The 57671-nt window shown below is 74.6% G+C and carries 52 protein-coding genes, 2 tRNA genes and 1 riboswitch (2 of these 55 cut by a window edge); of the genes, 12 read left to right on the top strand and 42 right to left on the bottom strand.

The window, feature by feature from the left end; all coding sequences use genetic code 11:
- Window positions 1–1113 carry the 3' portion of a pyridoxal phosphate-dependent decarboxylase family protein gene (locus tag WAB14_RS06815; protein WP_340268720.1) on the top strand. It extends 306 nt beyond the left edge of the window, so only the last 1113 of its 1419 coding nucleotides appear in the window; its start codon lies beyond the left edge, outside the window; the stop codon is at window positions 1111–1113.
- On the opposite strand, the gene uvrB is transcribed toward WAB14_RS06815, so the two are convergent.
- From uvrB to rpsA, 5 genes are all read right to left on the bottom strand, one after another.
- The gene (uvrB, locus tag WAB14_RS06810; protein WP_340268718.1) at window positions 1073–3166 is read right to left on the bottom strand and encodes an excinuclease ABC subunit UvrB; all 2094 of its coding nucleotides are present in this window, start codon (window positions 3164–3166) and stop codon (window positions 1073–1075) included. The genes WAB14_RS06815 and uvrB overlap by 41 nt on opposite strands.
- Window positions 3167–3214: 48 nt before the next feature.
- Window positions 3215–3730, bottom strand: coding sequence for a poly-beta-1,6-N-acetyl-D-glucosamine biosynthesis protein PgaD (pgaD, locus tag WAB14_RS06805; protein WP_340268716.1), 516 nt, complete (start codon window positions 3728–3730; stop codon window positions 3215–3217).
- On the bottom strand, window positions 3727–5013 hold the full coding sequence (gene pgaC, locus WAB14_RS06800; RefSeq protein ID WP_340268714.1) for a poly-beta-1,6-N-acetyl-D-glucosamine synthase: 1287 nt from the start codon (window positions 5011–5013) through the stop codon (window positions 3727–3729). Before pgaC ends, pgaD begins: the two co-directional genes overlap by 4 nt.
- A 64-nt stretch (window positions 5014–5077) precedes the next feature.
- Window positions 5078–6292 carry a dephospho-CoA kinase gene (gene coaE / locus WAB14_RS06795; RefSeq protein WP_340268712.1) on the bottom strand — a complete coding sequence of 405 codons (1215 nt, stop codon included), beginning with the start codon at window positions 6290–6292 and terminating at the stop codon, window positions 5078–5080.
- A gap of 72 nt (window positions 6293–6364) precedes the next feature.
- Complete coding sequence (gene rpsA, locus WAB14_RS06790; protein ID WP_340268710.1) at window positions 6365–7843, bottom strand: 30S ribosomal protein S1; 1479 nt, start codon at window positions 7841–7843, stop codon at window positions 6365–6367.
- A gap of 163 nt (window positions 7844–8006) precedes the next feature.
- Between rpsA and WAB14_RS06785 the strand changes: the two genes are divergently transcribed.
- Complete coding sequence (locus WAB14_RS06785; RefSeq protein WP_340268708.1) at window positions 8007–8858, top strand: class I SAM-dependent methyltransferase; 852 nt, start codon at window positions 8007–8009, stop codon at window positions 8856–8858.
- Here the strand turns inward: WAB14_RS06785 and polA are convergent.
- A complete protein-coding gene (gene polA, locus WAB14_RS06780; protein ID WP_340268706.1) occupies window positions 8855–11626 on the bottom strand; it encodes a DNA polymerase I in 2772 nt (923 codons plus the stop codon). The genes WAB14_RS06785 and polA overlap by 4 nt on opposite strands.
- 65 nt (window positions 11627–11691) lie before the next feature.
- Here polA and WAB14_RS06775 point away from each other — a divergent pair, with 65 nt between their 5' ends.
- From WAB14_RS06775 to WAB14_RS06750, 6 genes are all read left to right on the top strand, one after another.
- Window positions 11692–12123 carry a hotdog fold thioesterase gene (locus WAB14_RS06775; protein ID WP_340269161.1) on the top strand — a complete coding sequence of 144 codons (432 nt, stop codon included), beginning with the start codon at window positions 11692–11694 and terminating at the stop codon, window positions 12121–12123.
- Window positions 12120–12896 (top strand): DUF554 family protein, encoded by a 777-nt coding sequence (locus WAB14_RS06770; RefSeq protein WP_340268704.1) that lies wholly within the window; start codon window positions 12120–12122, stop codon window positions 12894–12896. The genes WAB14_RS06775 and WAB14_RS06770 overlap by 4 nt, the downstream gene beginning before the upstream one ends.
- A 164-nt stretch (window positions 12897–13060) precedes the next feature.
- On the top strand, window positions 13061–14419 hold the full coding sequence (locus tag WAB14_RS06765) for a branched-chain amino acid ABC transporter permease (protein WP_340268702.1): 1359 nt from the start codon (window positions 13061–13063) through the stop codon (window positions 14417–14419).
- Between the two features lie 12 nt (window positions 14420–14431).
- Window positions 14432–15424, top strand: coding sequence for a branched-chain amino acid ABC transporter permease (locus WAB14_RS06760; RefSeq protein WP_340268700.1), 993 nt, complete (start codon window positions 14432–14434; stop codon window positions 15422–15424).
- The gene (locus tag WAB14_RS06755; RefSeq protein WP_340268698.1) at window positions 15414–16439 is read left to right on the top strand and encodes an ABC transporter ATP-binding protein; all 1026 of its coding nucleotides are present in this window, start codon (window positions 15414–15416) and stop codon (window positions 16437–16439) included. The genes WAB14_RS06760 and WAB14_RS06755 overlap by 11 nt, the downstream gene beginning before the upstream one ends.
- Window positions 16436–17227 (top strand): ABC transporter ATP-binding protein, encoded by a 792-nt coding sequence (locus tag WAB14_RS06750; RefSeq protein WP_340268696.1) that lies wholly within the window; start codon window positions 16436–16438, stop codon window positions 17225–17227. The genes WAB14_RS06755 and WAB14_RS06750 overlap by 4 nt, the downstream gene beginning before the upstream one ends.
- Before the next feature lie 511 nt (window positions 17228–17738).
- Here the strand turns inward: WAB14_RS06750 and WAB14_RS06745 are convergent.
- Together WAB14_RS06745 and WAB14_RS06740 are read right to left on the bottom strand one after the other, a co-directional pair.
- Window positions 17739–19070 carry an ABC transporter substrate-binding protein gene (locus WAB14_RS06745; protein ID WP_340268694.1) on the bottom strand — a complete coding sequence of 444 codons (1332 nt, stop codon included), beginning with the start codon at window positions 19068–19070 and terminating at the stop codon, window positions 17739–17741.
- Window positions 19071–19296: 226 nt separating this feature from the next.
- Window positions 19297–19995: an ANTAR domain-containing response regulator gene (locus WAB14_RS06740; RefSeq protein WP_340268692.1), complete on the bottom strand. Its 699-nt coding sequence runs from the start codon at window positions 19993–19995 to the stop codon at window positions 19297–19299.
- Window positions 19996–20042: 47 nt separating this feature from the next.
- Between WAB14_RS06740 and WAB14_RS06735 the strand changes: the two genes are divergently transcribed.
- A tRNA-Leu gene (locus WAB14_RS06735) sits at window positions 20043–20120 on the top strand.
- A gap of 28 nt (window positions 20121–20148) precedes the next feature.
- Here the strand turns inward: WAB14_RS06735 and pyk are convergent.
- From pyk to WAB14_RS06670, 13 genes are all read right to left on the bottom strand, one after another.
- Window positions 20149–21591 (bottom strand): pyruvate kinase, encoded by a 1443-nt coding sequence (pyk, locus tag WAB14_RS06730; RefSeq protein WP_340268690.1) that lies wholly within the window; start codon window positions 21589–21591, stop codon window positions 20149–20151.
- Between the two features lie 85 nt (window positions 21592–21676).
- Complete coding sequence (gltB, locus tag WAB14_RS06725) at window positions 21677–26236, bottom strand: glutamate synthase large subunit (protein ID WP_340268688.1); 4560 nt, start codon at window positions 26234–26236, stop codon at window positions 21677–21679.
- A 163-nt stretch (window positions 26237–26399) separates the two neighbouring features.
- Window positions 26400–27254 carry a tryptophan synthase subunit alpha gene (gene trpA, locus WAB14_RS06720; RefSeq protein WP_340268686.1) on the bottom strand — a complete coding sequence of 285 codons (855 nt, stop codon included), beginning with the start codon at window positions 27252–27254 and terminating at the stop codon, window positions 26400–26402.
- A complete protein-coding gene (trpB, locus tag WAB14_RS06715) occupies window positions 27251–28477 on the bottom strand; it encodes a tryptophan synthase subunit beta (protein WP_340268684.1) in 1227 nt (408 codons plus the stop codon). The genes trpA and trpB overlap by 4 nt, the downstream gene beginning before the upstream one ends.
- Window positions 28474–29286, bottom strand: coding sequence for an indole-3-glycerol phosphate synthase TrpC (gene trpC / locus WAB14_RS06710; protein ID WP_340268682.1), 813 nt, complete (start codon window positions 29284–29286; stop codon window positions 28474–28476). Before trpC ends, trpB begins: the two co-directional genes overlap by 4 nt.
- 119 nt (window positions 29287–29405) lie before the next feature.
- Window positions 29406–29870, bottom strand: a complete 465-nt coding sequence (locus WAB14_RS06705) for a DUF2752 domain-containing protein (RefSeq protein ID WP_340268680.1) — start codon at window positions 29868–29870, stop codon at window positions 29406–29408.
- A 29-nt stretch (window positions 29871–29899) separates the two neighbouring features.
- Window positions 29900–30205 (bottom strand): CD225/dispanin family protein, encoded by a 306-nt coding sequence (locus tag WAB14_RS06700; RefSeq protein ID WP_340268678.1) that lies wholly within the window; start codon window positions 30203–30205, stop codon window positions 29900–29902.
- Window positions 30206–30263: 58 nt separating this feature from the next.
- A complete protein-coding gene (locus WAB14_RS06695) occupies window positions 30264–30563 on the bottom strand; it encodes an HGxxPAAW family protein (protein WP_340268676.1) in 300 nt (99 codons plus the stop codon).
- Window positions 30564–30636: 73 nt separating this feature from the next.
- On the bottom strand, window positions 30637–31209 hold the full coding sequence (locus WAB14_RS06690; RefSeq protein ID WP_340268674.1) for a Trp biosynthesis-associated membrane protein: 573 nt from the start codon (window positions 31207–31209) through the stop codon (window positions 30637–30639).
- Entirely contained in the window at window positions 31206–32816 is a 1611-nt protein-coding gene (locus tag WAB14_RS06685; protein ID WP_340268672.1) for an anthranilate synthase component I, read from the bottom strand. The genes WAB14_RS06690 and WAB14_RS06685 overlap by 4 nt, the downstream gene beginning before the upstream one ends.
- Window positions 32813–33169, bottom strand: coding sequence for a phosphoribosyl-AMP cyclohydrolase (gene hisI, locus WAB14_RS06680; protein ID WP_340268670.1), 357 nt, complete (start codon window positions 33167–33169; stop codon window positions 32813–32815). The genes WAB14_RS06685 and hisI overlap by 4 nt, the downstream gene beginning before the upstream one ends.
- Window positions 33166–35004, bottom strand: a complete 1839-nt coding sequence (locus tag WAB14_RS06675) for an ABC transporter ATP-binding protein (RefSeq protein WP_340269160.1) — start codon at window positions 35002–35004, stop codon at window positions 33166–33168. Before WAB14_RS06675 ends, hisI begins: the two co-directional genes overlap by 4 nt.
- Window positions 35005–35048: 44 nt before the next feature.
- Window positions 35049–36869 (bottom strand): ABC transporter ATP-binding protein, encoded by a 1821-nt coding sequence (locus tag WAB14_RS06670; protein WP_340268668.1) that lies wholly within the window; start codon window positions 36867–36869, stop codon window positions 35049–35051.
- A gap of 82 nt (window positions 36870–36951) precedes the next feature.
- Between WAB14_RS06670 and WAB14_RS06665 the strand changes: the two genes are divergently transcribed.
- On the top strand, window positions 36952–37635 hold the full coding sequence (locus WAB14_RS06665) for a TIGR03085 family metal-binding protein (RefSeq protein ID WP_340268666.1): 684 nt from the start codon (window positions 36952–36954) through the stop codon (window positions 37633–37635).
- On the opposite strand, the gene hisF is transcribed toward WAB14_RS06665, so the two are convergent.
- Window positions 37636–38418 (bottom strand): imidazole glycerol phosphate synthase subunit HisF, encoded by a 783-nt coding sequence (hisF, locus tag WAB14_RS06660; protein ID WP_340268664.1) that lies wholly within the window; start codon window positions 38416–38418, stop codon window positions 37636–37638.
- 19 nt (window positions 38419–38437) lie between these two features.
- Between hisF and WAB14_RS06655 the strand changes: the two genes are divergently transcribed.
- Window positions 38438–40285, top strand: a complete 1848-nt coding sequence (locus WAB14_RS06655; RefSeq protein WP_340268662.1) for a VWA domain-containing protein — start codon at window positions 38438–38440, stop codon at window positions 40283–40285.
- Window positions 40286–40325: 40 nt separating this feature from the next.
- Here the strand turns inward: WAB14_RS06655 and WAB14_RS06650 are convergent, their stop codons facing one another.
- The 3 genes from WAB14_RS06650 to gcvP all read right to left on the bottom strand — a co-directional run bounded on the left by WAB14_RS06650 (window position 40326) and on the right by gcvP (window position 44581).
- Window positions 40326–40796: a PPOX class F420-dependent oxidoreductase gene (locus WAB14_RS06650; RefSeq protein WP_340268660.1), complete on the bottom strand. Its 471-nt coding sequence runs from the start codon at window positions 40794–40796 to the stop codon at window positions 40326–40328.
- Window positions 40793–41323: a hypothetical protein gene (locus WAB14_RS06645; RefSeq protein ID WP_340268658.1), complete on the bottom strand. Its 531-nt coding sequence runs from the start codon at window positions 41321–41323 to the stop codon at window positions 40793–40795. Before WAB14_RS06645 ends, WAB14_RS06650 begins: the two co-directional genes overlap by 4 nt.
- 324 nt (window positions 41324–41647) lie before the next feature.
- Complete coding sequence (gcvP, locus tag WAB14_RS06640) at window positions 41648–44581, bottom strand: aminomethyl-transferring glycine dehydrogenase (protein ID WP_340268656.1); 2934 nt, start codon at window positions 44579–44581, stop codon at window positions 41648–41650.
- Window positions 44582–44665: 84 nt separating this feature from the next.
- Window positions 44666–44759: riboswitch (glycine riboswitch) on the bottom strand.
- Between the two features lie 65 nt (window positions 44760–44824).
- Here gcvP and WAB14_RS06635 point away from each other — a divergent pair.
- On the top strand, window positions 44825–45613 hold the full coding sequence (locus WAB14_RS06635) for a ParA family protein (RefSeq protein ID WP_340268654.1): 789 nt from the start codon (window positions 44825–44827) through the stop codon (window positions 45611–45613).
- Between the two features lie 94 nt (window positions 45614–45707).
- Here WAB14_RS06635 and WAB14_RS06630 read toward each other — a convergent pair whose 3' ends face one another.
- From WAB14_RS06630 to scpB, 17 genes are all read right to left on the bottom strand, one after another.
- Window positions 45708–46310: a MerR family transcriptional regulator gene (locus WAB14_RS06630; RefSeq protein ID WP_340268652.1), complete on the bottom strand. Its 603-nt coding sequence runs from the start codon at window positions 46308–46310 to the stop codon at window positions 45708–45710.
- Window positions 46311–46454: 144 nt separating this feature from the next.
- On the bottom strand, window positions 46455–46961 hold the full coding sequence (locus tag WAB14_RS06625) for a bifunctional nuclease family protein (protein WP_340268650.1): 507 nt from the start codon (window positions 46959–46961) through the stop codon (window positions 46455–46457).
- A 100-nt stretch (window positions 46962–47061) separates the two neighbouring features.
- Complete coding sequence (gene ftsR, locus WAB14_RS06620) at window positions 47062–47796, bottom strand: transcriptional regulator FtsR (protein ID WP_340268648.1); 735 nt, start codon at window positions 47794–47796, stop codon at window positions 47062–47064.
- Window positions 47793–48290 (bottom strand): FHA domain-containing protein, encoded by a 498-nt coding sequence (locus tag WAB14_RS06615; protein ID WP_340268646.1) that lies wholly within the window; start codon window positions 48288–48290, stop codon window positions 47793–47795. Before WAB14_RS06615 ends, ftsR begins: the two co-directional genes overlap by 4 nt.
- A 109-nt stretch (window positions 48291–48399) precedes the next feature.
- Window positions 48400–48792, bottom strand: a complete 393-nt coding sequence (gcvH, locus tag WAB14_RS06610; protein ID WP_340268644.1) for a glycine cleavage system protein GcvH — start codon at window positions 48790–48792, stop codon at window positions 48400–48402.
- Window positions 48793–48830: 38 nt separating this feature from the next.
- Window positions 48831–49592, bottom strand: coding sequence for a DUF881 domain-containing protein (locus tag WAB14_RS06605; RefSeq protein ID WP_340268642.1), 762 nt, complete (start codon window positions 49590–49592; stop codon window positions 48831–48833).
- Between the two features lie 10 nt (window positions 49593–49602).
- A complete protein-coding gene (locus WAB14_RS06600; RefSeq protein WP_340268640.1) occupies window positions 49603–49935 on the bottom strand; it encodes a small basic family protein in 333 nt (110 codons plus the stop codon).
- Window positions 49932–50786, bottom strand: coding sequence for a DUF881 domain-containing protein (locus WAB14_RS06595; protein ID WP_340268638.1), 855 nt, complete (start codon window positions 50784–50786; stop codon window positions 49932–49934). The genes WAB14_RS06600 and WAB14_RS06595 overlap by 4 nt, the downstream gene beginning before the upstream one ends.
- 34 nt (window positions 50787–50820) lie before the next feature.
- On the bottom strand, window positions 50821–51573 hold the full coding sequence (locus WAB14_RS06590; protein WP_340268636.1) for a CDP-alcohol phosphatidyltransferase family protein: 753 nt from the start codon (window positions 51571–51573) through the stop codon (window positions 50821–50823).
- Window positions 51549–51622: transfer RNA gene (locus tag WAB14_RS06585), tRNA-Pro, on the bottom strand. The genes WAB14_RS06590 and WAB14_RS06585 overlap by 25 nt, the downstream gene beginning before the upstream one ends.
- 42 nt (window positions 51623–51664) lie before the next feature.
- A complete protein-coding gene (gene der / locus WAB14_RS06580; RefSeq protein ID WP_340268634.1) occupies window positions 51665–53158 on the bottom strand; it encodes a ribosome biogenesis GTPase Der in 1494 nt (497 codons plus the stop codon).
- Window positions 53155–53892: a lysophospholipid acyltransferase family protein gene (locus WAB14_RS06575; protein ID WP_340268632.1), complete on the bottom strand. Its 738-nt coding sequence runs from the start codon at window positions 53890–53892 to the stop codon at window positions 53155–53157. The genes der and WAB14_RS06575 overlap by 4 nt, the downstream gene beginning before the upstream one ends.
- Window positions 53889–54608 (bottom strand): (d)CMP kinase, encoded by a 720-nt coding sequence (cmk, locus tag WAB14_RS06570; protein WP_340268630.1) that lies wholly within the window; start codon window positions 54606–54608, stop codon window positions 53889–53891. The genes WAB14_RS06575 and cmk overlap by 4 nt, the downstream gene beginning before the upstream one ends.
- A 151-nt stretch (window positions 54609–54759) precedes the next feature.
- A complete protein-coding gene (locus WAB14_RS06565) occupies window positions 54760–55887 on the bottom strand; it encodes a prephenate dehydrogenase (protein WP_340268628.1) in 1128 nt (375 codons plus the stop codon).
- Entirely contained in the window at window positions 55884–56246 is a 363-nt protein-coding gene (gene aroH / locus WAB14_RS06560; protein ID WP_340268626.1) for a chorismate mutase, read from the bottom strand. Before aroH ends, WAB14_RS06565 begins: the two co-directional genes overlap by 4 nt.
- A 37-nt stretch (window positions 56247–56283) precedes the next feature.
- Window positions 56284–57102 carry a pseudouridine synthase gene (locus tag WAB14_RS06555; protein WP_340268624.1) on the bottom strand — a complete coding sequence of 273 codons (819 nt, stop codon included), beginning with the start codon at window positions 57100–57102 and terminating at the stop codon, window positions 56284–56286.
- Window positions 57099–57671, bottom strand: the 3' portion of a protein-coding gene (gene scpB, locus WAB14_RS06550) for an SMC-Scp complex subunit ScpB (RefSeq protein WP_340268622.1). The gene runs 96 nt beyond the window's last position; the window shows 573 of its 669 coding nt (coding positions 97–669); the start codon falls outside the window, past its right edge; the stop codon is at window positions 57099–57101. The genes WAB14_RS06555 and scpB overlap by 4 nt, the downstream gene beginning before the upstream one ends.

Genomic DNA, 57671 nt, shown 5'->3' with positions numbered 1-57671 from the left:
GGCCTGCGCGCCGCCTCGCCCGCGCACGCCGCAGTCGAGGACTGCGTCGAGCGGTGGGTCGTCGACGTGCTCGGGCTGCCCCGGCAGACCGTGCTCGGGCTCGTCCCCGGCGGGCAGTCGGCGAACTTCACGTGCCTGGCGGCGGCCCGGGACGCGGTCCTGCGCCGCGCCGGTCACGACGTCGGCACGGACGGTCTGACCGGCGCGCCGAGGGTCCACGTCCTCGTGGGCGCCGAGCGGCACGAGACGGTGGACCGCGCCCTGCGCTTCCTCGGCCTCGGGGCGCCGACACCGGTCGCCGTCGACGGCCAGGGCCGCGTCGTCCCGGCCGCGCTCGCCGACGCGCTGTCGGAGGTACCGGAGGGCGCGCCGCTCGTCGTGTGCCTGCAGGCGGGGCACATCCACTCCGGCGCGTACGACCCGTTCCCCGAGCTGGTCCCGCTCGCGCGCGAGCGGGACGGCTGGGTGCACGTCGACGGCGCCATCGGCCTGTGGTCCGCGGCGGCACCGCGGCTCCGCCACCTCACGACCGGCATGGCGGAGGCGGACTCGTGGTCCACCGACGCCCACAAGACCCTCAACGCGCCGTACGACTGCGGCATGGCCCTCGTCCGCGAGCCGGCCGCGGTCGCCGCCGCCATGGGCATGCAGGCCGCCTACATGGTGATGAACGCCGAGCACGTCCTCGAGCCGATCGAGCGCACCCCGGAGTGGTCCCGGCGGGGCCGCGCATTCGGCACATGGGCGGCGCTGCGCAGCCTCGGTCGCAGCGGCCTCGCCGCCCTCGTCGAGGGGCTGCACGACAACGCGGTCCGGGTGGCCGACGGGCTTCGCACGATTCCCGGGGTGAGCGTCCTCAACGACGTCGTGTCGACACAGGTGACCGCCGCACTCCACGACGACGAGACGACTCGCGCGACCGTCGCCCGCGTCCTCGCCGACGGGCGCGTGTGGATCTCGGGGTCACGCTGGCACGACCGCGACGTGATGCGCGTGTCGGTCGCGAACTGGTCGACGGACGCCGACGACGTCGACCTCGCGGTCGAGGTGGTGCGCGAGGCGGTCGCGGACCTCAGACCCCCGCGGCCTGCATCCCCCGCAGCTCCTTCTTGAGGTCCCCGATCTCGTCGCGCAGCCGCGCCGCCACCTCGAACTGCAGCTCCGCCGCCGCAGCGTGCATCTGGTCCGTGAGCTGCTGGATGAGGTCGGCGAGCTCCGCCTGCGGCATACCCTCGTGCCGGGACACGGGCAGGGGCGCGACCGCACCGCCGCGGGCCTTGCCCGTCGACTGGCGCCGGCCCGACCCGCCGAGCAGGGCGCGGGTGTCCTCGTCCTCCCGGGCGATGAGGTCGGTGATGTCGGCGATCCGCTTGCGCAGCGGCGTCGGGTCGATGCCGTGGGCGCGGTTGTGCGCGAGCTGGATCTCCCGGCGCCGGTTCGTCTCGTCGATCGCCTGCTCCATCGACGGCGTGATCCGGTCCGCGTACATGTGGACCTCGCCCGACACGTTGCGGGCGGCGCGTCCGATCGTCTGGATGAGCGAGGTGGCGGAGCGGAGGAAGCCCTCCTTGTCGGCGTCGAGGATCGCGACGAGCGACACCTCCGGCAGGTCGAGGCCCTCGCGGAGCAGGTTGATGCCGACGAGGACGTCGTAGTCGCCCTGCCGCAGCTCCCGGAGCAGCTCGACGCGGCGCAGCGTGTCGACCTCCGAGTGGAGGTACCGCACCCGCTCCCCCTGGTCGAGGAGGTAGTCGGTGAGGTCCTCCGCCATCTTCTTCGTCAGCGTCGTGACGAGGACCCGCTCGTCGCGGCTCGTGCGCTCCCGGATCTCCGCGAGGAGGTCGTCGATCTGACCCCTCGTCGGCTTCACGACGACCTTGGGGTCGACCAGCCCCGTCGGGCGGATGATCTGCTGGACGACGTCGCCGCGGACCCGGCCCATCTCGTAGGGGCCAGGCGTCGCGGACAGGTACACGGTCTGCCCGATCCGCTCGACGAACTCCTCCCACCGCAGCGGCCGGTTGTCCATGGCGCTCGGCAGCCGGAAGCCGTGGTCGACGAGCGTCCGCTTGCGGGACATGTCGCCCTCGTACATCCCGCCGATCTGCGGGACGGTGACATGGGACTCGTCGATGACGAGGAGGAAGTCCTCCGGGAAGTAGTCGAGGAGGGTGTTGGGCGGGCTGCCGGGCGAGCGGCCGTCGAAGTGGCGGGAGTAGTTCTCGACGCCGGCGCACGTGCCGACCTGACGGAGCATCTCGACGTCGTACGTGGTCCGCATGCGCAGCCGCTGCGCCTCGAGGAGCTTGTTCTGCCGCTCGAGCTCGGCGAGCCGGTCCGTGAGCTCGGCCTCGATCGTGCCGACGGCGCGTTCGAGCCGCTCGGGCCCGGCGACGTAGTGGGAGGCCGGGAAGACGTACATCTCGTCCTCCTCGCGCACGACCTCACCGGTGAGCGGGTGGAGGGTGTAGAGCCGCTCGACCTCGTCGCCGAACAGCTCGATGCGGACGGCGAGCTCCTCGTAGACCGGGATGATCTCGATGGTGTCGCCGCGGACGCGGAACGTGCCGCGCGTGAAGGACAGGTCGTTGCGGGTGTACTGCATGGTGACGAAGCGCCGGAGCAGCTCGTCGCGGTCGATGCTGTCGCCCACCCGCAGCCGGGTCATGCGGTCGACGTACTCCTGCGGCGTGCCGAGGCCGTAGATGCACGACACGGTCGCGACGACGACGACGTCCCGTCGGGTGAGGAGGGAGTTCGTCGCCGAGTGCCGCAGCCTCTCGACCTCCTCGTTGATCGAGGAGTCCTTCTCGATGTACGTGTCCGACTGCGGGACGTACGCCTCGGGCTGGTAGTAGTCGTAGTAGCTGACGAAGTACTCGACGGCGTTGTGCGGCAGCAGCTCGCGGAACTCGTTCGCCAGCTGCGCGGCGAGCGTCTTGTTCTGGACGAGGACGAGCGTCGGGCGCTGGACCCGCTCGACGAGCCACGCCGTCGTCGCCGACTTGCCCGTGCCGGTGGCCCCGAGGAGGACGACGTCCTTGTCGCCGCGGTCGACCCGCCGGGCGAGCTCCTCGATCGCCTGCGGCTGGTCGCCGGACGGGTTGTACTCGCTGACGACCTGGAACGGCGCGACCGAGCGCTGGATGTCGGTGACGGGACGCACGGTCCCTACGGTAAGCCGGGCCACCGACAGCGCCGCTCGGGCGGGGCGCTACCCGGGTACCTCCGTCGCGGCCCGTCGCTGACCGGGGACGCGGGGACCGGGGAGCCGGTCCCCCGCCCACCGGACGTCGGCGGGCAGGAGCTCGTGGACCGTCACCGCCCGCACGCGCGCCTCGGCGTCGAGGGACACCTCGGCCACCCGGGCCAGGCGCAGGTCGCACCCGGCGACCCGGTCGGTCGCGAGGAGGGCCGCGCCCTCCTCCACCGTGACGTCCGAGGGCCGGGTGCGTCGCTCGACGTCACGGAAGCGGTGCAGCTGCCACGCCGCCCACAGCAGGAGCGCGAGGCACAGCCCGAGCCCGACGGCGGCGAGCGCGACGACGAGGAGGAGCTGCGTGCGCCCGGTCGGGAGGCTCGCGAGACCCACGAGGCCGGGGAGGTCGAACGCGGACACCGCGAGCAGGGTGAGGACCCCCCACGCCAGGACGGTCGTCGCGCCCTCGACGAGGCGCCGACGCCGCGAGCGCGCCCGGGACAGGTCGACGACGTGGTCGAGGACCCTCACGACGCACCACCGGTCGCGGCGAGGCCCCGGTCCGGGCTCGACCACGTCGCGCGGCCCGGCGCCGTGCGCCAGCCGAGCGTGAGGACCGCGGCGACAGCCGCGAGCATGCTGATGAGCCAGTACGCGAGCGGGTACCACACCAGCCACACGAGGCTGCGGTCACCGGCCGGCTCGTACGCGGCCTCGATGCGGCGGCTGACGGCGAACTGCAGCAGGCACACCAGCGCGACCACGACACCCGTCCAGCGGACGACCGCGCTCCCGAGGTCGACGCCCAGCTCCGCGGCCGTGCTGCCGGCTGCGAGCGCGCCGACGACGACGCCGGTGGTGGTGGCGATCACGACGGCCAGCGCCGCCAGCGCCCACAGCAGGCTCACGACGGACTCCACGAGGACGGGCCACATCCGCCGGCGCCGCCACGACAGCAGCGACGGCGCGTGCCGCACGAGCGCCTGCAGGCCGCCGCGCGCCCACCGGCGGCGCTGCCGCCACAGCCCGAGGACGGACTCGGGGGTGAGGATCGCGCACAGCGCCCGGGGCTCGTAGCGGATGTCCCAGTGGTCGCGCTGCAGCCGCCACGAGATGTCGATGTCCTCCGTCACCGCCGTGTCCGACCAGTAGCCGACCCGGTGGAGGGCGGCGCGACGGAAGGCGCACACCGCCCCCGACACGGTGAAGACGCGGCCGTACGTCCGCTGGGCACGGCGGGTGAGGCCGACGATGGCGCTGAACTCGCCGACCTGGAGCCGCCCGAGCAGGCTCGACCGGTTGCGGATGCGGGGGTTGCCCGCGACGGCGCCGACCCGGGCGGTGGACGTCAGGTGGGACGCGAGCCACGCGACGGCGTGGGTGTCGAGGAGGGAGTCGCCGTCGACGCACACCAGCACGTCGGAGCGTGCCGCGAGCGCGGCCGTGCGCAGCGCGACCGCCTTGCCCTCGTTCGAGGTGAGCCGCAGCACGCGGAGGCGTTCGTCGGTGGCGGCGACGGCGAGCATCTGCTCCCACGTGTCGTCGCTGCTGCCGTCGTCGACGGCGACGACCTCGAGCGCGGGCCACGACTGGTCGAGGGCGGCGCGCAGGGTCTCCGCGACGTTCGGTCCCTCGTCGTGGCACGGCACGAGCACGCTCACCAGTGGCGCCGCCGCCGGGTCCGCGGGCAGCGGGGGGTCGTCGACGGGGCGCTGTCCTCGTTCACGCCGCCACCAGAACCACACGCCGCCGGTCATCCACACGAGCGCCATGACCACCGGGTAGGCCATGACGAGGAGACCGAGCGTGTCCACGACCTCCGTGATCGGCCGGTCGGCACCCCGGCCGGATCCCCCGATCGGACGGTTCGGTGACGGTTCAGCCGTCCGGGTGCGTCGTCGGGTCGCGCCAGGCCGTCGCCTCCGCCCACCGCTGCATGCGCGGCCACGCGTGCTCGACGAACCACGGCTCCTTCGCTGCGGCGTACCCCTCGCGCCACGGGTGCTCCTCGGCGAGGCGCCGCTTGAGCGCTTCGTACCCCCGTCGCTCCGCGGGCTCGGCCCGCAACCAGTCCCGGAACAGCAGCGCGTACCGGGCCCCGGGGGAGCCTGCGGCCCGGACGTGGAGGTGGACCGGCCGTGCCGGGTCGGCGGCACCGTGGAAACGCTTCTGCCACAGTGCAGGGTCCTCGGCCTCCCCCGGCTTCGGGGTGTCCGACCAGGCGCCGGCCGCCCGCGGGAAGCCGGCGTCGGCGAGGGCGGTCGCCACGTCGTCGGCATCGGTGAGGTCCACCACGACGAGCTGGAGGTCGATGACGTCCTTCGCAGCCAGACCGGGTACGGCCGTCGACCCGATGTGGTCCACCCGCACCGCCCTGCCACCGCCCGCGCGTCGCACGCGCGCCGCCAGCCGTCGAGCCGTCGTCGGCCAGGTGGGGTCCGGCTCGTGCAGCGACACCCGTTGGGCCGGGGGAATCCACGGGCGGGAGCGGATGCCGGCCTCGAACGGGACGAGCCGGTCGGTCCACAGCCGGTCGACCGCCGTCAGGACGTCGTCGGGGGCACCGGTGTTGTCGAGCCACACGTCCGCGGCGGCGTGCCGCTGCGCGTCCGTCGCCTGCGCCGCGACGCGGCGGCGGGCGTCCTCCTCGGTGCTGCCCCGTTCGTCGACGAGCCGGCGGACCCGCTCGTCGGCGTCGGCGTGGACGACGACGACGAGGTGGTAGCGGTCCTCGTAGCCGAGCTCGACGAGGAGGGGCACGTCGTGGACGACGACGGCGTCGGCCGGCGCGGAGCGCCACCGCTCCGCGGTGAGCATGCGGATCCGCGGGTGGGTGATGTCCTCCAGCCGCCGACGCGCGTCAGGGTCGGCGAACACGATCCGGCCCAGCGCCGCCCGGTCGAGGGCGCCGGTGGGGTCGAGGACCGAGGGACCGAAGGCGGCGACGACCGCGGCGAGCCCGTCCGTGCCGGGGGCCACGACCTCACGGGCCATGGCGTCCGCGTCGAGGACGAGTGCCCCGTGCTCGGCCAGGCGGCGCGCGACGGTCGACTTCCCCGCCCCGATCCCGCCCGTCAACCCGACCCGCAGCACGAGGACATCGTGCCAGCACGACGACGGCCCGCCCCCTGCGCGGGGACGGGCCGTCGGGTGGTGCGAAGGGCCTCAGCGGCCGGTGAGCTTCTCCCGCAGCGCGGCGAGGGCCTCGTCGGAGGCGAGGGTGCCGCCGCCGCTGGTGTCCTCCTCGGAGCCGTAGGAGGAGCTGCTGACCGACGTCGCCGCGCCGGCCTCGAGCTCGGCCTTCTGCGCGGACTCGACCTGCTCCTTGTGGGCCTCCCAGCGCTTCTGCGCCTCGGCGTACTGCTTCTCCCACTCCGCCTGCTGGGTCTCGTAGCCCGGCAGCCACTCGCCCGTCTCGGGGTCGAAGCCCTCGGGGTACTTGTAGTTGCCCTGCTCGTCGTACTCCGCGGCCATGCCGTACAGCGTCGGGTCGAACTCCTCGACCGCGTCCGCGACGGAGGAGTCGTTGGCCTGCTTGAGCGACAGCGAGATCCGGCGGCGCTCGAGGTCGACGTCGATGACCTTGACGAAGATGTCGTCACCGACCTGGACGACCTGCTCCGGGATCTCGACGTGGCGCTCGGCGAGCTCGGAGATGTGGACGAGGCCCTCGATGCCGTCCTCGACGCGGACGAACGCGCCGAAGGGCACGAGCTTCGTGACCTTGCCCGGCACGACCTGGCCGAGACCGTGGGTGCGGGCGAAGTGCTGCCACGGGTCCTCCTGCGTCGCCTTCAGCGACAGCGAGACCCGCTCGCGCTCCATGTCGATGTCGAGGACCTCGACCGTGACCTCCTGGCCGATCTCGACGACCTCGGTCGGGTGGTCGATGTGCTTCCACGACAGCTCGGAGACGTGGACGAGGCCGTCGACGCCACCGAGGTCGACGAAGGCGCCGAAGTTGACGGTCGAGGAGACGACACCCGTGCGGATCTGGCCGCGGGCGAGCTGCTTGAGGAACGAGGTGCGGACCTCGGACTGGGTCTGCTCGAGCCAGGCCCGGCGGGACAGCACGACGTTGTTGCGGTTCTTGTCCAGCTCGATGATCTTGGCCTCGAGCTCCTTGCCGACGTACGGCTGGAGGTCGCGGACGCGGCGCATCTCCACGAGGGAGGCGGGGAGGAAGCCACGCAGGCCGATGTCGAGGATGAGCCCACCCTTGACGACCTCGATGACGGTGCCGGAGACGACGCCGTCCTCCTCCTTGATCTGCTCGATCTTGCCCCAGGCGCGCTCGTACTGGGCGCGCTTCTTCGACAGGATGAGCCGACCCTCCTTGTCCTCCTTCTGGAGGACCAGGGCCTCGACCTCGTCGCCGACGGTGACGACCTCGTTGGGGTCGACGTCGTGCTTGATCGACAGCTCGCGGGAGGGGATGACACCCTCGGTCTTGTAGCCGATGTCGAGGAGGACCTCGTCACGGTCGACCTTGACGATGGTGCCGGAGACGAGGTCGCCGTCCCCGAAGTACTTGATGGTCTCGTCGACCGCTGCGAGGAAGTCCTCCGAGCTGCCGATGTCGTTGACGGCGACGCTCGCGACGGACGTACGGGTGCTCGCGGGCTCGGTCGTGTGGGTGGTCATGAAGTAGTGGGCTCCGGATAGGTTGATGACCTGGGGTCAGGTCGCACACGGGCGTGCGCGCCGAAAGGGTATCGACGGCGGTGACGCAGGGTCAACGCGGCTGGTGGGACGGGCATTTCGTCGGCTGGGCCTGCCCACGGTCGGGTCGTGACACGCTCGCCGGGTGGCGGACACGACGGCGGGCATGGGCGACGGGGGGCCGGCGGAGGAGGCCGTGCGTGCGAATCGGTCCTGGTGGGACCGCGAGGCCGCCGCGTACCAGGCCGAGCACGCCCCGTTCCTGGCGGGGCTGCGCGGCGCCGCGGCCACGGCGCGGGCGGGGACGGCTCCCGCCGACCTGCCCGGCCGGCTCGTCTGGGGCCCGGAAGGGCTGGACGAGGCCGACGCCCGGCTCCTCGGGCCGCCGGGAGCGCTGGCGGGCCGCCGGGTGCTCGAGGTCGGCGCGGGCGCCGCTCAGGGGAGCCGGTGGGTGCAGGAGCAGGGCGGCGAGCCGGTCGCCCTCGACCTGTCGGCGGGCATGCTCCGCCGGCGCGGTCCCGGTGTCCCCGCCGTGCAGGCCGACGCGAGCCGGCTGCCGTTCGCCGCCGACAGCGTCGACCTCGCGTTCTCCGCGTACGGGGCGCTGCCGTTCGTCGCCGACGCGGGCGCCGTGCTCCGCGAGGTCACACGGGTGCTCCGACCCGGCGGCCGGTTCGTCGCGAGCGTCACCCACCCGTTCCGGTGGGCGCTGCCGGACGACCCGGGCTGGGAGGGGCTCCGGGTGTCGCTGCCGTACTTCGACCGGCGCCCGTACGTCGAGCGGGACCGGACGGGGTCGGTGGTATACGCCGAGTACCACCGCACCGTGGGCGACTGGGTACGGCTCGTGCGGGGGGCGGGGCTCCGGCTGGACGACCTCGTCGAGCCGGAGTGGCCGGAGGACCTCGAGGACACGTGGGGCGGCTGGTCACCGCTGCGCGGGCGGTACGTGCCCGGCACCCTCGTGCTCGTCATTTCCTGCCCTGACGGCGGCTAGTGCGCGGCGTCGAACCAGGACCGCCCGACCCCCACCGACACGTCGAGCGGAACGGCGAGGTCGGCCGCACCGGCCATCTCCCGCACGACGAGCTCCCGGACGTCGTCGAGCTCGTCCGGGGCCACCTCGAGGACGAGCTCGTCGTGGACCTGCAGCAGCATCCGTGAGCGGGCGCCGGCGGCGTCGAGACCGGCCTGTACGCCGAGCATGGCGACCTTGACGAGGTCGGCGGCCGAGCCCTGGATCGGGGCGTTGAGCGCCATCCGCTCCGCGGCCTCGCGCCGCTGGCGGTTGTCGCTCGTGAGGTCCGGCAGGTAGCGGCGGCGACCGAGGATGGTCGCGGTCCAGCCGTCCCGCCGGGCCTGGTCGACGACCCCACGCAGGTAGTCGCGCACGCCGCCGAAGCGCTCGAAGTACTCGTCCATGAGCGCGCGGGACTCCTCGACGGGCGTCCGGAGCTGGCGGGACAGCCCGAAGGCGCTGAGCCCGTACGCGAGCCCGTACGACATCGCCTTGACCTTGGCCCGCATCTCCGGCGTCACCGCGGCCGGTTCGACCTCGAACACCCGCGAGCCGACGAAGCGGTGGAGGTCCTCCCCGGAGCGGAACGCCTCGATGAGCCCGGCGTCTCCCGACAGGTGCGCCATGATCCGCATCTCGACCTGGGAGTAGTCCGCCGACATGAGGCAGCCCATGTCACCGGCGGAGTCCCGACCGACGACGAAGGCGGCCCGGATGCGCCGGCCCTCCTCGGTCCGGATCGGGATGTTCTGCAGGTTCGGGTCGGTCGAGGACAGCCGCCCGGTCGCGGCGATCGTCTGCTGGAAGGTCGTGCGGATCCGCCGGTCCGGACCGACCGTCGCGAGCAGGCCCTCGACCGTCTGCCGCAGGCGGATGGCGTCGCGGTGCTCGAGCAGGTGGAGCAGGAACGGGTGCTCGGTGCGCTCGTAGAGGTCCTGCAGGGCCTCGGCGTCCGTCGTGTAGCCCGTCTTGGTGCGCTTCGTCTTCGGCATGGCGAGCTGCTCGAAGAGCACCCGCTGCAGCTGCTTCGGCGAGCCGAGGTTGATCTCCTCCCCCACCTCGGCCCACGCCAGCCGGGCCGCCTCGGACACCCGCACGTCGTAGTGCTCCCGCAGCTGCTGGAGCTGCTCGACGTCGACGGCGATGCCGGCGTCCTCCATCCGCGCGAGCACCCGCAGGAGCGGCAGCTCGAGGTCGCGGAGCAGGGCGGAACCCTCCCGCTCCTCGAGCTCGGCGCGGAGCACGGCGTCGAGCTCGGCGACGGCCGCCGCCCGGATGCCGGCCCGGACCGCCCGGACCTGGCGGGCCGCCTCGAGGAGCGCCGAGGGGTCGTCGCCGCCGCCGCTCCCCCCGTCGAGGTCGAGACCGAGCTGGTCCTCGACCGGTGCACCGCCCTCGACCTCCTCGCCCTCGACGAGCGTGCGCCCGAGGTGCCGCACCGACAGGTCGGCGAGGTCGTAGGAGCGCTGGTCGGGCCGGCACAGGTACGCGGCGAGGGCGGTGTCGCTGACGACGAGGCCCTCGGGCAGCGAGGCGGTGCTCGACGACGGCGGTCGACCCGCGAGCAGGTGGAGCTGCGGCTTCGCGTCGTGCAGGACGAGACCGGGACCGCCGCCGCGCGCGAGGTCCAGGAGCGTGCCGGGCGGGACCGTGACGACCTCGCTCACCGACTCGCCCGCCGCGGGGGACGCCGCGAGCGCGACGGCCTCGACCACGCCGTCACCCGGTCCGGTGCCCGTGTCGGCGGTGTCGTCGAGGACGACCTCCGCGCCGAGCCGGGCACTCGTCGGCAGCGCGTCCCACCACGCGCGGGCGGCGGCGTCGTCGAGGCGTCGGACCTCGACGGCGAACCCGCCGGTCGCCTCCGGCTCGTCGTTGTCGAACGTCGCGAAGAGCCGCTCGCGCAGCACGCGGAACTCCAGGCCGTCGAAGACGGTGTGGATGGCGTCGCGGTCCCACGGTCGGCGCTCGAGGTCGGCTGGGCCGAGCGGGAGGTCGAGGTCGCCGACGAGGCGGTTGAGCCGGCGGTTGCGCTCGACGTCGTGCAGGTGGGTCCGCAGGTTCTCCCCCGCCTTTCCCTTGATGTCGCCCGCTGCGCCGATGACCCCGGCGAGACCGCCGTGTGCGAGCAGCCACTTCGCCGCGGTCTTGGGACCGACACCCGGCACGCCGGGCAGGTTGTCGCTGTCCTCGCCGACGAGGGCCGCGAGGTCCGGGTACAGCCCGGGCGGCACGCCGTAGCGGGCCTCGACCGCGGCCGGGTCCATCCGCGACAGCTCGGAGACGCCGCGGACGGGGTACAGCACGGTGACGTGGTCGTCGACGAGCTGGAAGCTGTCGCGGTCGCCGGTGACGACGAGGACGTCGTGGCCCGCCTCGCGCGCCCGGCGGGTGAGGGTGCAGATGACGTCGTCGGCCTCGTAGCCCTCCGCCGTCACCTGCGGGACGCCCATCGCGTCGAGCACCTCGCGGATGAGCGGCACCTGCCCGGAGAACTCCGTCGGTGTCGTCGCGCGGTTCGCCTTGTACTCCGCGTACTCCTCGGTGCGGAAGGTCTGGCGGCCGAGGTCGAAGGCGACGGCGAGGTGGGTCGGCTGCTCGTCGCGGAGCACGTTGATGAGCATCGACGTGAAGCCGTAGACGGCGTTCGTGGTCTGGCCGGTGCTGGTGGAGAAGTTCTCGGCGGGGAGCGCGTAGAAGGCCCGGTACGCGAGCGAGTGACCGTCGACGAGCATGAGGCGTCCCACCCGCGCCACCCTAGAGTCCCGGTGTGACACACGACGGGACCGCCCGGACGGGGGCGGACGAGGCGATGCGGCTGGTCCTCGACTCGGTGCCGGGCACGCTCATCGAGCGCCTCGGCATCGAGTTCGTCGAGGTGTCCGCGGAGCGGCTCGTGGCGACGATGCCCGTCGCGGGCAACACCCAGCCGTACGGCCTGCTGCACGGCGGCGCGAGCGTCGCGCTCGCGGAGACGCTCGGGTCGTTCGGGGCCATGCTCGCGGCCGGTGAGGGGCGGGTCGCGGTCGGCGTCGACATCAACGCGACCCACCACCGGGGCGCCCGCGCCGGGCGCGTCACCGGCACCGCGACCGCGGTCTCGCTCGGGCGGACGCTCGCGAGCTACGAGGTCGTCGTCACCGACGACGCGGGACGGCGCCTGTGCACGGCCCGCATCACGTGCCTGCTCCGTGACGTGGTGCCCGGCGCCTCGGGCGGCGGCTCGGGCGGCTCGGCCGGGTGACGCTCTTCGTCGGCGCCGGCACGGTCCTCAACGTCCTCACCGTCCTCGTCGGCGGCTCGGTCGGCCTCCTCCTGGGCGCGCGCCTGCCGGACCGCGTCCGCGAGGTCGCCATGGACGCCCTCGGCCTCGGCACCCTCGCCATCGCCGTGCTGTCGGTCCTCGACGTCCACGATCCCGCCCTCGCCGACGCGGTCGGGGCGGGTGCAGCGCTCGTCGTCATCGGCGCCGCGCTCCTCGGTGCCGTCCTCGGCGGCCTGCTGCGGATCGAGGCGCGCCTGGAGCGGGTCGGTCACCACCTGCGCGCCCTGCTGCTGCGCGCCGGGCCCGGGCACCGGCGCCCCCGCGAGGACGAGCCGGGCGAGCACCGCTTCGTCGAGGGTTTCGTGACGGCGTCGCTGGTGTTCTGCGTCGGTCCGCTCACCGTGCTCGGCGCCGTCAACGACGGGCTCGGCCGCGGCATCGACGAGCTCGCGGTGAAGTCGCTGCTCGACGGCGTCGCCGCGGCCGCGTTCGCCTCGGCGCTGGGCTCCGGCGTGCTGCTGAGCGCCATGTCCGTCGCCGTCGTCCAGGGCTCGCTCACCGTCGTGGGGGCGCTGCTGGGGGACCTGCTCGACGCCGCGCAGGTGGCGGCGCTGTCCGCCACGGGCGGGCTGCTCCTGCTGGGGGTGGGGCTGCGGCTGCTCCGCGTCCGTGACGTGCCGGTCGGCGACCTGCTGCCCGCGCTCGTCGTCGCGCCCGTGATCGTCGCCGTCGTCCGTTCGGTCCTCGGGTGACCGGACGCGTCGAGTGTTCCGCGCACGTCACTTTCCGGTGACGTTTGGGCCCGGCGGGGTCCCCTCGGGCACCGAGTGTGGCTAGAGTCCGGCGACACCGCCCGCCGCGAACCGGTGGGTGGACCCCTGCCGTTCCACCCTGCCTGACCAACGGAGGACCAAGGGTGCGCCGACTCCTCGCGCTCGCCGGGTTGATCCTGGCCATGACCGCCGCCGGGCCGGCGGCCGCCGCTCACGCGGCGGGACCGCCCGCGACCGCCGGACCACCGACCGCGGCGGTGCTCGCCGGCGGCACCGACGAGGGAGGCGAGGGCGAGCTCATCAACGTCCGCGTCCGCATCGACGAGACCCGCGAGGACGTTCCTGGCGTCCCCGTCACCGTCCGTCAGGACGGGGAGGTCGTCGGCGAGGCGGAGACCGACGACGGCGGCCTCGCGAGCATCCCGGTCCCGGACCCCGGCGAGTACGAGATCGAGCTCGACCTGTCCGCCTTCGAGGGCGAGGACCTCGGCGTCGAGCAGAACCCCTTCACGACCCGCGTCGACCCCGGCACGCCGCGGACGGTCGCCTTCCGGCTCGTCGCCGGGGCCGGCGAGGGCGACGGAGGCGTCGCGGCCGCGACCGGGTTCTTCGCCGACATCCCGTGGCAGCGCACGCCGCAGCTCGTCGCGTCGGGCCTGCGGTTCGGCCTCATCCTCGCGCTCGCCGCGATCGGGCTGTCGCTCGTCTTCGGCACGACGGGCCTCACGAACTTCGCCCACGGCGAGCTCGTGACGTTCGGCGCGCTCGTGACGTACGCCGTGCACGTCATCGGCGGGGTCCCGCTGCTCCTCGCGATCCCCATCGTGCTCGTGCTGTCGGCGGCGTTCGGCTGGTTCCAGGACACCGCGATCTGGCGGCAGCTGCGGCGCAAGCAGATCGGGCTCATCGCGATGATGATCTTCTCGATCGGCCTCAGCTTCTTCATGCGCTACGGCTTCCTCTACCTCTTCGGCGGGCAGACGGTCTTCTACCGGGACTTCACCGCGCAGGGGCCGATCGAGATCGGCTCGATCCGGATCCCGCCCGCGCACCTCATCGTCATGGGGATCTCCGTCGTCGTCCTCATCGCGTTCGCGCTCGCGTTGCTCTACACGCGCATCGGCAAGGCGACGCGCGCTGTCAGCGACAACCCGGCGCTCGCGGCTGCGAGCGGCATCGACGTCGACAACGTCATCCGCGTCGTGTGGATCGTCGGGACGTCGTTGGCCGCCCTGTCCGGCATCTTCTTCGGCCTCACGCAGGGCATGGACTTCCAGCTCGGCTTCCAGATCCTGCTGCTGATCTTCGCCGCCGTCGTCCTCGGCGGCCTCGGGACGGCGTTCGGCGCGATGCTCGGCGCGGTCGTCGTGGGCCTGCTCATCGAGGTGAGCACCCTCGTGATCCCGCCGGAGCTGAAGAACGTCGGGGCCCTCGCCGTCCTCATCATCATCCTGCTCGTCAAGCCCTCGGGGCTGCTCGGGCGTCGCGAGCGGGTCGGCTGAGGAGACGACGACATGGACTTCGCCAGCATCATCGACCAGGGCCTCGGCAACATCCTCGGCATCGACACGCTCGTGTTCGTGCTCGCCGCGATCGGCCTCAACATGCACTTCGGGTACACGGGGCTGCTGAACTTCGGTCAGGCCGCGTTCGTCGCGATGGGCGCCTACGGCGTCGGCATCTCGGTGACGTACCTCGACGCCCCCCTGTGGGTCGGTTTCCTCGTCGGCATCGGCGCGGCCACCGTCCTCGCGCTGCTCCTCGGCATCCCGACGCTGCGCCTGCGCGCGGACTACCTCGCCATCGCGACCATCGCGACGGCCGAGATCTTCCGCTTCGTCGCGCGGTCGAGCACCGCCGACGAGATCACGGGCGGCTCGAACGGCATCAACGGCATGGCGCGCGAGTTCTACGCGCTCAACCCGTTCCCGCCGGACACGTACGGCTTCGGCCCGTGGACGTACAGCGAGCGGGGGCTGTGGATCCGGCTGTTCGCGCTGTTCCTCATCGCGCTGTCGCTCGTCGTCGTCACGCTGCTCGTGCGCAGCCCGTGGGGCCGCGTGCTCAAGGGCATCCGCGAGGACGAGGACGCCGTCCGCAGCCTCGGCAAGAACATCTTCGCGTACAAGATGCAGGCCCTCGTCCTGGGCGGTGTCATCGGAGCCTTCGCCGGGTTCGTGCTCAGCCTGTCGCGCGGGTCCGTGCAGCCGGACAACTACGCGACCCAGCTGACGTTCCTCGCCTACACCGCGCTCCTGCTCGGCGGCGCGGCGCGGATCTGGGGCCCGGTCCTCGGCGCCGTCATCCTGTGGGTGACGCTGTCGCTCACCGACACCATCCTCCGCGGGGCGGTGTCGGCGGAGATCATCCCCACGTGGCTCATGGACGGTGTCCAGGTCGGCCAGGTGCGGTTCATCCTGGTGGGGCTCGCCCTGATGCTCCTCATGGCCTTCCGACCACAGGGCATCCTCGGCGACCGGAGGGAGCTGGTTCTCGATGCACGCTGAGCACACCGACAACCCGGAGGCCCGCGAGCCCGCGGGCGGCGGTGCCGCCACGGCCACCGTCGGGCAGACGTACCGCGACCGGGCCACGGCCGCGCTCGCCGACGTCCCGCGCGTGCCAGGCGCGAAGAAGCCGGACCCGATCCTCGTCGCCGACAACGTCGTGCGCCGCTTCGGCGGGCTCACCGCCGTCGACGTCGAGCACGTCGAGATCCAGCGCAACGCCATCACCGCGCTCATCGGCCCCAACGGGGCCGGGAAGACGACGCTGTTCAACCTCCTCACGGGCTTCGACACGCCCGACGAGGGCGCGTGGACCTTCGACGGCGACCCCGTCTCGAAGCTCGCCGCCCACAAGGTCGCCCGCAAGGGCATGGTCCGCACGTTCCAGCTGACGAAGGCGCTGTCGCGGCTGACGGTCCTGGAGAACATGCGTCTCGGTGCGCAGGACCAGCGGGGGGAGCGGCTGCTGCCGGCCCTCCTGCCGTTCCTGTGGCGCTCGCAGGAGGCCGAGATCAGCACGCGGGCGCAGGAGCTGCTCGCGCGCTTCAAGCTCGACCGCAAGCAGGAGGACTTCGCCGGCTCCCTCTCCGGGGGCCAGCGCAAGCTGCTCGAGATGGCGCGGGCGCTCATGAGCGACCCGACGATGGTCATGCTCGACGAGCCGATGGCGGGCGTGAACCCGGCACTCACCCAGTCGCTGCTCGGTCACGTCAAGGACCTGCGCGAGCAGGGCATGACGGTGCTCTTCGTCGAGCACGACATGGACATGGTCCGCGACATCTCCGACTGGGTCATCGTCATGGCCCAGGGCCAGATCGTCTCCGAGGGCCCGCCGGACGCCGTCATGGCCGACCCGGCCGTCATCGACGCCTACCTCGGCGGGCACCACGACGAGTCGATCGGCGAGGACGACCCGCTCGAGCAGCCCGGCGGCGTCCACTACCAGCACACCGACCGTCCCGAGGACCACCCGGGCACGGCCGGCACCACGCGGACGGAGGACCCGCGAGCATGAGCGAGACCACGAGCACGAGCGGGTCGACGGTCACGAGCCGCGACGACCACCTGGCCGGCGCGCAGGACGCGCTCATCCGCGTCGACGAGCTCGTCGCGGGCTACCTGCCCGGCGTCAACATCCTCAACTCCACGGACCTGTACGTCGCCCCCGGCGAGCTCGTCGGCATCATCGGCCCCAACGGGGCCGGCAAGTCGACGCTGCTCAAGGCGATGTTCGGCCTCGTGAAGGTGCGCTCCGGCTCGATCACGCTGCGCGGGGAGGACATCACCGGGCTCAAGGCCAACCAGCTGGTGTCGAAGGGCGTCGGCTTCGTGCCGCAGACCAACAACGTGTTCCCCTCCCTCACGATCGAGGAGAACATGCTGATGGGCTGCTACCAGGACCCGAAGAAGTTCAAGGACCGCTTCGAGGTGGTCGTCGACCTCTTCCCCACTCTCGGCGAGCGGCGGGCCCAGCGGGCGGGCTCGCTGTCCGGCGGGGAGCGGCAGATGGTCGCGATGGGTCGGGCGCTCATGATGGACCCGAGCGTCCTGCTCCTCGACGAGCCGTCGGCCGGGCTCTCCCCCGCCAAGCAGGACGAGGTGTTCCTCCGGACCCGCGAGATCAACAAGACGGGCGTCTCGGTCGTCATGGTCGAGCAGAACGCCCGCCGGTGCCTCCAGATCTGCCACCGCGGGTACGTCCTCGACCAGGGCCGCAACGCCTACACCGGCACCGGCAAGGGCCTCGCCAACGACCCCAAGGTCATCGAGCTCTACCTCGGGACGCTCGCCAAGGTCGACTGACCTCGCCCCGTCCTCCCGACGCCCGGCCCCGCCCGCGGGGGCCGGGCGTCGTCGTGTGCTGTGGAGTCGTATGGGGCCGCCCCCGGGGTGCGCCCTCGCGCGTCGCCGCTCCGCCCCGCACCGCCCCCGCACCGCCGACGCACCGCCCCCGCACCGCCCCCGCACCGCCCCCGCACCGCCACGATCGCTGCGCCGCAGGGGGTGTGGACGCCCTCGGGCCCGAAAGGCGTCCGAAGTCCCAGTGGCACAGGCGTCGTGGTCGCCGACGAGCCCCTGACGCCCCGCCGGCGCCACGATCCCGGTGCCACAGCGGTTGTAGAGGCGGAGAGGCCCGAAACGCGTCCACGGCCCCTGCGGCCCAGCGGTCGTGGCGGCGCGGCCGTCAACAGCGGTCGTGGGCACCCACGACGACGAGGCCCCCCACCCTGTGCGGGTGGGGGGCCTCGTGCGGTGTCGCTCCGGCGGGCGCGTCCCTCAGGTCACGCTGCCGGGTGCGTCAGGCCTCGGGGGCTCAGATCGTGCCCGAGAGGCTGTCGACGCGGGTGTAGTTGTTGTCGGGGCCGTACTCGAAGATGCCGATCGTCGCCTGGGTGGGGTCACCCTGGTCGCTCAGCTCGATGGGGCCGGAGACGCCGTTGTAGTCGATGTCCTCACCGGAGTCGAGGAGCTCCTTGCACGAGGCGAAGTCCGTGCACTCCGTGCCCTCACGCGTGACGCCCGGGATCTCGGCGCCGATGGCGACACCGTCGTCGCTGCCCGCGGCGACGGCCGCGAGGGCGATGACGATGGCCGCGTCGTACGACTCCGCCGCGTAGGAGAAGTCGTTGAGGTCGGGGTCGACCTCGAGGAGACGGTTCTGGAACTCCTCGGGGGCCTCGGCGCCCGGCAGGGTGCCCTTGTTGCCCTCGAGGGTGCCCTCCGGCAGGTCCTCGCCGTAGTTGGAGAGGTTGCCGTCGACGAAGTACGTCGGGACGTCGGCGGGGCTGAGGCCCTGGGCGACCATCTCGGTGATGATCTGGGCGGTCTCGGCGAAGCCGATGAGGACGACGCACTCCGCGCCCGCGTCGGCGACCTGGGTCACCTGGGCGGAGAAGTTGTCGGTGCCCTCCGGGTAGAGGATCGGGTCGGTGACGAGCGAACCGCCACCGGCCTCGAGGGACGCCTGGACGTTCTCGATGAGGCCCGTGCCGTACGGGTCGTCGAGGACGATCGCGGCGGCGTCGAGGCAGCCGTCCTGCACGAGCAGGTCACCGAGCACGCGGCCCTGGAGTACGTCGGACGGCGCGGTACGGAAGTACAGCCCGTTGTCGTCGTAGTCGGTGAAGTCGGGGCTCGTGTTGGCGGGCGAGAAGTGGACGACGCCCGCACCGGTGATCTGGTCGATGACGGTGAACGAGACACCGGACGAGGCCGCACCGATGATCGCGTCGACGCCCTCGCCGAGGAGGCGGGTGACGGTCTGGGTCGCGATGTCGGTGGTGGTGTCACCCGAGTCGCCGTCGATCTTGACGACGTCGTTGTCGAGCACACCGCCGGCCTCGTTGATCTCCTGGACCGCGAGGTCGACGCCGGCGAACTCGGGCGGGCCGAGGAACGCGAGGCTGCCGGTCTCCGGCAGGAGGGTGCCGATGGTCAGCGTGCCGTCGCCGCCGCCCCCGCCGGCAGCGGTCTCGCCGCCGTCCGTGGGCTCCTCCATCGGCTCCTCGGTCGCGGCAGCGGTGTCGTCGCCACCGGCTGCAGCGGTGTCCTCGGGCTCGGCGTCGCCGCCGCCACAGGCGGCGAGCGTGAGACCGGCGATACCGAGGACGGCGACGGACTGCCATCCACGCATGCGTCGGGTCATGTGGTGTGCTCCTTCAGGCAAAGGACGTCCGCAGCGGACGCTGCGGCTGACGACGAAACGTAGTCGAACGATCGGTCGGCGTCAGTAGTCGCGGCCCGACGGTTACCCAGGCGTTGCAGGTTCGTGACCTGCGGCGCGGCGACAGGGGGCGCCGTGCACGCCCCCGCAGGCGCCCGGTCACCCGCAGTGAGCGCGGGAGCGGGCCCGGGGGCAGCCGGAAGGGCGGTCAGCGCCCGGACTTGCCCGCGTTGGCCGCCGCGGCCAGGACGCCGGAGGCGACCTCGCGCATCGACAGCCGCCGGTCCATCGACGTCTTCTGGATCCAGCGGAACGCCTCGGGCTCGCTCATGCCGTACGTCTGCTGCAGCGCCGCCTTCGCCCGCTCGACGAGCTTGCGGGTCTCGAGGCGGTCGGCGAGGTCGGCGACCTCGTCCTCCAGCTGCACGAGCTCCTGGTGCCGGCTGACGGCGATCTCGAGGGCCGGCAGCAGGTCGGCGGCCGTGAACGGCTTGACGACGTACGCCATCGCCCCGGCGTCCCGGGCGCGCTCGACGAGCTCGGTCTGGCTGAAGGCCGTGAGGAGCACGACGGGGGCGATGCGGGCCTGCGCGATGCGCTCGGCCGCCGACAGGCCGTCGAGCTTCGGCATCTTGATGTCGAGGACGACGACGTCCGGGCGCTGCTCCTCCGCGAGGCGCATGGCGGACTCGCCGTCGCCGGCCTCGCCCACGACGTCGTAGCCGGCCTCGGTGAGCATCTCGACGAGGTCGAGCCGGATGAGGGCCTCGTCCTCGGCGACGACGACGCGCCGGCGCGTGCCGGGCCCCGCCGACTGCGCGGCGGTCTCCTCCTCGGAGGAGGCGGTGCGGGTGGGCGGGAGGAACGGGTCGTCCACGCCCGTCGTCGCGTCGTCGCTGTCAGCCACGGCGGTAGCCTAGCGGCCGGTCGGAGCGGTCCTACCGCCCCGACCACGCCCCGGTAGCCCAATTGGCAGAGGCCGACGGCTCAAACCCGTCGTTGGTGTGGGTTCGAGTCCCACCCGGGGCACCAGCCGCCACGTGGGCCCGGCCGCGGGCTCTCAGGTCGCGTACGCGGGCGCCACCTGTGCCACGGCGTCACCGACCTGGTGCACGCGCAGGGCGTTCGTCGAGCCCGGGATGCCGGGGGGCGACCCGGCCACGATGACGACGAGGTCGCCGTCGGCACCGAGCCCGGTGTTCCGCATCGCCTCGTCGACCTGGCGGACCATGTCGTCGGTGTGGGTCACCATCGGGGTCTCGATGGCCTCGATCCCCCACGACACCGCGAGCTGGCGACGGGCCTCCGCCGACGGCGTGAACACGAGCAGCGGGATGGGGCTGCGCAGCCGGCTCATCCGCTTCGCGGAGTCCCCGGACTGGCTGAAGCACGCGAGGTAGCGGACGTTGAGCTGGGCACCGATCTCGGCGGCCGCGCGCGTGATGGCCCCGCCCTTCGTGCGCGGCTTCGTCCCGAGGGGGGCGATGCGGTCGAGCCCGTGCTCCTCCGTGTTGCGGATGATGTCCGCCATCGTCCGCACGGCCTCGAAGGGGAACTCCCCGACGCTCGTCTCGCCCGACAGCATGACGGCGTCGGCCCCGTCGAGGATCGCGTTGGCGACGTCGCTCGCCTCGGCCCGCGTCGGGCGCGGGCTCGAGATCATCGACTCGAGCATCTGGGTGGCGACGATGACGGGCTTGGCCTGGCGCCGGGCGAGCTCGACGGCCCGCTTCTGCACGAGGGGCACCTCGTACAGCGGGAGCTCGACCCCGAGGTCGCCGCGAGCCACCATGATCCCGTCGAAGGCGTCGATGACCTCCCGGAGGTGCTCGACGGCCTGCGGCTTCTCGACCTTGGCGATGACGGGACGCCGGACGCCCTCCTCCTCCATGACCCGCCGGACGCCGTCGACGTCGCTGCCGCGGCGGACGAAGGACAGGGCGACGATGTCGACACCCAGCCCGAGCCCGAACCGCAGGTCCTCGATGTCCTTCTCGGTGAGCGCGGGCACGCTGACGGCCACCCCGGGCAGGTTGATGCCCTTGTTGTTCGACACCCGGCCGCCGACCACGACCTCGGTCGTGACGCGCGGGCCGTCGACGCCGGTCGCCCGCAGCGCGAGGCGCCCGTCGTCGATGAGGATCGTGTCGCCGACGGAGACGTCGCCGGGCAGTCCCTTGTACGTCGTCGAGCACTGGTGGACGTCGCCCTCGACGTCCTCGGTCGTGATCACGAACTCCGCGCCCACCTCGAGCTCGACGGCGCCCTCGGCGAAGCGGCCGAGCCGGATCTTCGGGCCCTGGAGGTCGAGGAGCACCGCGACGTTGCGACCGGTGGCCTCGGCGGCGGCGCGCACGTCGGCGAAGTTCTGCTCGTGGTCGGCGTGGTCGCCGTGACTGAAGTTCATGCGGGCGACGTCCATGCCCGCCTCGACGAGCTGGCGGATGCGGTCGACCCCGGCGACGGCGGGGCCGAGGGTGCAGACGATCTTCGCGCGGCGCATGGGGACCACGCTAGTGGCCGCGGTCACACCCGGGCGCGTCCGGGTCCGAGGTCCGGACCCGGACGCGCCGGCAGCGCTCCTGCGCTCAGGCGGGGGCGACGATGCGGTGCCACACCTCGTCGCCGTCGACGTCGAGGCCTTCCTCGCGGGCCTGCGCGCGCACGGCCATGACGCGTCGGTACTCCCGCGGCACGACCTTGCTGAGCCTCGCCCGCAGGACGTCGGGCTCGAGGACGAGGTCCTCGGCGACGAGCGAGCCGGTCTCCTCGACGTGCCGACGCAGCAGCGGCAGGAGCACCTCGACGTCGGCGTCGTCGACGGGCTCGACGTCGACGAGCTCCCGGTTGACGCGGCCCTCCCGCAGGTCGAGGACGTACGCCACGCCGCCGGACATGCCCGCGGCGAAGTTGCGTCCCGTGCGCCCGAGCACGACGACCGTGCCGCCGGTCATGTACTCGCAGCCGTGGTCGCCCACGCCCTCGACGACGACCGTCGCGCCGGAGTTGCGCACGCAGCAGCGCTCGCCGACCTCGCCCTGGATGAGGATCTCCCCGCCCGTGGCGCCGTAGGCGATGACGTTGCCGCCGATGATGTTGCGCTGGGTGTTGAAGCGCGTGCCGCGGTGGGGCCGCACGACGATGCGGCCTCCCGAGAGGCCCTTGCCGACGTAGTCGTTGGCATCGCCCCACAGCCGCAGCGTGATGCCGCGCGGCAGGAACGCCCCGAGCGACTGCCCGGCGGAGCCCGTGAGGGTGATGTCGAGAGTGTCGTCGGGCAGGCCCTTCTCGCCGAACCGTTTCGTCACCTCGTGACCGAGCATGGTCCCGACGGTGCGGTTGATGTTGCGGACGGGCACGTCGATGCGGACCGGCTCGCCCCGTTCGAGCGCGTCGGCGGACATCTGGATGAGCGTCTGGTCGAGCGCCTTCTCCAGGCCGTGGTCCTGCGCGACGACCCGGTGCCGCGGCGCGTCGGCCGGGATACCCGCCGGCACGTGGAGGATCCCGGACAGGTCGAGTCCGTCGGCCTTCCAGTGCTCCTCGGCGCGGCGGGTGTCGAGCAGGTCCGCCCGACCGACCGCCTCCTCCACCGAGCGCAGCCCGAGGGAGGCGAGGAGCTCCCGGACCTCCTGGGCGACGAAGCGGAAGAACGTCTCGACGAACTCCGGCTTGCCCGTGAACTTCGCCCGCAGGCGCGGGTCCATCGTCGCGACGCCCACCGGGCACGTGTTGAGGTGGCAGACGCGCATCATGACGCAGCCGGACACGATGAGCGGGGCCGTGGAGAAGCCGAACTCCTCCGCGCCGAGCAGCGCCGCCACGACGACGTCCCGCCCGGTCTTCATCGCCCCGTCGACCTGGACGGTGATGCGGTCGCGGAGCCTGTTGAGCAGGAGCGTCTGCTGGGTCTCGGCGAGACCGAGCTCCCACGGGGCGCCCGCGTGCTTGAGGCTCGTGAGCGGCGACGCACCCGTCCCGCCGTCGTGTCCGGAGACGAGGACGACGTCCGCGTGGGCCTTGCTCACACCCGCCGCGACCGTGCCGACGCCGATCTCCGAGACGAGCTTGACGTGGATCCGCGCCTGCGGGTTGGCGTTCTTCAGGTCGTGGATGAGCTGGGCGAGGTCCTCGATGGAGTAGATGTCGTGGTGCGGCGGCGGGCTGATGAGGCCGACCCCGGGCGTGGAGTTCCGGATGCTCGCGATCAGCGGGTACACCTTGTGCCCGGGCAGCTGCCCGCCCTCGCCGGGCTTCGCGCCCTGCGCCATCTTGATCTGGATGTCGTCGGCGTGGGTGAGGTACATGCTCGTGACGCCGAAGCGGCCCGAGGCGACCTGCTTGACCGAGCTGCGGCGCACGGGGTCGAGCAGCCGGTCGACCGCCTCCCCGCCCTCGCCGGTGTTGGAGCGCCCGCCGATTCGGTTCATGCCGACCGCGATGGTCTCGTGGGCCTCGGGGCTGATCGAGCCGAAGCTCATGGCACCCGTCGCGAAGCGCTTCATGATCGACTCGACGCTCTCGACCTCGTCGAGCGGGACCGGCTGCGCCTCGTCGGCGCGGAGCCGGAAGAGCCCGCGGAGCGTGCCGAGGCGCTCGCTGCGCTCGTCGACGGCCTTCGTGTAGTCGCGGTAGACGTCCTCGCGCTGGGCGCGCGTGGCGTGCTGGAGCCGGAACACGGTCTCGGGGTCGAAGAGGTGGATCTCGCCGTCGCGGCGCCACTGGTACTCCCCGCCCTGGGCGAGCATCCGGGGGCCGTTGACGCCCTCCGCCGGGTAGGCGACGGCGTGCCGGCGGGCGACCTCCTCCGCGACGACGTCGATGCCGACGCCGCCGAGCTGCGTCGTGGTGCCGGTGAAGTACCGGTCGACGAGGTCCTGGCCGAGCCCGATGGCCTCGAAGACCTGCGCGCCCCGGTAGGACGCCACGGTCGAGATCCCCATCTTGCTCATGACCTTGAGGACGCCCTTGCCGAGCGCCTTGATGAGGTTGCGGACGGCCGTCGGGGCGTCGACGTCGCCCAGGGTGCCGCGGCGGACGAGGTCCTCGACGGACTCCATCGCGAGGTACGGGTTGATCGCCGCCGCGCCGTAGCCGATGAGCAGCGCGCAGTGGTGGACCTCGCGGACGTCACCGGCCTCCACGACGAGCCCGACGAGGGTCCGCGCCCGGGTGCGGATGAGGTGGTGGTGGACCGCGCCGGTCAGCAGCAGCGAGGGGATGGGGGCGAGCGTCGCGGTGGAGTCCCGGTCGGACAGGACGACGTACTGCGCCCCCGCGCCGATGGCCCGGTCGACCTCCGCGCAGATCTCCTCGATGCGCCGCGCGAGCGCGGCCCCGCCACCGGAGACCCGGTACAGCCCCTTGACGACGGCCGTGGCCGGGCGCCCGTCGTCGGTCTCGATGTGGACGATCTTCGCCAGCTCGTCGTTGTCGACGACGGGGAACGGCAGGACGACGTGCCGGCAGTGCTCGGGGCCGGCCTCGAGGATGTTGAGCTCGGGTCCGATCGCGCCGCGCAGGCTCGTGACGAGCTCCTCGCGGATCGCGTCGAGCGGCGGGTTCGTCACCTGCGCGAACAGCTGGGTGAAGTAGTCGAACAGCAGCCGCGGGCGCTGCGAGAGCACGGCGAGGGGCGTGTCGGTGCCCATCGAGCCGATGGGCTCGGCCCCGGCCGCCGCCATGGGCGCGAGGAGCACCCGCAGCTCCTCCTCCGTGTAGCCGAAGGTCTGCTGCCGGCGGGTGACGGACGCCGCCGGGTGGACGACGTGGACCCGCTCGGGCAGGTCGGCGAGGTGGACGCGGTTCTCCGCGAGCCACCGCTCGTACGGCTGCTCGGCCGCGAGCTGGGACTTGATCTCCGCGTCGTCGATGATCCGGCCCTGGCCCGTGTCGACGAGCAGCATGCGGCCCGGCTGCAGGCGGCCCTTGCGGACGACGTGGTCGGGCTCGATGTCGAGGACGCCCGTCTCGCTCGCCATGACGACGAGACCGTCGCTCGTCACCCAGTACCGCGCCGGACGCAGCCCGTTGCGGTCGAGGACGGCACCGATGAGGCTGCCGTCGGTGAAGGTGACGGACGCCGGGCCGTCCCAGGGCTCCATGATGTCGGAGTGGTAGTCGTAGAACGCGCGCCGGGCGGGGTCCATCTCGGCGTGGTTCTCCCACGCCTCGGGGATCATCATGAGGACGGCGTGCGGCAGTGACCGCCCGCCGAGGTGGAGGAGCTCGAGCACCTCGTCGAAGCTCGCGGAGTCGCTCGCGCCCACGGCGTTGATCGGGTAGAGCCGCTCGAGGTCGCCCGGGATGAGGTCGGAGCGCAGCGTCGACTCCCGCGCCCGCATCCAGTTGCGGTTGCCCCGCACCGTGTTGATCTCCCCGTTGTGGGCGATCATCCGGAAGGGGTGGGCGAGCGGCCACGACGGGAACGTGTTCGTGGAGAAGCGCGAGTGGACGAGCGCGAGCTCGGTGGTGAAGCGGCGGTCGGACAGGTCGGGGAAGAACGGCTCGAGCTGACCGGTCGTCAGCATCCCCTTGTAGACGATCGTCCGGCTCGACAGCGACGGGAAGTAGACCCCGTGGTCGTTCTCGAGGCGCTTGCGCACGCAGAACGCGTACCGGTCGAGCGCGACGCCCTCGAGGCCGTCGGCCGGGCCGCCGGGCACCGGGGCGAGGAACACCTGCCGGAAGACCGGCATGTGGGCCCGGGCGGTCGGGCCGACGAGGTCGGCGGCGACGGGGACGTCCCGCCAGCCGAGGACGCGCAGACCCTCCTGCTCCGCGACGGTCTCGACGGCGGTCTCCGCGACCAGGCGCTCGTCGGCCCCCTGCGGCAGGAAGGCGATGCCGACGGCGTAGCGGCCGCGGTCCGGGAGCGTGACCCCGAGGTCGCCCGCGACGGCGCGCAGCAGCTCGTCCGGGACCTGGGTGAGGATCCCGGCCCCGTCGCCGCTGTCCGGCTCGGCACCCACCGCGCCGCGGTGGTCGAGGTTGCGCAGGGCGGTGAGGGCGTGCTCGACGATGTCGTGACCGGGCGTGCCCCGGAGGGTCGCGACGAAGGCGACGCCGCACGCGTCGTGCTCCGCGGCCGGGTCGTAGAGACCCTCCGCGGGGCGCGGGGCGAAGCGCTCGAAGGCCGACAGGCTCATGTGCTCACCGTCCGGTCTGTCCAGGGGGCGTGCGGGCGGGACTCCAGCGTACGCGCGGGAGGCTCGTGCGCGGGCGGTCGCCCGGCACCGGTACTGCGGAGCAGCGTCTCAGATGGCGGCCCCGACGTCTCACGAGGTGGGCGCCGGGGCACGGCGCGGGGGGTCAGCCCGCCGCCCCGCCGCCGCGACGCACCCCGGCGGCGAGGCGGCCCGCCAGGGCGCCGGCCGCCGTGGCCCCGCCGGGACCGCCGTCGCTGCCGGCGAGGGCCCGGACGAGCGCGGACCCGACGATGACGCCGTCGGCGAAGGCGGCGACCTCGTGGGCCTGCTCGGGGGTCGAGACACCGAGTCCCACGCACACGCGGGCGGCGCCCGCCTCGCGGGTGCGCCGGACGAGGTCCGCGGCGCCCGCGCCGACGCTCGTCCGCTCGCCGGTCACGCCCATCGTGGAGGCGGCGTAGGTGAACCCGGTCGAGGCGGCCGCGGTGGAGCGCAGCCGCGCGGGCGAGCTCGACGGGGCGACGAGGAACACGCGCTCGAGCCCGTGCGCCTCGCTGGCGGCGAGCCACTCCCCCGCCTCGTCGGGCACGAGGTCGGGGGTGATGAGCCCCGCCCCGCCGGCGTCCGCGAGCCGGCGCGCGAACGCGTCGACGCCGGTCCGCGCGACCGGGTTCCAGTACGTCATGACGAGGACGGCGGTGTCCGGTGCCGCCTCGCGGACGGCGCGGACGGCCTCGAAGACGTGCGCGACGCGCGTGCCGCCGGCCAGGGCCTCGTGGGCGGCCGCGGCGATGACGGGCCCGTCCATGACGGGGTCGGAGTACGGCACCCCGACCTCGAGGACGTCGCAGCCGTTGCGCGCGAGCGCGACCATCGCCTCGACGGAGGTGTCGAGGTCGGGGAAGCCGACAGGCAGGTAGCCGACGAGCGCCGCGCGCCCGTCGGCGAGGGCGTCGTCGACGGCCTGGGCGGCGGTGCGCGTCCGCGCGTCGGTGCCGGGCCTGGTGCCGGTGGTCACAGGTCGAACCACTGCGCGGCGGTCGCGACGTCCTTGTCGCCGCGCCCGGACAGGTTGACGAGGACGATGCCGTCGGGGCCGAGGCGGCGACCCTCGCGCAGGGCCCCGGCGAGCGCGTGGGCGGTCTCGATGGCGGGGATGATCCCCTCGGTGCGGCACAGGAGGGCGAACGCCGCCATCGCGTCGGCGTCGGTGACCGGCTCGTAGCGGGCCCGCCCCGTGGCGTGCAGCCACGCGTGCTCGGGACCGACGCCGGGGTAGTCGAGCCCGGCGGAGATCGAGTGGCTGTCGATCGTCTGCCCGTCCTCGTCCTGCAGGAGGAAGCTGCGGGCGCCGTGGAGGACCCCGGGGGCCCCGCCGGTGATGGAGCTCGCGTGGCGGCCGGTGTCGACGCCGTCCCCACCCGCCTCGAGGCCGAGGAGCTCGACCTGCGGGTCGTCGAGGAACGCGTGGAAGATGCCGATGGCGTTGCTGCCGCCGCCGACGCACGCCGCGACGACGTCGGGCAGCCGGCCCCAGCCCGCGAGGACCTGCTCGCGCGCCTCGACCCCGATGACCCGGTGGAGGTCGCGGACGAGGGTCGGGAAGGGGTGCGGGCCGGCGACGGTGCCGAGGAGGTAGTGGGTGGTGTCGACGTTCGCGACCCAGTCGCGCATCGCGTCGTTGATGGCGTCCTTGAGGGTACGGGAGCCGGTGCGCACGGGGACGACCTCCGCGCCCAGCAGGCGCATGCGGGCGACGTTGAGGGCCTGGCGCTCGGTGTCCTTCTCGCCCATGTAGACGACGCACTCGAGGCCCATCAGCGCGGCAGCGGTGGCGGTGGCGACGCCGTGCTGGCCCGCGCCGGTCTCGGCGATGACCCGGGTCTTGCCCATGCGGCGGGTGAGGAGCGCCTGCCCGAGCACGTTGTTGATCTTGTGGGAGCCGGTGTGGTTGAGGTCCTCGCGCTTGAGCAGCACGGTCGCGCCGCCCGCCTCCGCGCCGAAGCGTCGCGCCTCGGTGACGGGGCTCGGGCGGCCGGTGTACGTGCGCTGCAGCTCGTCGAGCTCGCGGACGAAGTCGGGGTCGTGACGGGCCGAGGCCCAGGCGGCGTCGAGCTCCTCGAGGGCGGCGACGAGGGCCTCGGGGACGAACCGGCCCCCGAACTCCCCGAAGTACGGACCGACCGCGTCCTGCAGCCGCGGGCCGACGACGGCGCCCGGCACGGGCTCGGTACGGGTCACGGGCGCGCGACCCGCAGGCTCGGGTGGGACCCGGCCGCCACGAGGTCGGCGACCGCGCGGCGCGGGTCGGGCTCGCGGACGAGGGTCTCCCCGACGAGGACGGCGTCCGCGCCGGCGCGGGCGTAGTCCATGACGTCGTGCGGACCGCGCACGCCGGACTCGGCGATCCGGACGATGCCGTCGGGGATGCGGGGGGCGAGGCGGGCGAAGGTGGTGCGGTCGACCTCGAGGGTGCGCAGGTCGCGCGCGTTGACGCCGATGACCCTGGCGCCCGCGTCGACGGCGCGGCTGATCTCCTCCTCGTCGTGGACCTCGACGAGCGGGGTCATGCCGAGGGACTCCACGCGCTCGACGAGGGAGATGAGGGCCTGCTGCTCCAGTGCCATCGCGAGGAGGAGGACGAGGTCGGCGCCGGCGGCGCGGGCCTCCCACACCTGGTAGGGGGTGACGACGAAGTCCTTGCGGAGGACGGGCACGTCGACGGCGCACGAGACGCCGCGCAGGTCCTCGAGCGAGCCACCGAAGCGGCGGCCCTCGGTGAGGACGCTGATGACGCTGGCGCCGCCGGCCGCGTACTCCCCCGCGAGCGCCGCGGGGTCCGCGATCGGGGCGATGTCGCCCTTGCTCGGGCTCGCGCGCTTGACCTCGGCGATGACCTTGACGCCCTGGTGGGCGGTGAGGGCCGCGAGCCCGTTGCGGGCCGACGGCATGCGCCGGACCTGCTCCTTCACGTCGTCGAGAGGCACCTGGGCCTGCCGGATCGCGACGTCCTCCTTGACGCCGTCGAGGATGCTCTGGAGCACGCTCACCGTCCGCCCTCCCTCGTCCCGTGCGGTGCCCCGATCGTACTTGGGCGCCGGTACCGCTCCGGACCACGGGCCGCGGGGAGGGAACCCGGGCGCGCTCGAGCGCGTTGAGGCCGCCGCGCTCACGGGGCGAGGAGCTCGAGCCCGGGCAGGTTGCGCAGCACGGACCACACCGTGACGACGGCGAGGAACGCCCACACCCACGCCGCGTGGAGCGGGCGGCCGCGCGGGCGGCCCGTGACGGTGCGGACGGCCCAGGCCACCCAGTAGCCGACGAGGACGGGCAGGAGCAGCAGGGCGAGCGCGTTGAGGTCGAGCGCGGTGCGGAGGTCACCGCCGCCGAGGGCGTGGAGCATCCGGAGCGACCCGCAGCCCGGGCACCACAGCCCGGTGACGGCGAGGAAGGGGCACGTCGGGTAGTGACCGGGCTCGTTCGGGTCGAGGACCTGCAGCACGGTGAGGGCGCCGGCCGCGGCCGCGGCGACCGCGAGCGGCCCGAGCGGCGTCGCCGCGAGGGCGCGCGCCCGGCCCGCGAGACGCGGCAGCCCGCGCCCCGCTGCGGGGGGCGCGGGCTGCGCGGTGTCCATCACGTCAGGGTGCCACGCGGCGCCAGGGGTCAGAGCTGGCCCTCGGTGGGGACGGCCATGATCCCCGCGGAGAAGAGCCCGATCACGACGACGAGGTAGACGATCCCGGCCACGGCGGCGACGATCGCCCACAGCCGGGCCTTGCGGGAGGCGTCCTGGGCGCCGGAGAAGTCGCCCGTCGCCCACTTGGAGTTGACCTGGGCGGCGAACACGATGCTGACGATGCCGAAGGGCAGGCAGCAGAGGACGGTCGTGAGGATCGCCCACACGAGGTTGGACGGCGGCGGCTCGCTGGCGGGCGGCCCGGCGGGAGCGGGCTCGTACGGCGTGGACATCGGTGCTCTCCCGAGGTAGCGGAACGGTGGGGAGACCGTAGCGGCCGGGGGGCCCGTGTCAGCGGACGGCGCGCGGCCCGCCCGTGAACTCCCGGTTCGGGCTGTGCTCCCCGAGGCCGGCACGCGACAGGACGGGGCCGGCGAGCGCCGCCAGGACGGCGACGACGGCGCCGATGACGATGAACACCGGCGAGTAGAAGATCATCGCGAGGGCGACGACGAGGGAGCCGAGCATGACGCCGCCGGTGGCCGTCCACGCGGCCACCGACGTGCCGTGGCCGTACTCGTGGCCCTCGACGTAGGCCTCGTGCTCCTCGCCGGCACGCTCCTGCTGCGCCCGGGTGGGGGTGTCGCTCATGGTGGGCCGTCCTCCTGGGTCCTCGCGGTCGCGTCGCCGCCCCATCCTGCCAGCCCGTCGCTGCCGCGACCGGTCACGGGCGTGTCGACGGCGGCGCGGTCGGGTCCTCCCCCGCGTCGAGGGCATCCCACAGGGCGCGTTCGTCGGGTGCGGCCTCGGGTGCGTGACCGGGCGCGGCGGTGGGTGCGGCACGGGTCGGCGGCGCCGCCGGGACGACCGGACGCCACGCCGCCACGGCCGCCGCTCCGGCGAGGAGCACCACCAGCACGCAGGCCGCCACCGCGAGCCACGGCACGGGTGTCACCTCGACCCCGACCTCGGGTGCCCCCGTGCGGCCACCGTCCGCGGCCGCCGCCGCGACGGCGGCCCCGAGCCCGGCCCCGACCGCGGCGAGGCCCGCCGGGACCAGGCCGACGAGCCGCCAGCGGCCCGGCAGGAGCAGCGCGACGACGGCGAGACCGAGGACCGCGGGGACGAGCGCGGCCGTGAGCGGCGACACCTCGCGGCCGGTGAGGGACTCCGTGGTCGCGGCGCCCGCCTCGCCCAGCGGGCCGGCGGTGCTGCGGCGCACCCACGTGAGGCCGAGCGTGGCGAGTGCGAGCAGGGCCGCGACCGCCGCTGCCGCGGACAGCGGCGCGGGCCTCACAGCGCCCCCGGGCCCTGCCCCCCGTCGAGGGGACGCAGGTCCGCGGCGCGGCGGTGGGCGGCGAGCACGGCCGCCGACTTCGTCCGCGACTCCTCGTACTCCCCGTGCGGCGTGGAGTCGGCGACGATCCCGCCCCCGGCCTGGACGTGGAGCGTGCCGCCGGCGAGGACCCCGGTGCGGATGGCGATGGCGAGGTCGAGGTCGCCGGCGAGGTCGAGGTAGCCGACGACACCGCCGTACACGCCGCGGCGGGTCGGCTCGAGCTCGTCGATGAGCTCGACCGCCCGCACCTTGGGCGCCCCCGACAGGGTGCCGGCGGGGAACGTCGCCGTGAGGACGTCGACCTGGTCGGCGTCGGCGCGCAGCCGTCCCGTCACCGTCGAGACGATGTGGAGGACGTGGCTGAACCGCTCGATCTGCATGAACTCCACGACGTCGACGGTCCCCGGCTCGCACACCCGGCCGAGGTCGTTGCGCGCGAGGTCGACGAGCATGAGGTGCTCGGCCCGCTCCTTGGGGTCGGCGAGGAGGTCCTCGGCCCGCTCGGCGTCCGTGGTCGGGTCGCCGGAGCGCGGTCGCGTGCCCGCGATGGGGTGGGAGATCACCGTCCCGTCCTCGACGGTGACGAGCGCCTCCGGGGAGGACCCGACGACGTCGAACCGCTCCCCGTCCGGTCCCTCGAGCCGCACGAGGTACATGTACGGGCTCGGGTTCGTGAGCCGCAGCGCCCGGTACAGCGACAGGGCGTCGAGCTCCGTCGGCACGCTGAAGCGCTGGGAGAGGACGACCTGGAACACCTCGCCGTCGCGGATCGCCTCCTTGCCGGCGTCGACCATCGCGTGGAACTGCTCCTGCGTCGTCGTCGACCGGGGCTCCGCCGCCGTGACCGGGCCGGCTGCACCGTGCGTCCCGCCTCCGGCCTGGACCGTGACCGAGGTCGGGGCGGGACGGGCGAGGTCGGCCTCCATCGCGTCGAGGCGGCGGACGGCGTCCGCGTACGCCTCGTCGACGCGTTCGTCGCTGCCGTCGTGGTTGACGGCGTTGGCGACCAGCCACACCGTCGCGTCGCGGTGGTCGACGACGGCGAGGTCGGTGGCCAGGCACAGGACGAGCTCGGGCAGGTGGAGGTCGTCGACCGCGCGCCGCGGCAGGCGCTCCCACCGGTGCACGACGTCCCAGCCGAGCACCCCGACCATGCCGGAGGTGAGCGGCGGCATGCCGGGCACGCGCGGGGTCCGCAGCACCCGCAGCGTCTCGCGGAGCATGGCGAGCGGGTCGCCGGTCAGGGGCAGCCCGGCGGGCGGCTGCCCCACCCAGCAGCCGTCGTCGGGGCCCGGTCCCCGGCTCGTGAGGACGGCGGCGCTGCGCACCCCGATGATCGACCACCGCGACCACGACCCGTCGTGCTCGGCGGACTCCAGCAGGAAGCTGCCGGTCCGGTCCGCCGAGAGCCTGCGGTACAGGCCGACCGGGGTCTCGCCGTCGGCGAGGTAGCGGCGGACGACGGGCACGACGCGCCGGTCGGCGGCCATGGTCCGGAAGCCGTCGAGGTCCGGCCACGTCGCCCCGAGCGGGGTGTCGAGCGGCGTGCCGGGGGGCGCGCTCACGCCGCCCCCTCGTCGGACGCGGCGAGCAGGACGCGGTCGTCGAAGCACGTGCGGGTGCCCGTGTGGCAGGCCGCACCCACCTGGTCGACCTCGACGAGGAGCGTGTCCCCGTCGCAGTCCCGCGACACCCGGACGACGTGCTGGACGTGGCCGGAGGTGTCGCCCTTGCGCCAGCGCTCCTGCCGCGACCGGCTCCAGTACGTGCCGCGCCGGCTCGTGAGCGTCTCCCGCAGGGCGCCCTCGTCCATCCACGCCACCATGAGGACCTCCCGGGTGTCGTGCTGCTGCACGACGGCGGCCACGAGGCCGTCGGGGCCGAAGCGGACCTGCGCGAGGAGCTCGTCGGTGCTCATGCGTCCAGTCTCACGGGGTCGCCGTCGTCGCTCGTGCGCTGCCGCACCCAGCTCGCGTGCAGGCCGGCGTACACACCGCCCGCCGCGACCAGCTCGGTGTGCGGGCCGACCTCCACGACCTCGCCCTTGTCGACGACGACCACGACGTCGGCGGCCTCGGCCGTGGACAGCCGGTGCGCGATCGCGACGCTCGTGCGCCCGCGGGTGAGGCCGTCGAGCGCCCGCTGGAGCCGCACCTCCGTGGCGGGGTCGACCGCCGACGTCGCCTCGTCGAGGACGAGCAGGTCGGGGTCGGCGAGGTAGGCGCGGGCGACGGCGACGAGCTGCCGCTCCCCGGCCGACAGGCTCTCCCCGCGCTGGCCGACCCGGGTGTCGAGGCCGTGCGGCAGGGAGCGCACCCACGGCTCGAGACCGAGCTCGGTGACGGCGAGGTCGACGGCGTCGTCGTCGGCCTCCGGCCGCGACAGGCGGATGTTGTCCCGCAGGCTGACGTCGAAGAGGAAGCCCTCCTGCGGCACGAGCACGACCCGCCGGCGCAGCGAGGAGAACGGGACGTCGCGCAGGTCGACGCCGTTGAGCAGCACCCGGCCGTGGAGCGGGTCCTGCAGCCGCGTGAGGAGCTTCGCGAGCGTCGTCTTGCCGGACCCCGTCTCGCCGACGACGGCGACCCGTGTCTGCGCGGGCACCTCGAGGTCGACCCCGCGCAGCACGACCGGCCCGTCCGGGTAGGCGTAGGAGACGCCGTCGAAGCGCGCGGTCACCGGGCCGTGCGGGATCGGCGTCGCCTCGGGCGTCCCGTCGGGGTCGGCGACGTCGGCCGGGGTGTCGAGCACGGCGATGACCCGCCGCCAGCCCGCGATCGCGTTCTGCAGCTCGTTGAGCACCTCGGTGGCGATCTGCACGGGCTGGGTGAACAGCTGGACGAGGAAGAGGAACGCGAGGAGCTGCCCGAGGGTGAGGGCGCCGTCGTCACCGACGCCGAACCACAGCCCGACACCGACGACGAGGGCGACGGCCAGCCCGGACACGAGCGTGCCGGCGGCGAAGATGCTGGAGGCGAAGACGCCGGCACGCGTGGCGGAGCGCCGGTGCGCCTCGACGCTGCCGTCGATGCGCTCCTGCGTGCGCCGCTCGGCGCCGTAGGCGCGGATGGTGTCGGCGCCGACGACGGCCTCGCTGATGGCGCCGAGCATGAGGCCGACGTTCTCCCGGACCGTGCCGAACAGCACCGACAGCCACTTCTGGAGGGGCCGGAGGCTGAGGAACAGCGGGAGGAACGTCAGCCACACGAGCAGCGCGAGCCACCACGAGTACACGGCCATGAGGACCGTCGCCACGACGATCTGGCCGAGGGAGACGAACAGGATGATGCCGCCGAACTGGACGAACATCGAGATCGTGTCGACGTCGCTCGTCACGCGGGAGACCAGCGCCCCCCGGCGCTCCGTGCTCTGGGTGAGCGTCGACAGGTCGTGGATGCGACGGAACGCCTTGACCCGCAGGGTCGCGAGCCCGGCCTCCGTGGCACGGAACAGCCGGACGTTGACGAGGTAGGAGCAGGCGCCCGTGACCGCGACGGCGAGCGCGGCGAGCCCGACGAGCAGCGCGATGCGCTGGACGTCCGGGCCGCCCTCGGCGTTGATCCCGGTGTCGACCGTCTGCTGCACCCCGACGGGCACGATGATGCGCCCCACGGACGACACGGCGGCGAGCGCGAGGGTGACCCCGAGACCGGCCGTGATCTCCGGCGACAGGGCGAGGCCCCGCCGCACCGTCGCCCACGCGCCACCCTCCGAGGCGGTGGCGATGCTCCCGCTGGCGGGCCGCGCCGGCACCCGGTGGCCCGTGCCGCCCTGGCCGGCGGCCGGCTCCTGCGCGCTCACGCGCCGCTCCCCCGGCCGGCGAGCTGCTCGCGCTCGGCGGCGTCACGGGCGTACGCCTCGACGAGCGTGCGGTAGCCGGTGTCGCGGGACATGAGCTCCTCGTGGCTCCCGTGGTCGACGACGCGGCCGTGCTCGAGGTGGACGACGGTGTCGGCGAGGGCGATCGTCGAGCGCCGGTAGGCGACGACGAGGACGGTGACGCCGTCGGAGCCCCGCAGCGCGCCGAGGATCTGCTGCTCGACCGTCGGGTCGACCGCGCTGGTGGCGTCGTCGAGGACGAGCACGCTCGGGCGACGCACGAGGGCGCGCGCGATCGCGAGGCGCTGCCGCTGCCCGCCGGACAGGCTCGCGCCGCGCTCGCCGACCCGGGTGTCGAGGCCCTCGGGCAGGGCGCTGACGAAGCCGTCCGCACGGGCGGCGCGCAGCGCGTGCCACACCTGCTCGTCGGGGACGTCGTCGAGGCCGAGGGTGATGTTGCCGCGGACGGTGTCGTCGAAGACGAACGTGCCCTGCGGCACGTAGGCGACGGTCGAGGGCAGGCTGCCCGGCTCGCCGCCGGCGACGACGTCGCGCACGTCGAGGCCGTCGAGACGGACCCGACCCTCGGCCGGGTCGACGAGGCGGACGAGGACGGAGGCGAGGGTCGACTTGCCGCTGCCCGTGGACCCGACGACCGCGACCGTGGACCCGCGGGGGGCGACGAGGTCGACGCCGTGGAGGAGGCGCTGCCGGCTGCCGTCGGGGTCGACGACGTCGTGGACCACGCCCTCGGCGCTGACCGCGCGACCGAGCCGCGTGACCGGCAGCCGTTCGGCGCCGTGGCGCATGCGGCCCTCGGCCCGCAGCACCGCGTCGACGCGGCGCCAGCCGACGACGGAGCGGGGGAGCTCGGCGAGGACCCACCCGATGGCTCGCACGGGGAAGGCGAGGAGGGTGAGCTGGTAGGCGACCTGGACGACGACACCGGCGTCGACCGCGCCGGAGGCGACGCGCAGCGTGCCGACGGCGAGGACGACGAGGGTGCCGAGCGTCGGCAGCGCCTCGACGACGGGCTCGAAGGCGGCCCGGGCCCGCCCGACGGCGACGTTGGCCTCGCGCAGCTCCTGCGCCCGGCGACCGAACCGGTCGGTCTCCTCGCGCTCGCGGCCGAGGGTCTTGACGACGAGCGCGCCGTCGAAGGACTCGTGGGCGACGTCGGAGACGTCCGCCCGCAGCTGCTGGGCCCGGCTGACGCGCGGCGACATCACCTTCTGGTACAGCCCGTTGCTCACCGCGAGCAGCGGGAGAACGGTGAACGCGACGGCACCGAGGACGACGTCCTCGCCGAACATCGTGATGCCGGCGACGACGAGCATGACGGCGACGCCGAAGCTGAACGGCAGGGGGGCGAACACCGTCCAGGCGGCCTCGACGTCGGCGTTGGCGTTGCTCAGCAGCTGGCCCGTCGGGTGGCGTCGGTGCCATGCCAGGGGCAGGCGCAGGTACTGCCGGGAGACGCGCCGGCGGTAGCGGGCCTGGAGGCGGTACTGCGTGACGGTCGCGTACCCGCGCCGCACGATGACCCCGAGCGCGGTGAGGAGGCCGACGAGGGCCATGGCGCCGAACGCGAGCCAGGCGTCGCGCGCGCTCACGGTGCCGGCGTCGAAGGCGGGGACGAGCACGGCGTCGGTCACCCGGCCGAGGACCCAGCCGCTGCCGGCGAGCGCCGCCCCGAAGAGCGCGCTGCCGACGACCGCCACGGTGAACGTGCGCGGTTCGTCCCGGATCCCCCTGCCGATGACGCCGAGCCCCTCCCGGAAGGTGGGGGCGTCTGTCACGCGTCAAGCCTGCCACGTCCCCCGGACAGCACCGCCCGGCGCCCGGTGGCCGCCCCGCCGCACGGTGCCGCAGGATGGCGGGATGGTCACGAACGTCGTCAGCGCCGTCCGCACCGACCTCATCGAGCCGCTCGCCGCGCTGCGCGCGACGACGCAGCAGGAGCGCGAGGCGCTCTGCGACAGCCTCCTCTCGGCCGGCGCCCATGCCCCGACGCTGTGCGAGGGCTGGGACGTGCTCGGCCTCGCGGCGCACCTCGTCGTCCGCGAGCGCCGGCCCGACCTCGCGGTGGGGCTCGTGGTGCCGCCGCTGAGCGGGCTGCTGGAACGGGCGCGCGTCGCCGAGACCCGCCGCGGGCTGGACGAGGTCGTCGCACGGTTCCGCTCCGGCCCGCCGCCGTGGTCGCCGTTCGCCCTGCCGGGGGTCGACGTCGTGGCGAACCTCGCCGAGCTCGTCGTGCACCACGAGGACGTGCGGCGCGCGCAGGGGCTGGGTCCGCGGGAGGACGTCGAGGACCTGCAGGACACGGTGTGGCGGTACCTGCCCGGGGCGACGGCGCTCACCCTGCTCGGGTCGTCCCTCGGGGTCGTGGCCCTGCGGCCGGACGGGCGCCGCACGGTGCTGCGGCGGGGCGCCCACCCCGTCGTCCTCACCGGGGAGCCGATCGACCTGCTCCTGCGGCTGTTCGGACGCCGCGCCGCGCAGGTCGACGTCGGTGGTCCGTCCCTGTCGGTGCAGCGCTTCGAGCGCGCCCGCCTCGGGGTCTGACTACCTGTCGGCGACCCGGACGGGGTGGCCCGCCGCGGCGAGCGCGGCCTTGACGTCTCCGACGCCGAGCTGGCCGAAGTGGAAGACCGACGCCGCCAGGACGGCGTCGGCGCCCGCCGCCACCGCGGGCGCGAAGTGGGCGAGCTCGCCGGCGCCGCCGGAGGCCACGAGCGGCACGTCGACGACGGCCCGCACCGCCCGCAGCATGGCGACGTCGAAGCCGTCCTTCGTGCCGTCGGCGTCCATGGAGTTGAGGAGCACCTCGCCGGCCCCGAGCCCGGCGCCGCGAGCCGCCCACTCGACGGCGTCGATGCCGGTGCCGCGACGCCCGCCGTGCGTCGTCACCTCCCACCCACTGTCGGTGCTCGTGCCGGGCGGGCAGCGCCTCGCGTCGACGCTGAGGACGAGGACCTGCCGCCCGAACCGGTCGGCGATCTCCGCGATGACCTCGGGGCGGGCCACGGCCGCGCTGTTGACCCCCACCTTGTCCGCTCCCGCCCGCAGGAGGCGCTCGACGTCGTCGACGCCGCGCACGCCCCCGCCGACGGTGAGGGGGACGAAGACCTGCTCGGCCGTCGCGCGGACCACCTCGAGGGTGGTGTCGCGCCCGGCCGCGCTCGCGCTCACGTCGAGGAAGGTGATCTCGTCGGCGCCCTGGGCGTCGTAGCGGCGGGCGAGCTCGACGGGGTCGCCGGCGTCGCGCAGGCCCGCGAAGTTGACGCCCTTCACGACCCGGCCCGCGTCGACGTCCAGGCAGGGGATGACACGGACCGCCAGGCTCACGCTCGTATCCTGGCAGGCCGTGCCTGCCTCCCCGACCCCCTCCCCCGGCGTCGAGCCGGTCGCGCGCCCGCCCCGGGTGGCGCGTCCCTCGGGCGACGGCTGGGGCGGACGGCTGCGCCGGCGGCGCCGCCCGAGCGTGCTCGGCGTGCTCGTGGCGGGGCTGCTCCTCGTGGCCGCGGTCGCCGTGGGGGCGGGGCTGCTGACGGAGCGCTCCGGCGGGGACGGCGGCGACGCCGCGGGGGGCGTCGCGGTGTGCGGCACGAGGACGACGGTGCAGGTGGTCGCCGCTCCCGCGCTCGTCCCCGCGCTGCAGCGCGTGGCCGCCGACGTCGGCCGCGAGCCGCTGAGCACGGGGGTGTGCGCGAGCGTCGACGTGGTCGCGCAGGAGCCCGCCGACACGGCCGCCGTCGTCGCCGGGGAGACCGCCGGGGCGCTGCCGGACGTGTGGGTGCCCGACTCCTCGCTGTGGCTGGAGCGTGCGGCCCCCGCGGCGGACGGGACCGTGCTGACGACCGTCGGCTCCCTCGTCCGGACCCCGGTCGTGCTCGCGACGAGCGCCGAGGCCGCGGCCGACGCGCAGTGGCTCGCGGCGGGGCCCACCTGGGCGGGGGCCGTCGCGTCGGGCCGGCCGCTGGTGCTCGGTGACCTGCCCCGCAGCGCGGGCGCGCTCCAGGCCCTCGTCGCCATGCAGGCGGTGGCCGGGACGCCCGAGGACGCACGCGCCGCGCTCACCGCGGCCGCCGTCGCGGTCGAGCGGGACGCCGCGCCGGCAGCGGGAGACGCGCCGGCAGCGGCAGACGCGCCCGCAGGCGGCGACGCCCTCACGGCGACGGCGGCGGCCGGGACGGACGCGCCGGTCGTGGTGACGACCGAGCAGCAGGTGTTCCTCGTGAACCGGGGGGCGCCCACCACGCCGCTCGTCGCCGTGCAGCCGTCCGACGCCGTGACGTCGCTCGACCACCCCGTCGTCCGCGTCGACACGCCCGAGCGCGCCGCAGGGGTGTCCGCGGCGGCCGTCGAGGGCGTGCTGCGGCTGCTCGAGCGCGAGGGCAGGGCCGCGCTCGTCGCGGAGGGGTTCCGTGCCCCCGCCCCGGCGACCGGGGCCGGCGGGGGACCTTCGGTCACATCCTCCGTCGAGCCCTCCGTCGAGCCCTCCGTCGAACCCTCCGACGGGGAGCCCCTCGTGGTCCCGCCGCCGGTCGCGGCGGACGTCGACCGCGTCCTCGCGCAGCTGGAGGAGGTGAGCCGGCCCAGCCGCGTGCTCGCCGTCCTCGACGCGAGCGCGTCGATGCGGGCGGTGACGCCCGCGGGACCGACGCGCGCCGAGGTCGCCCGCGACGCGGCGACGGACGCCCTCGGGCTGTTCCCCGACTCTGCCGCGGTCGGACTGTGGTTCTTCGCCGTCGGCATGGGCGAGGGCACGGACTGGCTCCCCGTCATCCCGGTGCGCCGCCTCGACACCCCCGTGGAGGACGCCGACCAGCGCGCCGCGCTCGCCGCCGGCGCGGACCGGCTCACGGAGCGTCTGACGCCAGGGGGCACGGGGCTGTACGACACGGTCCTCGCCGCCGTCCGCGCCGCCCGCGAGGACCACGACCCCGAGGCGAGCAACACCGTCGTCATCGTGACCGACGGCGCGGACGAGGACCCGGACGGCATCAGCCTCGAGGCCCTGGTCTCGACGCTCGAGGACGAGGCGGCAGCCGCGCCCGACCGGCCCGTCCGCGTCGTCGCCATCGGTCTGGGGGCCGACGTCGACGCCGAGGAGCTGCGCACGGTGGCGGAGGCGACGGGTGGCGCCGCCTACCTCGCGGAGAGGCCCGCCGACTTCCGCACGGTCCTCTTCGACGCCCTCCAGCGGCGCTGAGTCTCCCGGCGTCGGCGACCCCTCTCGTCCTCCAGGCGCCTCAGTCCTCTACGAGGCGGGCGGGGAAGCCGCCCGTCGCGACCGGTCCCCACCGGGTCGGTGTCACCCGCAGGAGGCACTTGCCCTGGTCGAGCATCGCCTGCCGGTACTCGTCCCAGTCCGGGTGCTCGCGCCCGAAGGCCCGGAAGTACGTGACGAAGTCCTCGAGCGCCGCAGGCAGGTCGAGGACCTCGCACGTGCCGTCGACCTGCACGTAGGGCCCGTCCCAGTCGTCGGACAGCACGCAGAGGCTGACTCGCGGGTCGCGACGGGCGTTGCGCGCCTTCGCCCGTTCCGGGTACGTGCTGATGACGAAGCGCCCCTCCGGGTCCACGCCGCACGAGACCGGGGACAGCTGCGGACTGCCGTCCTGGCGGCGGGTGACGAGGACGACGTGGTGCCGGTCACGGCAGAACTCGAGGAGACCCGCGAGGTCGGTGCGGGTCGCGGTGGCGGCCGCGCGGGGGCTCACTCGACGCCCCAGACACCGGTCGCGCCCAGGCCGAAGGTGCCGCCGAGCGCGACGTAGCCCGCGCTGCCCGCCCCCGGGTCGACCGGGAAGCACCACGTGAACGTCGTCGTCTCCCCGGCCTCGAGGCTCCCGGCCTGCTCGACGGGGTCCCTGACGTCGGGCGGGCACGTGCCCTCGCCGTACGAGGTCGTGCCGTCGGTCTCGAACCACGTGCCGACCAGCTCGAACCACGGCTCGCCCGTCCCGCCGCCGGTCCGGGTCGCCTCGACCGACGCGGTGACGACGGGGTCGCCGCCGCCCGGGGGCTCGAGGAGGTCGACCGACGTCACGGTGACCTCATAGCCGTCGAGCTCCACCGAGGTGCCGAGGTCGACGGCCTCGGCCGGGTCGACCTCGGTGAGGGGCGCCAGGTCCTCCAGGTCCTCCAGCCCCTCGAGGCCGCCGGGCACCGACTCCTCGACGAAGCGGCCGAGCGCGAACGCGGCGACGAAAAGCAGCGCCCAGATGATCGACACGACGATCGACACGACGACACCCGCGATCGCGAGGCCGCGCCCGCCGCCGGCCGCCTGACGTCCGGACCAGGCCGACGATGCTGAGGACGAGCCCGACCGGGGAGAGGAGGAAGGCGAGCACGAGACCCGCGACCGAGACGCCGTCGAGCGGCGGCTCCTGCTGGGGGGCGCCGTACCCGTGGCCCGGCTGATGTCCGTAGCCGGGCTGCTGTCCGTAGCCCGGCTGCTGGCCGTAGCCGGGCGGCGCTGCGTACGGGTCGTGGGGCTGGTCGGGCGGCTGCGACATGCCCCTGACGCTATCGAGCGCGACCCGGCCGTCGCGCGGCGCCCGACCGGTCAGCGCACGAGCGCCGGCTCCTCACCCGCCACTTCGACGACCGACACCTCGTCGGGTGCTGCCTCCGGCTCGCCGAACGCGCTCACCGGCGGGCACGCGCACACGAGGTTCCGGTCACCGAAGGCGCCGTCGACGCGGCCCACCGGGGGCCAGTACTTCCCGCGGGTCGTGCCGGCCGGGTACACCCCGAGCCGCCGGTCGTAGGGCCGGTCCCACTCCCCGACGAGGTCCTCCGCGGTGTGCGGCGCACGCCGCAGCGGCGACTCCGCGACGATCCACTCCCCCGCGACCACGCGGTCGACCTCCGCCCGGATCTCGATCATGGCGTCGCAGAAGCGGTCGAGCTCGGCGAGGTCCTCGCTCTCCGTCGGCTCGACCATGAGGGTCCCGGTGACGGGCCAGCTCATCGTCGGGGCGTGGAAGCCGTGGTCGACGAGGCGCTTCGCGACGTCGTCGACCGTGATCCCCGCGGCCTTCGCGAGCGGGCGGACGTCGAGGATGCACTCGTGCGCGACCGTGCCGTTGCGCCCGGTGTAGAGGACGTCCCAGCTGCCCTGCAGCCGCCGGGCGACGTAGTTGGCCGCGGCGATCGCGCGCACGGTGGCCCGGCGCAGCCCGTCCGGGCCCATCGTCCGCACGTACGTCCACGGGATCGTGAGGATGCCCGCCGACCCGTAGGGCGCGCCGGAGACGGGGCCCACGACGTTGCCCGCGAGGCTCGGCTCCAGCGGGTGGCCGGGCAGGAACTCCGCGAGGTGCTGCCGCACCCCGATCGGGCCGACGCCGGGGCCGCCGCCCCCGTGGGGGATGCAGAACGTCTTGTGGAGGTTGAGGTGGCTGACGTCGGCGCCGAAGCGGCCGGGCCGGGCGAGGCCGACGAGGGCGTTGAGGTTGGCCCCGTCGAGGTACACCTGCCCGCCGGCGTCGTGGACGGCCGCGCAGATCTCGCGGACGGCCTCCTCGAACACCCCGTGCGTCGACGGGTACGTGATCATGAGGGCGCCGAGCCGGTCCCCGTGCTGCTCGATCTTGGTGCGGAGGTCGTCGACGTCGACGTTGCCCGCCTCGTCGCACGCGACGACGACGACGCGCAGCCCCGCCATGACGGCGCTGGCGGCGTTCGTGCCGTGCGCGCTCGCCGGGATGAGGCAGACGTCGCGCTGCTCGTCGCCGCGCGAGCGGTGGTAGCCGCGGATGGCGAGGAGCCCCGCCAGCTCGCCCTGCGCGCCGGAGTTCGGCTGCACGGAGACCGCGTCGTAGCCGGTGACCTCCGCGAGCCAGCGCTCGAGGTCGGCGACGACCTGCCTCGTGCCCGCGGCCTGGTCGGCCGGGGCGAACGGGTGGAGGTCGGCGAACTCCGACCACGTGATGCTCTCCATCTCCGTGGTGGCGTTGAGCTTCATCGTGCACGAGCCGAGCGGGATCATCCCGCGGTCGAGGGCGAAGTCCATGTCCGCGAGCCGGCGCAGGTAGCGCAGCAGCCCGGTCTCGGAGCGGTACCGGTGGAAGACCTCGTTGCCGAGGTAGCCGCTCGTCCGCGCGAGCGGGCCGCCCGCGGCGGGGAGGTCGTCGCCGGCGGGGGCCTCGGCACCGAGGGCGCGTGCGACGGCGTCGACGTGGGCGTCACGGGTCGTCTCGTCGGCCGTCACCGCGACGCGGGTGTCGTCGACCCGGCGCAGGTTCACGCCGCCCTCGAGGGCGCGGGCGAGGACCGCGTCCGCGTCCGGCACGGTGATCGTGACGGTGTCGAAGTGGCGGGTCGTCACGACGTCGTGCCCGGCGGCCCGCGCCGCGGCCGCGACCCGGGAGACCTGCCGGTGGGCGTGCTGCGCGATGCGCCGCAGTCCCTCGGGACCGTGCCACACCGCGTACATGCCGGCGATGACGGCGAGGAGCACCTGCGCGGTGCAGATGTTGCTCGTCGCCTTCTCGCGGCGGATGTGCTGCTCCCGGGTCTGGAGCGCGAGGCGCAGGGCCGGGTTGCCGGCGGAGTCCTTGCTCACCCCGACGAGGCGGCCGGGCAGGAGCCGCTGCAGCCCGTCGCGGACGGCCATGTACCCGGCGTGGGGGCCGCCGTAGCCCATGGGCACCCCGAAGCGCTGCATCGACCCGACGGCGACGTCGGCGCCCCACTCCCCGGGCGGGGTGAGGAGGGTGAGGGCGAGCGGGTCGGCGGCGACGGCGACCTTGCCGCCCGCGGCGTCCACGGCGGCCACGACCGCGCGGAGGTCGCGGACCTGACCGGAGGCGCCCGGGTACTGCAGGAGCGCGCCGAAGACCGGGCGGCCGTCGAGCGCCGCGGCGACGGCGTCACCGTCCGGGTCCTCGTCGGCGCCGAGGTCGAGGTCGACGAGCCCGATGCCCAGCGGCTCCGCACGGGTCTGCAGGACCGCGCGGGTCTGCGGCAGGACGTCGGTGTCGACGAGGAACACCGCGTCGTCGCCCGCCCGGGTCGCCCGGCGCAGCAGGGTCATGGCCTCCGCGGCCGCGGTCGGCTCGTCGAGGAGGCTGGCGTTCGCGACGTCGAGGCCCGTGAGGTCGGTGACGACCGTCTGGAAGGTGAGGAGCGCCTCGAGCCGGCCCTGGCTGATCTCCGGCTGGTAGGGGGTGTACGCGGTGTACCAGGCGGGGTCCTGCAGGACGTTGCGTCGCACGACGGGCGGGGTGACCGTCCCGTGGTACCCGAGCCCGATCATCGGCTGGACGACGCGGTTGCGGGCGGCGAGGCCGCGCAGCTCCGCGAGCGCGTCCTCCTCGTCGAGGGCTGGGGGCAGGTCGAGCGGCTCGTCCTGCCGGATCCCGGCGGGGACCGTCGCGTCGACGAGCGCCTCGAGGTCGTCGAACCCGGTGCCGGCGGCGAACGCGTCGACGTCCGGGACGTGGCCGAGGTGCCGGTCGACGAAGGCGGTGCGGGGGGTGTCGCTGCTGGTCACGCGCGCTCCTCAGGCGGGGCGGGCCGGGCGGCCCGACGGGTGCGGGACCCCCGACAGTCGGGACGCGCGGTCCCTCCTGCGTGCCTGTGCCCTGCGGTCCGGGTGCCTGAGAGGTTCCGGGGAGGTTGCCCCTTCGGCGCCGCCGGCGCGTGCCGACGGACTCTCCCGCAAGGTGTGCGCAGCGGCCCCCACGCTATCAGCCGGCCCGCTGCCGGCCCGGCAGCGCCCGGTACCGTGCCGCCCGTGGTCGTGGTGGGTGTGAGCAGCCTCAAGGGCGGCGTGGGCAAGACGACGGTCACCCTCGGGCTCGCCTCGGCGGCACTGGCGCGCGGGGTGCCGACGCTCGTCGTCGACCTCGACCCGCAGGCGGACGCCACCACGGGCCTCGACGTCGCCGCGCGGCGGGAGTCGACGGTCGCCGACGTCCTCGCCAACCCCCGGCGCGGCGAGATCGCGAAGGCGGTCGCGCCGTCGGGCTGGGCGGGCGACCAGCCCGGGGTGCTCGACGTCATGCTCGGGTCGGAGCAGACCCTCGACCACGACTACGCGACCCGCCCGCGCGCCATGCGCGCGCTGGCGACGGCCCTGTCGAAGGTGCCGTGGTACGACCTCGTGCTCCTCGACTGCCCGCCCTCCCTCGGCGGGCTCACGCGCACGGGTCTCGTGGCGAGCGACCGGGCACTCGTCGTGAGCGAGCCGGCCATCTTCTCCGTCGCGGCCGCCGACCGTGCCCTGCGCGCGGTCGAGTCGCTGCGCCGCAGCGAGGCCCCGCACCTGCAGCCGCTCGGGATCCTCGTCAACCGCTACCGGGAGCGCTCCCCCGAGCACCGGTACCGCCTCGAGGAGATGACGGGCCTGTTCGGCCCGCTCGTGCTGCGCCCGCCGCTGCCCGACCGGTCCGCGGTGCAGCAGTCCCAGGGCGCGACGACCCCCGTGCACCGCTGGCCCGGCCACGGTGGCGCGGAGCTCGCGGCGGCGTTCGACACCCACCTCGACCGGGTGCTGCGCGCGGCTCCCTCGCGCGCCCGCTGACGTCGGCAGAAAGGCAGACGTCTGTGCCGTAGGTCGGCAGAAACGCAGACGTCTGTGCCGCGCGTCGGCAGAAACGCAGACGTGTGGGGCGGGCTCAGCCCGCTTCGGCGCGGGCGGCACGGCGGGCGGCGAGCTCGTCGCCGGGGAGCGCCGCCGGCTCCTCGCCGTCACGCTCGGCGGGCAGCTCCGCGAGGGTGCCCTCGACCTCGCGCCACACCCGGCCGACGGCGATGCCGAACACGCCCTGCCCGCCCTGGACGAGGTCGACGACCTCGTCGGGGCTCGTGCACTCGTAGACGCTCGCCCCGTCGGAGATGAGGGTGATGTTGGCGAGGTCCTCGACCCCCCGGCTGCGCAGGACCTTCGTGGCGGTGCGGATCTGCTGGAGGGAGACGCCGGTGTCGAGGAGCCGCTTGACGACCTTCAGCACGAGGATGTCGCGGAAGCCGTACAGCCGCTGGCTGCCCGAGCCGCTCGCGCCCCGGACCCCGGGCTCCACGAGCCCGGTCCGCGCCCAGTAGTCGAGCTGGCGGTACGTGATCCCGGCGGCCCGGGCCGCGACCGGCCCCCGGTAGCCGGTGCCCTCGTCGAGGTCGGGCAGGTCGTCGTCGAACAGCAGCCCCTGCGAGCGGGCCACGTCGGACACCGGTGTGGCGCCGGTGCGCGAACCCGCGCTCCCGACCTCGTGTCCTGCCATCGGTGGCTCCTCTCGCACGAGTGGTCCGTGCACGTCGTGCCCGGTCCCCCTCGTCGTGCTCCGACGGTAGGGACCGCCTCCTCAAGGGTCAACCACCGCTGGAGGGTTTCGACCCGCGTGTCGTGCCGCGGCCGGCGTGGCCCGTCAGCCCGGTCGTTCCTCGCTGTCCTCGTCCGGCCCCTCGCCCTCGAAGTCCTCCGGGCTCACGCTGTCGAGGAACTCGCGGAACCGCTCGACCTCCACCTCGCCCTCGTCCTCGTCGGGCACGGGCACACCCACCTCGTCGAGGACGGCCTCGGCGGTGAGGATGCGGCACCCGGCCCGCAGCGCGAGCGCGACGGCGTCGGAGGTCCGCGACCCCACGGTCAGCCCCGAGTCGAGGACGAGCTCGGCGAAGAAGATGTTGTCGCGGTACTCCGTGATCCGGACCTCCTCCACGGCCCGGCCGAGCGCGTTGACGACGTCGAGGAGCAGGTCGTGCGTCTGCGGGCGCGGCGGGACGACGCCCTGCTGGGCGAAGGCGATGGCGCTGGCCTCGGCCGCGCCGATCCACACCGGCAGGTAGCGGTGCCCGTCGCGCTCGCGCAGGAGCACGATCGGGTTGTTCGAGGGCGTCTCCACCCGGATCCCCACGACGTCGAGCTCGCGCACGGCTCCACGCTACCCCCGGCCCGCCGGGAGCCGGGCGTCGGCGTGGCGACGGACGGCGACGGGACGGCGACGGGACGAGGGCGGGACGACGGAAGGGTGCTCAGAGCCGGTCGAGCGACCCGGCGACGAGCGCGGCGTGCAGGCGCAGGCACGCGGCGGCGACCTCGCGCGCGGTGTCGGCGGCCTGGCCCGCGGAGCCCGGGCGGCCGGTGCGGCGCAGCGGCGCCACGACCTGGCGCACGAGGTCGACCTCCTTGTCGGCGGCGGAGCGGAACGCCCGCAGGTGGCGGGGCTCGACGCCGTGCTCACCGAGGGCCGCGGCGGCCCGCGCGACCTCGAGGTCGTCGGCGCCGAAGGCGCCGTCCGGGCCCGGGCGCACGAGACCGTGCCGCTCGAGCTCCTCCACGAGAGCGTCGGAGGCGCCGGAACGCTGCGCGAGCGCGGACCGGTCGAGCGTCGTCCCCTCGTCCGCCCCCGGCTCGGCGACCGCCCGGACGAAGGGGGCCAGCGCGGACGGACCGCTCGCACCGGACCCGACCGTCCCGCCCGGCAGCGGGGCGCCGGTGTCGAGCTGCTCGCGGATCACCCGCAGCGGCAGGAAGTGGTCGCGCTGCAGCACGAGGACACGGCGCAGCCGCTCCACGTGGCCGGCGGAGAACTTGCGGTACCCCGACGGTGTGCGGTCGGGCTCCACGAGGCCCTGCTCCTCGAGAAACCGGATCTTGGAGATGGTGACGTCGGGGAACTCCTCGCGGAGGACGCCGAGCACCTCCCCGATCGTGAGGCCGCCCCCGCTGCCGCCGCGCGGCTCGCGCGCGAGCGCGACGCTGCTCACGCCCGGGCGTCCTCACCGTCCGCCGGCACGAGGTGCTGCCGCGACGGGTGGTAGACCAGCCGGTACTTGCCGATCTGCACCTCGTCGCCGGCGTTGAGGACCGCCGACTCGATGCGCTGCCGGTTGACGTAGGTCCCGTTGAGCGAGCCGACGTCGACGACGCGGTAGCCCTCACCCACCCGGCCGAACTCGGCGTGCCGGCGGGACACGGTGACGTCGTCGAGGAAGATGTCGCTGTCGGCGGCACGGCCCGCGGTCGTCCGCTCGCTGTCGAGGAGGAAGCGGGCTCCCGCGTTGGGGCCCCGCTGGACGACGAGCAGCGCCGACCCCTGCGGCAGCGCCTCGACCGCCCGCTGGTCGTCCCGCGTGAGGCCCGTGCCGGGGTCGGTGTCGGTCGCCTGCGCGTACGTGATGGTCGTGTCGACGCCCTGCCCCGGCGTCACCGGGATCGCCGCCGTGCCGCGCTGGCGGGGCGTGTCCGGGGTGTCCGTCATCCTCGTTCCTCCTCCGTCGTCACAAGCGTAGTCCCCACCCTCAGTCTCAGGTCGACGTCAAGAGACGGGGCGCGCCGCGCGGCATGCCGTCCGGCGCCCCGGTCTGCGGTCACCCCTCGGTGCGGGAACGGTACGTGGCCGCGTCGAGGAGCGCCTCGACTGCCGCCGGGTCGTCGGGGCGGATCTCGAACATCCACCCGGCGCCGTACGGGTCGCCGTTGACCTGCTCGGGGGCGGCCTCCAGCGACTCGTTGCGCGCGGTCACCGTGCCGGAGACCGGGGCGTACAGCTCGCTGACGGACTTCGTCGACTCCACCTCGCCGCAGGGCTGCCCGGCGGTGACCGTCGTGCCCTCCGCGGGCAGCTCGACGAAGACGATGTCGCCGAGCGCGTCCTGCGCGTAGTCGGTGATGCCGACCCGTACGGCGCCCTCCCCCGCCTCGCCCACGCTCGCGACCCACTCGTGCTCGTCCGTGTACCGCAGCCCCTCGGGCACGTCCACCGTCTCACCGCTCCCTGGTCGCTGGTCCGCCGTCGCCGTCAGTCCTCGGGCGGGGCCGGGCGAGCGTACTGAGGCGGCTCGACGGCCCGCAACGCGTCGACGACGACGTCGTCGAGCTCGGTGATCACCACGCTGTCCCCGCGCTGCTCGCGGTCGGACACCACACCGCCCGGGATCCGCATCGCGGGCTCGAGGACGTCCGGGTCGCCGATGGCGCGGACGGTGAAGGGACTCGTGAGCGGTGTGCCGTCGACGACGACGGACCCGTCCTCGCCGTCGGCGAACCACGTGCTCGCGACGACCCGCACGTCGTTGACCTGGACGGCCTCCGCCCCGGCGTCGCGCAGCTCCTGGAGCATGTCGAGCATGAAGGCGGCCGTGACGGTCCGCTCCCCGACGTCTGTGACGACCATCGTGAGCCCCGGACCCCGCGCCGGGGCGGTGCCGGCGAGCACGGCGTAGACGTCGAGGCGCTGCCGGGCCGCCTCCGCCGCCTCGGCCGCGGCGTCGCTGGAGGTGAGGAGCGCCTCCCGCTGCTCGCGCAGCGCCGTCGCCTCCTCCTCCAGTCGCTCGCGCCGCTCGCTGACGTCGTCGAGGAGACGGACCAGCTCGGTCTGGCGCAGGGCCGTGAGACCCGTCTCGGACGTCTCCCGCGCCTGGGTCACGACCGCGAAGCCCAGCGCGAAGAGCAGGACCGCGGCGAGCACCTGGAAGCGGCCGGGGCGCCCGCCCAGGCCGCCCCGGAGCCGGCGCCACGCGTCGCGCCGCTCGACGGAGTCCGGGTGGTACGGGCTGCTCACGCGCTCGACCTCACGACCCGAGCAGGTGCCGCCGGATGGCGGCGGCGTTGGAGAAGATCCGGATCCCGAGGACGACGACGACCCCGGTGCTCAGCTGCGCCCCGACCCCCAGCTGGTCGCCGAGGAAGACGACGAAGGCTGCGACCACGACGTTGAAGACCAGCGACACGACGAAGACGCGGTCGTCGAAGATGCCCTCGATGACGGCGCGCAGGCCGCCGAACAGGGCGTCGAGCGCCGCGACGATCGCGATCGGGAGGTACGGCTGCAGCGACGGCGGCACGCTCGGCTCCAGCAGCACGCCGACGAGGACCCCCGCCAGCAGCCCGATGATCGCGATCACGACTGCTCATCCTCCCCTACGCCGACCTCGGGCTGGTCCTCCTCGACGGGGGTGGCGTGGCGCAGCGTGAGGCGCGACGCCGGCGGAAGGCGCAGCTCCCCCACAGCGTCGGCCTGCACGCTGATCCCGAAGTTCGTCCGCAGCGCCTGCGCGTAGTCGGCGGTCCTCCCGCCGCGCAGCTCCTCCAGGAGCGCGTCCGGGTCGCCCACCGCCTCGATCGTGTACGGCCGGGCCAGCGGGCGGAGGTCGACGACGATGGCCGAGCCGGCGAAGCGGATGGTGCTGAGCGCGGTGAGCCGCTGCCCGTTGACCGCGATCCCCTCCGCCCCCGCCTTCCACAGGCCGTTGACGACTGTCTGGACGTCGCCGTCGCGCACCCGGCCGTCGTCGGCGAAGCCGCTGGTGTCGTCGACACCGGCGGCGTCGTCGAGCACGACCTGCACGCCCTCGCCCACCACGGGCACGGCCCCGACCGGCAGGGCGAGGCGGTCGCTCGCAGCCAGCACGCCCGTCGAGCCGTCCGCGAGGGCGGCCTGCTGCCGCTCCTCGATCTCGGCGCGCAGCTCGGCGCTCGTCTCGGCGAGGGAGTCCGCGACGGCGGTGCGCCGCTCGATCTCGGCCTCGAGGACGGCGCGGTCCTGCGTCTCGAGCGGGGTGTCGCGGAGCTGGGCGACACCCGCGCCGGTCACGACCCCGAGCAGCACCCCGACGACGAGCGCCGGCGCCGCGCGTGCGCGCAGCGTCGCACGCCAGGCGTCGCGACCCGGCCGCGTCGCCCGCTCCTCGGGTTCCCCGCGCTCGACCCGCCGGCGGTGCGCGACCGCGTAGCCGGGGTCGAGCGGGCGCTGCATGATCTCCGTCAGGAGCGTCGACGACGACCCGGGCCTAGCCACGCGCCGCCCCCGCCGTGCCCGCCTTCGGGCCGACCGCGGCCGGGCGCGAGCCGTCCGGGCCGAGCCGGCCGTGGATGAGCAGGTGCGTCTGGTGGAGGTAGAGCAGCGCCGCCCACCAGTACAGGCCCGCGCCCCACAGGACGAGCGCCCACGCGACCGGTCGGAGGGCGTCCGCCACCCACGGGCCGAGGGTCTCGGCCGTCCCGGCGAGCAGCAGCAGCGGCAGCGCGAGCAGGAGGACGAACGTCGCGAGCTTGCCGGTGAGGTGCACCGGCAGGGACGTGAAGCCGTGCCGGCGCAGTACGAGGACGTTGGTCGTGAGGACGACCTCGCGGACCACGACGGTGAGGACCAGCCACCACGGCAGGACCTCGCGCCACCCGAGACCGAGCAGGGCGGCGGTGACGTACAGCCGGTCCGCCGCGGGGTCGAGGAGCTGGCCGAGGCGCGTCACCTGGCCCCAGCGCCGCGCGAGGACCCCGTCGACGTAGTCGCTGACGCCCGCCAGCAGGAGGACGAGGAGCGCGAGGAGGTCCTGGTCGCGGACGATGAACGCCGCGAACAGCGGGACGCACGCCAGCCGCGCGAGGCTGATCGCGTTGGGGACCGTGAGCACCCGGTCGCTGACGACGGTGGTCGTGATGGCCTCCCGCTCGCCGCTGCCGTGCCGGCCGACCGGCGACCCGGGCCCGTCGGGGCCGGTCGTCGTGGTCGACCTCGTCGGGACGGCGGGATTTGAACCCACGACCCCTTGACCCCCAGTCAAGTGCGCTACCAAGCTGCGCCACGTCCCGGTCGGCCCCTGCCGGGACCGCCGGGGGAAGAGTAGCGCAGCCTCAGCGCTGCTTCCGACGCTCCCTCGCCCGCACGTTGACCTCGATGGGGCTGCCCTCGAAGCCGAACGTCTCCCGCAGCCGGCGCTCGACGAAGCGGCGGTAGCCGGCCTCGAGGAACCCGGTCGTGAAGAGGACGAACGTCGGCGGGCGGACACCGGCCTGGGTGGCGTAGAGGATGCGGGGCTGCTTGCCCCCGCGGACCGGGTGCGGGTGGGCGGCGACGATCTCCGCGATCAGCGCGTTGAGTCGTCCCGTCGGCACGCGCGTCTCCCACGAGGTGAGGGCGCGCTCCATCGCGGGCACGAGCCGGTCGAGGTGGCGCCCGGTCCGTGCGGACACGTTGACACGGGGCGCCCACGGCACCTGCACGAGCTCGGTCTCGAGCTCCCGCTCGAGGTAGCGGCGGCGCTCGTCGTCGACGAGGTCCCACTTGTTCACCGCGAGGACGACCGCCCGCCCGGCGTCGACGGCGCCCTGGACGACCCGGACGTCCTGCTCGGTGAGGACCTGCGCGGCGTCGACGAGGACGACGGCGACCTCCGCCCGCTCGATGGCCGCCTGCGTGCGGAGGCCGGCGTAGTAGTCCGCACCCTCGCTGGAACGGTGCTTGCGCCGGATGCCGGCGGTGTCGACGAAGCGCCACGTGCGCCCGCCCAGCTCGACGAGCTCGTCGACCGGGTCGCGCGTGGTGCCGGCGACGTCGTCGACGACAACGCGCTCGCTGCCGACGAGGGCGTTGAGCATGCTCGACTTGCCGACGTTCGGTCGTCCGACGAGCGCGACCCGGCGCACCCCGGCGGGGTCCGGGCGCCCGACGGCGGTCTGCTCCGGCAGGGCCCGCAGGACCGCGTCGAGCATGTCGCCGCTGCCGCGCCCGTGCAGCGCCGAGACCGGGTAGGGCTCGCCGAGGCCGAGCGACCACAGCGCGGCGGCGTCGGCCTCGCCGCGGGCGTCGTCGACCTTGTTCGCCACGAGGACCACCGGGCGCCCGGAGCGGCGGAGCATCCGGACGACGGCCTCGTCGACGGCCGTGGCCCCGACGGTCGCGTCGACGACGAGCACGACGGCGTCCGCGAGCTCGACGGCGACCTCCGCCTGCTCGGCGACCTGGGCGGCGAGCCCCTGCACCTTGGCGTCCCAGCCGCCCGTGTCGACGAGGGTGAAGCGCCGCCCCGCCCACTCGACGGGGTAGCTGACCCGGTCGCGGGTGACGCCGGGCACGTCCTGCACGACGGCCTCGCGGCGGCCGAGGACCCGGTTGACGAGGGTCGACTTGCCGACGTTCGGACGGCCGACGACGGCCACCACGGGGCGGGCCTCGTCCTCGTCGAGGGCCCCCGCGTCGTCGGCGCCCTCGAGGACGGCGAGGTCGGTGTCGTCGAGGTCGTAGTCGGCGAGCTGGCTGCGGAGGACGCGCTCGGCGTCGGCGTCGCTCACGCCGGTCGGGCCGGTCGGGCCGGCCGTCGACGCGCTCGTGGGAGTGGTGTCGCTCATGCGAGGGGTCCTGCCTGGGTGTCGTCGGTGGTCGCGGTGACCTCGGTGAGGCCGGTGCCCGCGTCGTCGGGAAGGCGCTCCCCGGTCGCGGCGGCGGCCGCGGTGACGTGCGCGCCGAGGCGCACGCGCACCTCCTCCGCCGCGGCGGCGAGCGCCACCTTGCCGGGCACGCCGGGCGGGCGCGTGAGGTGGAACGGCTCGCCCGCGACGACGTGGAGCCGTCGCCGCAGCGGGGGCAGACCCCCCGTCCGCTCGCCGGTGCGGCGGGTGCCGAGCACGGCGACGGGCACGACGGGCGCACCGGACTGCAGGGCGATCCACGCGATCCCGGTGCGGACGGCGGCGACGTCGCCACGCCCCCGGGAGCCCTCGGGGAAGATGCCGGCGACCCCGCCGGCGCGGAGCACCGCGACGGCGGCCGCGAGCGCCGTCCGGTCGCTGCCCGCGCGGTCCACCGGGATCTGCCCGACCTGTCGCAGCGCCCACCCCCACAGGCCCCGGAACATCTCCTTCTTCACGAGGAAGTGGACCTGCCGGCGATTGGCCGAGTACACGAGCGGGCCGTCGAGGACGCTGACGTGGTTGACGGCGAGCAGCGCCGGGCCGGTGGCGTAGTGGTGCCGACCGCTCACGCGCGTGCGCCACAGGACGTGCGCGACGACGAACCCGACGACGGCGCCCCACCAGCGTCCGGACGCGCGCGGCGCCTCGACGGTGCTGCCTGCCGGGCTCACCGCCGCACACCCTCGGGGGCCCTCTGGACCTCGCGGACGAGTCGCAGCACGGCCTGCACGGTCTGCTCGAACGTGAGGGCGCTGGAGTCGAGCGTGACGACCCCGTCGGCCGCGGACAGGAACGACGTCACGCGGCTGTCGGCGGCGTCGCGCCCCACGACGCCGGCGCGCACGTCGACGACCTCGACCGCGTCGCCCGAGCCGGACTCGACGACCTGCGCGCGGCGGCGCTCGACGCGGGCGTCGGCGTCGGCGGTGAGGAGCACGCGGACGTCGGCGTCCGGCGCCACCACGGTCGTGATGTCGCGGCCCTCGGCGATGCACCCGTCGGGGGCGGCGTCCATGACGTCGCGCTGCCGGGCGCGCAGTTCCTCGCGCACCCCCGGGTGGGCGGCGAACGCGGACACCGCGGACGTGACCCGCTCGCCGCGGATCCCGTCGGGTCCCGCCGTGACGTCGACGCCGTCGACGGCGACGCGCTCGTGGTCGGGGTCCGTGCTGAGGTCGAGGGTGACGGCGCGGGCGACGACGGCCGCGGCGACGGGGTCGGTGACGTCCACGCCGTCCCGCAGCGCGGCCCAGCAGGCGGCGCGGTACATGGCCCCGGTGTCGAGGTACGCGAGGCCGCTTCGACGGGCCACCTCGCGCGAGACACTCGACTTGCCCGAGCCGGACGGTCCGTCGACGGCGACCAGGACACGACGACGGTCAGGCACGGGGGGTTCCTCCAGGGGTGGGGCGGCCGGGCGCGACGACGTCCTCGCGGACCGCGGCGGGCCGGGGACGCCGTCGTCCAAGGTTACCGGCGCCCGCGCCGTGCCCCGCCCGGTCGGCGCAGCGTCGCCACCGGTGCGCCGGACAGCACGGTCAGTCGGGCACCGACCAGCCCCGCTCGCGCAGCGCGGCGACGAGGCCGTCGCGCGCGGCCGGGACGACCGACACCTCCGCGACCCCGACCTGACGGCCCGGGCTGTGCTCGATCCGCAGGTCCTCGACGTTGACCCCGATCTCCCCGACCGCCCCGACGAGGGCCGCGAGCGAACCCGGCCGGTCGGGCACGAGGACCGGGACGGTGGCGTAGAGGGTCGGCGCCGCGCCGTGCTTGCCGGGAACCATCGCGCGCCCGGCGTTGCCGTCGGCGACGAGGCCCGCCAGCGCGCCCAGCGGGCCCGGCACACCGTCGGGTGGGTGCCCGGGCGCGGCGGTGCCGGCGACGGTCTCGAGCGCGGCGACGGCCGCGTCGAGGTCGTCCCGCAGCAGCCGCAGGTGCGAGGCGAGGGGTGCGGCGTTGCTCGCGAGGATCTGCGCCCACAGGACGGGGTCGCTCGCCGCGATGCGCGTGACGTCGCGCAGCCCCTGGCCGGCGAGCGCCACAGCCCGTTCGGGTGCGCCGACGAGCCGGGCCGCGACGAGGCTGGCGGCCACCTGCGGGAGGTGGGAGACGAGCGCCACCGCCTCGTCGTGCTCCTCGGGACCGAGCTCGACGAGCGAGGCCCCGAGCCGGGACACGAGCTCCCGCACCGCCGCGGTCGCCGTCGCCACGGTGTCCGGCTGCGGCGTGAGCACCCACGGCCGGCCGACGAACAGGTCGGCGCGCGCGGCCATGGGGCCGTGCCGCTCCCGACCGGCCATCGGGTGACCACCGACGTAGCGCGCGGCGTCGGCACCGGCACGGGCGCGCACGTCGGCCACGACGCGCGCCTTCGTGCTCGCGACGTCGGTGACGACGGCGTCGGGGTGGGACCGGAGCGCGGCGACGACGAGGTCGGCGGTGACGTCGGGCGGGGCGGCGACGACGACGAGACCGGGGGCGGGGTCGCCCTCCCGGGGCAGGTGGCCCGCACCGAGGTCGGCGGCCACGGCGGCGACGGTCGGCGAGGCGTCGTGGAGGACGACGTCGGCGCCCGCGGACGTGAGCGCGAGCCCGACGCTCGCCCCGACGAGACCGGTCCCCACGACGTGGACGGCACCGTCGAGCCCCGGTGGGGTGCTCACTGGGCGATGTCCCGGCGCAGGGCGACGGCACCGCGCAGGTAGACGTGCTGCACGGCGTCGCGGGCCCGCTCGGTCTCGGCGAGCGCGAGGAGGCGCACCACCCGGGGCATCGCGCCCGGCACGTCGACCTCCACCGCGCACAGCAGCGGGACGGAGCCGAGCCCGAGCTCGCGGGCCGCGACGGCGGGGAACTCGCTCGTGAGGTCAGGGGTGCACGTGAAGACGATGCTGACGAGGTCGTCCGCGGCGAGGTCGTTCGCCCGCATGACGGCGCTCACGAGCTCGCGGGTGGCGGCGAGGAGGTGGTCGCGCTCGTCGACGTCGAGCTGGATCGCTCCCCTGATGCCCCGCAGCGCCACGGTCACGACGCTACCGGCGCGTCCCGGTGGGCGGGGGTCACAGGCCCACGTCGCGGAACAGCCCGGCCACCTCGCCCTCGCTGAGGGTGCGGGTGCGACCGGCGGGCAGCTCGCCGAGCCGCACGGAGCCGATCCGGGTCCGCACGAGCCGCTCGACGGGGTGGCCGACGGCCTCGAGCATGCGCCGGACCACGTGCTTGCGGCCCTCGTGGATGACGACCTCGAGCAGCGCCTTGCCCGGCGCGGAGTCGACGACGGTGAAGGAGTCGACGGCCACCGGGCCGTCGTCGAGCTCGACGCCCTCCTTGAGCCGGCGGCCGACGTCACGCCCGACCGGACCCGGCACCTCCGCGAGGTACCACTTGGGCACGCCGTGGCTGGGGTGCTGCAGGCGGTGGGCCAGCTCGCCGTCGTTGGTCAGCAGGAGCAGTCCCTCGGAGTCGACGTCGAGGCGGCCGACGTGGAAGAGCCGGTCGCCCCGGTCGGCGACGAGGTCGCCGAGGCACGGGCGGCCCTGCTCGTCGGACATCGTCGACACCATCCCGACGGGCTTGTTGACCGCCAGGTACGTCTTCGTCTCGTCGGTCTGCACGCGCATGCCGTCGACGTGGATGACCGCCCCCGTCGCGACGCGCGTGCCGAGCTCGGTGACGACCTGCCCGTCGACGCTCACGCGCCCGGCCGCGATGAGCTGCTCGGCGCGACGCCGGGACGCCACGCCGGCGGAGGCGAGCACCTTCTGCAGCCGCTCACCGGCGGGGTCGTGGACGTCGGACGTGGGCGCCGCGGGACGGGCCGCGGCGGGTGCGGTGCGACGGGGCCTGCCGCGCCCGCCGCGTCGGCTGGTGGGGCTCATGGGGTCTCCTCGGGAGGGTCGTCGGCAGGGCGCGTCGGCGCGGCCGGGGCTCCTCCCCGTGGCCGGACGCGACCCTCGGCGCCGATGTCGTCGAGCGCGTCGGCCTCCGGCAGGTAGGGGGCCAGGGGCGGCAGCTCGTCGACGGAGCGGATGCCGAGCCGTTCGCACAGCTCGTCGGTCGTGACGTACAGGATCGCACCTCCCGGACCCCCCTCCGCACCGCCGGCCGAACCACCCTCGGCGACGAGGCCGCGCTGGACGAGGGTGCGGATGGTGGCGTCGGCGCTGACCCCGCGGATGCTCGACACCGTCGAGCGCGCCACGGGCTGCCGGTACGCGATGATCGCGAGGGTCTCGAGCGCCGCCCGCGACAACCGCGCGGTGGCCCCGTCCCCGACGAAGCGCTCGACGACAGGCGCGAACACCTGCCGCGAGTACACCCGCCAGCCGGCGCCGGACCGCCGCAGCTCGAAGCCGCGCCCCTGGGCGTCGTACTCCTCGGCGAGCCCGGCGAGGAGCGCCTCGACGCGTTCCAGCGGCAGGGCGAGCGCCGCGGCGAGGACCAGCGG

Origin of the sequence: Aquipuribacter nitratireducens (genome assembly GCF_037860835.1) — a bacterium.
GTDB classification, from domain to species: domain Bacteria; phylum Actinomycetota; class Actinomycetes; order Actinomycetales; family JBBAYJ01; genus Aquipuribacter; species Aquipuribacter nitratireducens.
Note: the sequence above shows the minus strand (reverse complement) of the source record. Positions and strands in the feature narration are given on the sequence as shown.

Coding starts and splice junctions, on each gene's coding strand:
- pyk (WP_340268690.1), bottom strand. CDS start 21,591: ATGCGCCGCGCGAAGATCGTCTGCACCCTCGGCCCCGCCGTCGCCGGG.
- WAB14_RS06665 (WP_340268666.1), top strand. CDS start 36,952: ATGGTCACGAACGTCGTCAGCGCCGTCCGCACCGACCTCATCGAGCCG.
- gltB (WP_340268688.1), bottom strand. CDS start 26,236: ATGAGCCTGTCGGCCTTCGAGCGCTTCGCCCCGCGCCCCGCGGAGGGT.
- WAB14_RS06705 (WP_340268680.1), bottom strand. CDS start 29,870: ATGGACACCGCGCAGCCCGCGCCCCCCGCAGCGGGGCGCGGGCTGCCG.
- WAB14_RS06750 (WP_340268696.1), top strand. CDS start 16,436: ATGAGCGAGACCACGAGCACGAGCGGGTCGACGGTCACGAGCCGCGAC.
- WAB14_RS06555 (WP_340268624.1), bottom strand. CDS start 57,102: ATGAGCCCCACCAGCCGACGCGGCGGGCGCGGCAGGCCCCGTCGCACC.
- WAB14_RS06775 (WP_340269161.1), top strand. CDS start 11,692: ATGCGGCTGGTCCTCGACTCGGTGCCGGGCACGCTCATCGAGCGCCTC.
- WAB14_RS06595 (WP_340268638.1), bottom strand. CDS start 50,786: ATGCAGCGCCCGCTCGACCCCGGCTACGCGGTCGCGCACCGCCGGCGG.
- WAB14_RS06700 (WP_340268678.1), bottom strand. CDS start 30,205: ATGTCCACGCCGTACGAGCCCGCTCCCGCCGGGCCGCCCGCCAGCGAG.
- der (WP_340268634.1), bottom strand. CDS start 53,158: ATGAGCGACACCACTCCCACGAGCGCGTCGACGGCCGGCCCGACCGGC.
- WAB14_RS06615 (WP_340268646.1), bottom strand. CDS start 48,290: ATGACGGACACCCCGGACACGCCCCGCCAGCGCGGCACGGCGGCGATC.
- WAB14_RS06755 (WP_340268698.1), top strand. CDS start 15,414: ATGCACGCTGAGCACACCGACAACCCGGAGGCCCGCGAGCCCGCGGGC.
- WAB14_RS06630 (WP_340268652.1), bottom strand. CDS start 46,310: ATGGCAGGACACGAGGTCGGGAGCGCGGGTTCGCGCACCGGCGCCACA.
- WAB14_RS06695 (WP_340268676.1), bottom strand. CDS start 30,563: ATGAGCGACACCCCCACCCGGGCGCAGCAGGAGCGTGCCGGCGAGGAG.
- WAB14_RS06745 (WP_340268694.1), bottom strand. CDS start 19,070: ATGACCCGACGCATGCGTGGATGGCAGTCCGTCGCCGTCCTCGGTATC.
- WAB14_RS06760 (WP_340268700.1), top strand. CDS start 14,432: ATGGACTTCGCCAGCATCATCGACCAGGGCCTCGGCAACATCCTCGGC.
- rpsA (WP_340268710.1), bottom strand. CDS start 7,843: ATGACCACCCACACGACCGAGCCCGCGAGCACCCGTACGTCCGTCGCG.
- hisI (WP_340268670.1), bottom strand. CDS start 33,169: ATGAGCACCGACGAGCTCCTCGCGCAGGTCCGCTTCGGCCCCGACGGC.